The sequence below is a fragment of the Amycolatopsis regifaucium genome (genome assembly GCF_001613935.1).
In the GTDB taxonomy this organism is placed as follows: Bacteria; Actinomycetota; Actinomycetes; order Mycobacteriales; family Pseudonocardiaceae; genus Amycolatopsis; species Amycolatopsis regifaucium.
Genome location: NZ_LQCI01000027.1, coordinates 1 through 40,518 on the forward strand (window position 1 = coordinate 1; position 40,518 = coordinate 40,518).

Below are 40,518 nucleotides of genomic sequence, written 5' to 3' on the forward strand. Positions count from 1 at the left end.
CCCCTTCCTTGCGCTAGGCGCAAGGAAGGGGGCCATCATGTACCGGCAACCCGCACCAGTGCGCAACCAAATACCAGTCCCCCAAAGGGGCCTTCACGGACCAGCCGCTACCACGCTCACCCGCTGTAGGCACCTGACACGACCTCGGCCAGCACCCGAATCGCCACTCACGACCAACCCAGCCCACGACCGCGCTCAGATGACGCCGGCCCGTACCGCGTAGGCGCGGCGTGTGGCCGGTTGCGCAGGTTCAGCCGTCCGCCATCAGGCGCAGCATGTCGATCTCCCGTGTGGTGGTGCAGTGCCACCCAAGCGGTGTAAAGCAGGGGAAGAAGCCGAACAGGACGTGGAACGGCGCGGTCATCAGAAATCCGGCGAGCCGTTCGCCCGGTCGCCTCAACCGGGCACCTCCTTCAGTCGTGAGTGCCGTGAAGGCCTCCTTGCCTACTCTGAAGGTAGGGAAGGAGCCCTTCACTACCGGGCCAGCTTTCGCGACACCCAGATTTGCCTCAGGGGCCTAACCGTCCTCACCACTCGCGAGGCTCGCGCGCCGGGTCCGCAGGAAGGTTCGCTCGGTGTCGTTGGTGACCAAGGCGATCGCCTCGTCGTAGGCGGCGACGGCGTCGGCGGTCCGGCCGAGGCGGGCGAGCAGGTCCGCACGAGTGGCGGGCAGCAGGTGGTAGCCCGGAAGGTCCAGTTCGTCGACGGTCGCCAGCGCCGCCGCCGGACCGTGTACCTCGGCGACGGCGACCGCTCGGTTGAGCGCGACGACCGGCGACGGGCTGAAGCGCAGGAGCTGGTCGTAGAGCGCGAGCACCTGCGCCCAGTCGGTCGCCTGCCCGTCAGTGTGGACCGCGTTGATCGCGGCCTGCACCTGGTACGGCCCCGGCCGATCACGGCGCAGACATCGGCGCACCAGGTCGTGCCCCTCGGCGATCAGTTCCCGGTTCCACAATGACCGGTCCTGCTCCGCGAGCACGACCAGCTCTCCGGAAGGTCCCACCCGCGCGGGGCGGCGGGCTTCGGTGAGCAGGAGCAACGCCAGCAGGCCGGTCACCTCCGGCTCGTCGGGCATCAGCTCGGCGAGCGCTCTGGCGAGCCGGACCGCTTCCAGGCACAGGTCCGTCCGCAGCAGCTCCCCCGACGTCGACGTGTAGCCCTCGTTGAAGACGAGGTAGAGCACGGTGAGGACGGAGGCCAGCCGGTCGGGGAGTTCGGCGTCTCCGGGCACCCGGTACGGAATGCCCGCGTCGCGGATCTTCTTCTTGGCGCGGACGATCCGCTGGGCGATGGTCGTCTCCGGGACGAGGTACGCCCGCGCGATCTCCGCCACCTCCAGTCCGCCGATCAGGCGAAGGGTGAGCGCGGTCCGCGCGAGCGGCGAAAGCGCCGGGTGGCAGCAGGTGAACATCATGCGGAGCTGGTCGTCGCGCACCGGTCCCACCTCCTCCGGCTCGTCGGATCGGTGCAGCAGCAACGCTTGCGCGTGGCGGGCTTCCCTCGTGGACTCCCGCCGGAGGCGGTCGATCGCCCGGTTGCGGGCGGTGGTCACGATCCACGCGCCGGGATTCGGCGGCGCCTCGTCCCATTTCTCGACGGCCACCGCGAACGCGTCCTGCACCGCCTCCTCGGCGAGCCCGATGTCGCCGAGGACACGCGTCAGCGTGGCCACGCAACGGCCGTACTCCGCCCGGTAAACGCTGTCCAGCTCCATCAGCGCCGACGCGACCCGTCGTCGAACGGGCGTACCTCGATCGGCTGCCCGCAGGCCGATGCGCACTTCTCGGCCCACGCCAGCGCCTGGTCGAGGTCTTCGACCTGGATCACCCAGAACCCGCCGAGCTGTTCCTTCGTCTCGGCGAACGGGCCATCGGTGATCGCGGTCTGTCCGTTGGCGGGGCGGACGACCGTGGAGGCGTCCGAGTGCTGCAGGCCGCCGACGAACACCCAGGAACCGGCGGCCTTCATCTCGTCGGTGACCTTGCCCGTCCTGGCCATCATCGCCCGCACCTCCTCCTCGGGCTCCGGCGGCGCGCTTTCGTCGAACTGGACGGCGAGCAGGTACTGCCTCATGGCTGGCTCCCTCGAGGGATCGGGGTGATCAGGCGGACAGACGGCGGGCGACGACCGGGATGACGATCGCGGCCGCGACCACGTGAGTCAACATCAGCAGGAGCCGGGTGGCCGTGGACGCGTCCGCGAGCACGTCCGGCACCAGGGACAACGCGGTCAGCACGACCGTGGTCCGCACGAAGACCTGGCGGGGACGGCGGACCGAGCGAGCCAGCACCAAGGCCAGCACCAAGCCGACCATGGAGAAGACGACGGTCAGCACGGCGAACCCGGCCACCGGGATCGGCGCGCCGCCGACGGCGAGGCTGATCCCGGCGGCCTCACCGGCGGCGGCGACGGCCGCGGTCGCCACGGCGGCGGCGACCGCGGCGGTCGAACCGCCGATGAGCAGGGATTTCGCGGGAACGGCGGTGGCGATGGACATCGTGGGCCTCCGGTGAGCGGTGACCGGCCCGGTGCCGGTCTCTCACCTTGGCTACGAACGGACTGGACGCCCTTCGACATCATCGCGAAAAGAACCTGGAGAGATCTTCGCTTGCCGAGTCGGGCTCACTCCACGGTGACGGATTTAGCGAGATTCCGCGGCTTGTCGATGTCGTGGCCGAGGATCAGCGCGGCGTGGTAGGCCAGCAGCTGCAGCGGGATCGTGAGCAGGATCGGGTCGAGTTCCGGCTCCGAACGCGGCACCACGAACCGCGGCACGTCGAGCTCGCCGAAGTCCACGTCGTCGTGCGTGATCGCCAGTACCGGACCCTTGCGGGCCTTGATCTGCTGCACCGCGGCGAGGTTCCGGTCGGCGAGGTCGTCGAACGGCACGATCGCGACCGTCGGCACCGAGTCGTCGATCAGCGCGAGCGGGCCGTGCTTGAGTTCCGAGGTCTGATAGGCCTCGGCGTGCCGGTACGAGATCTCCTTGAACTTCTGCGCGCCTTCCCGCGCCACCGGGAAGCCACGGACCCGGCCGACGAAGAACAGGCTCCGCGCGTCCGCGCACGTCTTGGCGTGCTCGGCGATCTCGGCCTCCGCCGCCACGATCTCCGCGACCTGCCCGGGCAGGGCCCGGATCGCCGCGACGATCCGCTGACCGTCCGCGTTGGACAGATCGCGCACCCGGCCCAGCGCCAGCGCGATCATCGCGAACCCGACGGCCATGTTGGTGAGCGCCTTGGTCGAGGCGACCGCGATCTCGGGACCGGCGTGCAGGTACAGACCACCCTCGCAGGCCCGCGCGATCGTCGAACCGACGACGTTGACCAGACCGACCACCCGGCCGCCCTTGCGCTTGACCTCTTCGACGGCGAAGGCGGTGTCCGCGGTCTCGCCGGACTGGCTGACCGCGATGTAGAGGGTGTCCGCTTCGATGATGGGGTTGCGGTAACGGAATTCCGACGCGGCTTCGGCGTCGGCGGGGACCCGCGCCAGCTCCTCGATCATGGTCGCGCCGATCTGGCCCGCGTAATACGCCGAGCCGCAGCCGAGGATCTTCACCCTGGCGAACCCGCGCAGGTCGCGAGGGGTCAGGTTCAGACCGTCCAAACGGGACACCCCGAACCGGTCGTCGAGACGGCCGCGGATCATCCGCTCCAAGGATTCCGCCTGCTCCTGGATCTCCTTGTACATGTAATGCCGGTGCCCGGCCAGCTCGAGGTCGTCGGCCTTGATGTCGATCGCGGTCGCGGCCTTGCCGGTGTCGCTTTCGTCGACGGTGAAGGTGCGGTAACCCGTGGCCGAGACGCTGGCGAACTCGCCGTCGTCGAGATGCACGACCTGCGAGGTGTGGCGGACCAGCGCGGACAGGTCGCTGGCCACGAACATCTCCCGGTCACCGACGCCGATGATCAACGGCGAACCGTTCCGCGCGACCACGACGCGGTCGGGGTGCTCGGTGTCGGTCACCGCGATCGCGTAGGTACCGGTGATCCGGGAAACGGCTTCGACGACCGCGTCTTCGAGGGTCTTCGCGTCCGACCGCGCGATGAGATGGGCGAGCACCTCGGTGTCGGTCTCGGAGGTCAGCTTCACCCCGGCCTGGCCGAGTTGCTCGCGCAGGCCGACGGCGTTGTCGATGATCCCGTTGTGCACCACGGAGATCCGGCCGTCCTCGGAGACGTGCGGATGCGCGTTCGCCTCGGTCGCCGGACCGTGCGTCGCCCACCTCGTGTGCCCGATGCCGACCTTGCCCGCGAGCCGCTTGGGCAGGGCGGCGGTCAGATTCCGCACGCGCCCCACGATCCGGTGCACCTGGGCGCCTTTGCCGCCCAGTACCGAAATCCCGGCCGAGTCGTAGCCGCGATACTCCAGCCGCGTCAGCCCCTCGATCAGGATCGGGGCGGCGTTCTGGCCGCCGATGTAGCCGACGATTCCGCACATGACGAGTCAACCTCACAAAAGAAAAACGGACGGTTTCCGCTCAGGCTGTGGCCGCGCGGCGTGCTCCGTCAGCCGTAGACGATGCGGCGTAGCTGCCGCTCGGACAGATCGGGAGGCGCGACGAGCCGACGGCCCAGTTCCCGGGCGATCAGCGGGAAGATTTCGGGGTTCTTCCTGCCCTCGGCCTGCAACTGGGTGTGCCTCGTCCGGACGTACTGCTCCACCGGTTGCCGGTAGAACGCCAGGACGTCCTCGACGACGCGCGCGGCGATGGCCGTCGACAGACCCGTCGACAAGGCCACCTGCTCGACGAGTTCCGCGTCCTCCACGGTCCCATCATGCACAGCGGGATCTCTAAATGCCAGTTCTTGCCCGAAATCGGGCAAGAAATGCGGGATCAGCGGTCGGAATACGGACTGTAGCGGGTCGCGAGAGCAGTGGCACGGGCGCGCAGCGCGGTGCGCAACGACTGCGGCGCGAGTGCTTCCGCGCTCGTGGCGAGCTGCCACAGCGCCCATTCGGCGTGCCGCGCGTCCTGGAAGGTCACCTCCAGCCGTAGTCGGCCGTCCGCTTCGACCTCTTCGGAGCGGACGTCCAGCGCGGTGTCCAGCAGCTCCTCCCGCCGCGCCGGATCGATCCGGACCAGCACGGCGATCTGCTCGCCACCGGTCCGGAACCGCGTGCCGCGCTCCCGCCAGGCCCGGTCCAGATCGATCCGGTCCGGCCGCTCCGCGGGTTCGTCGAGTTCCTCGGCGGCCGAGACCCGGGACAGCCGGTAGGTGCGATCCGCGCCGGATCTCGTGGCCAGCAGGTAGCCCTGCTCGCGCACGGTGACCATGCCGACCGGGTCCACCGTGCGCCACTGCGGCGGCTGGCCCGTTGCCGCGTAACGGATCCGCAGCTTGTGCCCGGCGAACACCGCGCGCCGGATCTCACCCACCACGGCGTCGGGCACTTCCTCAGCGGCCACGCGGCGCGTGAGCAGGTCCGTCTCCGGGTCGATGAGCAAGCGTTCGGCCACGCCGGCCGCGGTGTCGCGATGACTTTCGGGGAGCGCGTCGACCACCTTCAGCATGGCCGAAGCGAGCGCCGAACCGAGACCGAACGCCTGCGCGCCACGCCTCGATCCGGCGATCAGCAGGGCGAGGGCCTCGTCGTGACTCAGCCCGGTGAGTTCGGTCTGGAAGCCGGGCAGCAACGCGAACCCGCCGTGCCTGCCGCGCTCGGCGTACACCGGCACGCCTGCCACGGACAGGGCCTCGATGTCGCGCAGCACGGTGCGGGTGGAGACCTCCAGCTCGCGGGCCAGTGTGGCCGCGGACAGCCGCCCGCGCTGGCGCAGCAGCAGGACCAGCGAAACCAACCGGTCGGCACGCATCCGGAAACCCTAGCGGAATACACGACACAGGATGTCGTGATTCGTTGGGAGGCTTCCGCTGCAGCTGAAATCGAATGGAGCGGAAGTGGCAATGGAACGAACGGCGGTCAACCCGTGGCCGTGGTCGGTGGCGATGGGGTACAACCAGGGCGAGCTCGTCACGGGGGCCACCCGGACCCTGTACTGCGCCGGGCAGACCGCGATGAGCGGCGAAGGTGAGCCCCGGCATGACGGCGATATGGCGGCGCAGTTGGCGCTGAGCCTCGACAACCTGGAGGCCGTTCTCGGCGAGGCGGGCATGGCTCTGAAGAACCTCGTGCGGCTCAGCGTTTACACCACCGACGTGGATCTGCTTTTCCAGCACTACGGCGTGCTGGCGGCGCGGCTGGGCGCCGCCGGGGTGGCACCGACGACCACGATGCTCGGGGTGACCCGGCTGGCGATCCCGTCCCTGATGGTGGAACTCGAGGGGACCGCCGTCGCGTGAGGTGACGGTCGCGGGGGTCGTGGGTGGCGATTCGGGTGCTGACCCTACTTGCCGCTCACGACCGCCCGCACCAGACCGGTCACCAGATTCGCCCGCTCCACCATCGAATCGACCAGCAGGTACTCGTGGTCCGCGTGGGCACCGCCCCCGACGGCGCCCAGGCCGTCGAGGGTCGGGATGCCGAGCGCGGCCGTGAAGTTGCCGTCACTGCCACCACCGACCGCGACGCCTTCGACTCCTGGCAACAGTTCTTCGGCCACGGCGAACAGGCTCGCGGCGGCCGATTCGGGCATCGGCGGCCGGTGGATGCCGCCCAGCACCGTGATCTCCGCACCGTCGAGACGCGGGGACAGCGCGGCGAACGCCGCCTCGACGCGGGCCTTTTCGGCAGCGGACTCGACGCGGACGTCCACGACGACGCGGGCCTCGGCGGGGACGACGTTGCTGCCGGTCCCCGCGGACGCCACCGTGGGGGTGACGGTCGTGCCGCTTTCGGGCCTGCCGATCGCCACGATGTCCAGCACCTGGTGCGCGGCTTCGATCAGCGCGTTCACCCCGGCTTCAGGTTCGAGGCCGGCATGCGACGCCCGTCCTTTGACGACCACCTCGAACGTGCCACAGCCTTTGCGGCCGATCTTGAGGCCTCCCCCGTCGGCCGCGCCTTCGAACACGAGCACCGCGCCGCACGCGCGCGCTCGTTCCTCGATGAGCGCCCGCAACTCGTGCGACCCCGTTTCTTCGTCCGCGGTGACCAGGATCTCGACGCCGGTCAAGTCGTCGAGCGCCGCCAAACCGTGGATCGCCTGCACCAGTCCACCGAGCATGTCGAACACGCCGGGTCCGGTCACCCGGCCGTCGGCCACCGCGAACGGGCGGCGTTCCAGCGTTCCGATCGGGAACACGGTGTCGTGGTGCCCGAGGATCAGCACCCGGGGCTCACCCCCGCCGGACCACCGGACATGGGGCCCCGCGGCACTTTCCACCAGGGTCGCCGTTCCGCCGAGGCGCTTCGCGATGACGGCGGCCACCGCTTCGGCAGACGCCGTCAAAGCCTCGATGTCCCGCGAGGGGGACTCGATTTCGACGAGCGTCCTCAGGTCTTCGATCATCGCGTCCACAGTCACCCCGACACCCTAGGATCAGGCCATGCTGGAGAACCTCCTCACCCCGGAGACCAGGGCCGACCCGTACCCGTTCTACCGCCAGGTGTTCGACCGCGGGCCGGTGCTGAAGCTGAACGACCGGTTCTTCGTGGTGAGCGGGTTCGAGGAAGCGGCCGCGCTGCTGCGGAACCCCGCGTTCGGCCACCCCGAGCCGGAGGTGCTGCCGAATCCGCACGACAACGAGCCGGTGGACGAGCAGGGCCGGGTGATCCGCTCCTTCCTCGGGCTCGACCCGCCCGACCACACGCGGCTGCGGCGGCTGGTCTCCAAGGCGTTCACCCCGAGGATGGTCGAGCGGCTCGCGCCGAGAATCGAAGAGCTGTCGAAAGAACTGGTCGGGAAGGCGCTCGAAATGGGCGAGTTCGACCTGATGGAAGAGATCGCGAGGCCGCTTCCGGTCATCGTCATCAGCGAGATGCTCGGCGTGCCACTGGCCGACCGTGACCGGTTCGCGGGGTGGTCGCACGCGATGGGTCGCGCGCTCGACCCGTCCTTCCTGATCGCGGCCGAAACGGTCGCCGCGGCGGTCGCCGCCCGGTCGTGATCACCGCGATGCTCCTGCTGGTCGCCGGGCACGAGACGACGACCAACCTCATCGGCAACGGGATCCTCGCGCTGCTGAAGAATCCCGCGCAGTCGCGGGCGCTGACCGAGGATCGGTCGAAGATCCCGAACGCGGTCGAAGAGATACTCCGCTACGACTCCCCCGTCCAGCTGACCACGCGCACCGCTTTGCGGGACGCGAGCGCGGGCGGCGAGGCCATCGGTGCCGGCGCGCAAACGGTGGTGCTGCTGGGAGCGGCCAACCGCGATCCCCGCACCCACGAGGACCCGGACCGCTTCGACATCGACCGCTCCTCGACGAGGCATCTCGCGCTGGGACAAGGCATCCACTTCTGCCTCGGCGCCCCGTTGGCGCGGTTGGAAGGCCGCTCCGTATTCGAGGCGCTGCTCGGCACGGGCCGCGCCTTGCAGCCGACCTCCGATCCGGTGTGGGTGAAGCAGGTGACGCTGCGCGGCCTCGAAAGCCTGCGGCTCGAATTCGCCTGAGGGGGAAGAAAGTCCGGTTTTCGACCTTCGACGGTTGCCGTCCGCCGCCGGACTGCGCATGCTGTGCGCCAACCCGGCGTGGTGGGGGTGCCATGTACCAGCAACGCAAGGAACCCGGCACAGTGAGCGCGGTCAGGTTCGGTCCGTTCTCCCGCGCGCTGTCCGAAGCGGTGGATCATCGCGGACTCTCCCTGTCCCGCATCCGGGCGCATCTGGCGGCGCGCGGGGTTTCCGTGGCCGAGTCGACGTTGAGCTATTGGCGGCGCGGGCTCCGGCATCCGTCGACGCCGCGTTCGCTCGACGTCGTTCGCGCGCTCGAAGCGGTGCTGGGCCTCGCCCCGGACAGCCTGGTCGTCCTGATCGGGCCGCAACGCCGTCCCGGGGAAAGCGACCGCAGGCCGTCGCTGACGGAACTGCGGCAGAGCTGGACCGAAACCTGCACCCTGCTGGACGAGCTGAGCGAATCGCCCGGTGCGGCGGTGAACGCGAAGCTGGATGTCGTAACCGTCGTCGATGTGCTGACCATGACCGCGCAAGGGCGGATCGCGGAGATCAGCTCGACCATGGTGGTGCGGGCGCGGGAATTCGGCGCGGACGGCTTCGTGGTGACCCACCAGGACGAACCCGGCACCGATATGGAGGCCACCACGGTCTTCGCCGCCGACGGCTGCCGGAAAGGCAGAGTGCGCCGAAGCACCTCGTCACCGGGAATGGTGTTCGAACTCCTTTTCGATCGTGGCTTGGCGGAAGGCGAAACGCATACCTTCGCGTTCACTCTGCGGCTGGCCGCGTCCGTTCGTTCGACGTGCTTTCACCGGACAGTGCGGTCTCGTATGTCGGCCTATCTGCTTCGGCTGCGTTTCGACCCCGACGCGATTCCGGCCAGATGCGTCAAAACCGTACGCGAACGCGAAGAACTGGCCCCCGTGGTCAGCGAGCCGCTGCATCCGGGCCCGGGTGCTTCGGTCAGCGCCTACTTCGAGGGTCTCGACGTCGGGATCGCGGGGATCGATCTCATCTGGGAGTGAGCCGTCGCTTCCGGCGTACCACGAACACCGCGGCGCCCACCACGATGGCACCGGCGGCGATCAGGCAGGCCACGGCCGCGACCGGCAGGCCGCTTTCCGCGGGCGCGGATCCCGTTTGCGCGAAGCCGATCCCGCGATTGCGCTGATAATCCGATCCCGGCAGCTTGTCCGCGTAGCGGCCGTGCACCGCCCGCTGGTATTCGGAAAGCGGGACGAACTCCCCCACCGGCGACTGCGGCAGACTCGCCTGCAGGAGAACCACGCCGTCCGGGCCCAGTTCGTACCAGCCGTTGATCTGGGGCTCGTTGAGCAGAACCGAACCGGGACGCAGCCGCGCGCTCAAGGTCTCTTCGTCGTTCCCGGAGAACACGCTCGCCGCGACCCACGTTCCCTGGCTCTCCAGCATCGCCTGCAGCGTGGCCTTCTGGCCGGAATCCGCGGTGGCCGTGACGGCGACGGATCTCAGGACGCCCGCCGGTGCCCCAGCGATGCCCCTGACGAAGTCGGGGTTGAGGGCGTAGACCGGGAAACCCTTGTCCGCCATCGTGATCTGTCGCGGTTCGAGGTGGTCGACCTGCCGGAAGTTCGATCTCGCGAGACCGATCGCGTTCGGCTGCCCCGCGACGCGCACGGCGGCCGCGAGGTCGTCGGCCGAGGGCGGGACGACTCCCTCGCTCGCCGCGGCGGGCAGTGTGGCGGGCAGCAGCGTCGCGACGGCCACCACGAGACAACCGGAGAACTTCCGGCAGATCCTGTTCATGACCGCGGCTCAGCCCTTCCGGATGTTGACGATGGTGTCGTTCCAGCGGAACTGAGCGTTGCTCCGGTACTGGTTGTAGTTCCAGGTCTGGTAGCGCTGGTACGACGGCCACGGGTCGCCGACCATGATCGACTGATTCGTCGAGTCGTAGCCGTAGATCACCTCAGCGTGGCCGCCACCCGAAGTCCAGTAGATCCCCGTCAGGTTCAGGATTCCGGAGTCGATCTGGCTGACGACCGAGGCGAAGCCGATGGGCCCGCCCGCGTCCTGTGCGGAGAATCCGGTGCCACGGAAACCGCGGACGATCTCCGGGATCTGAGCGGCCTGGTTCGGGCAGTACCCGGCCGACGTGCCCTTGCCCGCGGCGCAGAACTGGGCCTGGCTGGCGGTCCCGCCCTGCGACCGTTCGATGCTCGACCCGTCCGCGGCCCAGCACCACTGGTTGTACTGCTGCACCTGCTGGGTGTAGTTCAGCTGCTTGGAAGCGGCCGACGCGGCGACCGTGGTCGCGGTCCCCGCCACAGGCGTGACTTCGCGGACCTGGGTGTGCGTCTGGGTCTGGATCAGGCCACTGGGCCGGTCACCGGCACCGTCGGGCTGCGCGAGAGCGGCGGCGGGCACCATGGTCAGCGCGAAGACGGCGGCTCCGGTCGCCAGCGCGGCCCTCGATAGGCTCTTCACAGATGTCTCCTTTGACACGGGGATGGGGAGATCACCGTGCGCTGTCCCGATTCCGGGGACAACGGGCTCAGCGGGCACCAGGGAAACGCTGTGATGGTTCACAGCATCCGGCCGTGACGGGGGCCAGGAAGAGCAGGGTTCGCGGCTGACGAGACGCGATCTCCGCGCAAGATTCACGACTCGTTCACAAGGGCTGTGAATCCGGCACGACCGCCGAGGGTTCAGGCCCTCGGTGTCGCGAGTGTCGTGGGCCGGGTACGGCCCCGCAAGGTGACGTCCTCGGTCGCCTTCCAGTGCGCGGCCTCGGCTTCGGACGCCGACTCGATCGCGGTCCACGAAGCGAGCAACCGGGCTTCGACGTTCTTCGCCAGTTCGGTCAGCCGGGCGGCTTCGTTGACCGGGTCGCCGATCACCGTGTACTCGAACCGCCGCGGGTCCCCGACGTTCCCGGCCACCACCTCGCCGGTCGCCACCCCGATCCCGGCGGGGCATTCCGGCACCTCCGCCGCGAGCCTGCGCCCGATCGCCCGGCCGGTGGACAACGCGAGCGTCGCGTGGTCCGCCAAGCGCACCGGCGCGCCGAAGATCGCGAGCGCGGCGTCACCGACGAACTTGTTGACCAGCCCGTGGTTGCGGTCGACCTCGTCGACGACCACCGCGAAGAACCGGTTGAGCAGTCCGACGACCTCTTCGGGCGGGCGGCTGGCGGCCAGCGTGGTCGAGCCGATCAGATCGACGAACAGCACCGACACCGTCCGCACCGAGCCGCCGAGTTCCGCCGACGTGCGCATCGCCTCGATCGCGACTTCCTCGCCGACGTGCCTGCCGAACAGGTCGCGCAAACGTTCGCGTTCGGCGAGTCCGGCGGTCATCCCGTTGAAACCCGCTTGCAGCAGGCCGAGTTCGGTGCCGTCGTAGACCGGGATCTCCACGGCGAAGTCACCGGCCCGCACCCGGCCCAAGGCGTGCTGCACCGACCGGATCGGGTTCACCACGGCTCGGGCGGTGAACACGGTCACCAGCAGGCCGAAGCACAGCACCACCATGCCGAGCGCGATGACGGAGACGGCGAGCTTCGTGGTCGACACGTCACCGCGCGCCCAGGCCAGGATCGCCGTGACCACCAGCCCGGCCACCGGCACCCCGGTGCCGAGGCACCAGAACAGCAGCATCCGCAGGTTCACCCCGCCGCTGAGCGGCCGCGCGGGCGAAGTTCCCGCCAAGGCCAAGGCGGCGTACGGCCGCAGGATGAACTCGCCCGCCAGATACGCGATCGCGCAGACGACCACGCCGGCGAACGCGACGACGAGCAGCTCGGTCAGCACGACCTTCGGCTGCACCAGCGCGGCCAGCACGCCGAACACGGCGGTCGCGATACCCCACAGCACCGCTTGGACCAGCGTCAGGCGCAACGGGACCCGCAGGCTCGCGACGCGCTCCGCGTCGGTCGGCGTCCGGCCGTCGGCCGCCCAGCGCAACGTCCGCAGCGCGCCGCGGGTGCCCCACAGCGCGCCCACGACGACCGCGGAGACCACGTACACGGGCACCGCGATCGCGGTGACCCGGACCAGCTCGCCGGACATCCCGGGAGCGGGCATGAGCAGGGCGGCCAGCCCCACCACGACCAGCGCGCCGATGACGTTGGTCGCGATCAGCGTCCCGGTGAGCAGGCCCTGGACGCGACGGCGCAGCACGGCCGCGTCCTGGTACAGCGGGCCGAGCAGCCACGAGCCGAACGGCCCTTGCCCGTGCTCCTGAGCAGAAGAGTCCTTGACTGGTCGCACCTGTTCCCGCCGTTCACCTGGTTTGAGTGAACGAATGTACACCGAAATCCGCTACCGCCCGCGTTCAGTCCTCTGAACGCGGTAGTTGCAGGGCGCAAAGACCGCATTCAGAGGACTAAACGCGAGAAAGACAAGGTCAGCCGACGTGGATGCCGGGCCGCCGGGCCGGATCGCGTTCGCTGGTGCGGATGATTTCGCGGACCACCGGGGCGGTGTCACCCCGGCCGAGGATCAGGTAGCGGAACAGGTGCCCCAGCGGATTGCCCTCACTCCACTCGAAATGACACTGCGGCCGCACACCGGTGGTGTCCCGCAGCGCGAGCAGGATCGCGGCGATCGCGTTCGGCGCCGCGGGGCTTTCCGCGCGGAGCACCCGGAAACCTTCGACTTCGACGCCGCGGACCTTCAGCACGTCACTGAACCCCGACGGGTCGATGACGTCGATCTCGAGGAAGAGGACGTCGGCGGCGCCGGGCACCGGGTTCATGCCGCGCTGCTCGGCTTCCTTCGCGCGGTATTCATCGGCGTCCCCGGCCTGACGACGGTTCGCGATGATGGTCAGCGCGTTGTCGTGGTCGATCGACTCGGTGATGAACCGGCGGGCGGGTTCGTCGAACTCGATGTGCTCGACGCGCAGTTCGGTGGTCCGACTGACCCGGGAGACCAGCGACACCACGATGATCCCGAGAATGAAGAACGCGGAGATCGTGAGCCCGTCGGGCTTCTCGATGACGTTCTCCACCAAGGCGTAGACGAGAATCAGCGTCAGGACGGCGAAGGCGATCGCGGCCTTGCGCTGCCGCCTTCTCGCCGCGGAGATCGCCACGGCGACCGAAGCCGACACCATCATCGCGAGGATCCCGGTGGCGTACGCCCCGGCCTGTGCGTTGACGTCGGCGTTGAAGATGATCGTGACGAGGACGCAGATCGCGGTGTAGACCAGCACCACCGGGCGGACGGCCCTGGCCCAGTCCGGCGCCATCCCGTAGGCGGGCAGATACCGCGGCACGATGTTGATCAGCCCGGCCATCGCCGACGCCCCGGCGAACCAGAGGATCAGGATGCTGCTGATGTCGTAGACGGTGCCGACCCCTTCGCCCAGCAGCTCATGGGCGAGGTACGCCAACGCGCGGCCGTTCGCTTCGCCGCCCGGTTTGAACTTCTCCGCCGGGATCAGGATCGTGGTGACGAAACTGGTCGCGATCAGGTACACCGACATGATCAGCGCGGCGACCGTGAGCAGTTTGCGGGTGTTGCGGATGCGGTCCGCCAGCTTCTGCTCGGCGTTCTCGCCCTTGGCCGCGACGAGCGGCATCATGCTCACCCCGGTCTCGAAGCCGGACAAACCGAGCACCAGCAAGGGGAACGCCAGGATCGCCGGGCCGACCACACCGCCGATCCCGCCACCGCCGGAGGTCAGCGCGTCCAGCCAGCGGTCCAGCGCGGTGGGCTCGGCGAGCACCTCGCCGACCCCGGCGACCACGACGACCGCGTTCAGCAGCAGGAAAATGGCGACCAGCGGGATCGCGACGCCGACCGCCTCGCTGAACCCGAGCAAGAACACCCCGCCGAGGATCAGCAGCAGGATCACCGTGATCAGCACCTCGTGCCCGTGCAGGAACGCCGGGGCGATCGGGTTCTCCAGCGCGTGCACGGTGGCGTCAGCCGAGGACAGGGTGATGGTGATGATCCACGAGGTCGCGACGAACCCCAGCAATACCAACACGAAGAGCTTGCCGCGCCAGAACGGCAGCAGATGTTCCAGCATCGCGACCGAGCCTTGTCCGTGCGGGCTTTCCTTCGCCACCCGCCGGTACATCGGCAGCATGCCGAGTAAGGTGAGCGCGACGATCAGCAACGTCGCCAGCGGCGAAAGCGCGCCCGCCGCCAGCGCGGCGATACCGGGCAGGTACGACAGCGTGGAGAAGTAGTCCACGCCGGTGAGGCACATGACCTTCCACCACGACTGCGGGGTGGTGTGCTCGTCATGGCTTTCCGGGCCGACGGGCTGGACCCGGTGCTCCATCAGCCACCGGCCGACCTTGCCCGACGGCGCGGCCTGCCGGACCGGGCTGTCCACCCGTTCCGGCACAGCGTGTTCTGGGACCTCGGACATGCCATTTCCTCCCCGATCTTCACGTTCGGGAACAGCATGCCGGACTCCCCTCGGCGGTACTGATCCGGCACGCCGGGCACCGGCACGCCGTGATCGACCCGCGGAGGTGCTTTGTCGGGTTCAGTTTGCTTCAGGCGGTTTGTCAGCGGACGGTGCCGGAACCGACCAGCGTGGTGGCGTCGAGTTCGGTCACGCCGTCGGCACGCAGGGCATCGAGATAGCGCTCACGGACCTTCTCGACGACAGCGGGTCGGAGGTCGGTGAGAGCGCCTCGAAAGCCGGAGCCGATGATGACCAGCCAGGCCACTTCCGGGGTCATGGTCAGCCGCAGTTCGTTGACCTCGACGTCCACATCGGACAGACCGCGGCCGGAAAGCCAGTCCGCGTAACTGTCCGCCTGGTTGATCCGGTCGATCAAGCCGGGCTCGCGTTCCGGTTGCGGCGCGGACTCGGTTGGCGTCGAGAACATGCGCGCCTTCACGAAGTCCCGCGACCGACACGGTGGCCGCGCCGATCGGATCCCACAGATGCCGGCCCAGCGCGGTGAAGTCGGCCGCCGCGGCGTCGAAAGCGCACTGGGTGCTTTATCCTGCGAGGGGAAGACACGGCGCGACGATAACCGTTCCACCCCACTCGGGTCGCATATCGTGCGAACTTACCTACGACGGACGGAGGCCGCGTGGGCGCCCATCCGGCAGGCGAATCGCGAACCGGTCTCGCTCTAGCTTGGTAAGCATGAGGAAAACACTGCTCGCTTTGATCGGCGCGGCCACCGTCATGGGCACGCTCGCCACTCCGGCTTCCGCGAGTGCGCTGGAGACCAGGGAATTCGTCGGTCACGGGTCGAGCGACTTCGGCCTCGCGCTTTTCCACGCCCGCCAGGACGCCAAGGGCCAGGCGGAGCGAGCCGGTTTCTCGACCTGCGAGGAATACTTCAAGCTCGTCATCTCGCCGTATGAGGCGACGGTGTTCTGGCGCTGCACTCGCTGACCGCGGCCGAGTCAGGGGACAACACGGCGGAAAGCGCCGCGGTGCCGTCGAAAAGGGCTCGCGAGCGAACCGTTATGGCGTCGTCCCTGGCGGCCAGCGCGGCGGTGACGTCCTCCAGTCGCCGGGATCGCCGTAGCTCCGGCATCAGCGCCCGCAGAGGCTCGACGCGGTACCCGGCCAGCCGCAGCTGGTGCACGATCCGCGCGTCCCGCACCTGCGCCGGGGTGTACCGCCGCGTTCCCCGCCGGTCGCGGCTGGGGACGACGAGCCGTTCCGTGTCCCAGTGCCGCAACGTCGAGGGGCGCAGACCGAGTGCCGTCGCGAGTTCGGAGACGCTCATCGCGTCCGTGCCGCGTACGTCGCCGATCGGTTCGCCGGAGATCACCCGGACGGCTTCCCTCGCCTCCCGCAGCTCCGCGCGCTCGGTGTCGAGCGCGGCGTGGGCCGCGTCGAGGAGGGCCAGCACCCGCCCGACCGGTTCCCGATGCGCGGCGCGGACGATCTTCTTGGCCTCGACCGGCCCCACCCCGGCGGCGAGGGCGCGGTAGGCCAGCGCGGACCGGACATGGATCTCCCCGTAGCTCCGGTAGCCCGACGGCGTCCGCGCCGCCGGCGGGAGCACGCCGTCGCGTTCCAGGTTGCGCACCTGCTGGACGGAATACCCCGCCCGGCGTGCGATCGCCGCAGTACGCATTTCGGCCGAGTTGAGACTTGACACCTTCACTCCATGGACAACTGCCTCGAACCCTCCACAAGCACTTTAATGTGACGCTTGAGCACATGACCATCGACGAGATCATCAGCTTCGTTTCGGGCCTCGACGGCGTCCTGGCCCTCACTCCCGCGCCCGGCGACGACTGGCCGGAGCTCAGCTGGGGAGACGCGTTCTTCTACTACTCCCCCGACGGTGTCGTCCCGACGAACGTCCAGCCCTTCGCGACGGTGGTGACCAAGAACTATCCCGGCGACGAGGCCTCACGCCTCGACCGGCCGGACACCTTCCGGGTGAACATCCACGCCGGGAAGGAGGAGTTCACCCGGCGGCTCGGCCGCTCGCCCCGGGAAGCGGGCGAAACCGAGGCCGACGTCGTCGACACCGTGCTCGCCCACCCCGTCTACGGAACCGCCGGCTGGCTGGCCGTGGTGAACCCCGGTCCGAAGACCGAAGTGGCCACCCGGGAACTGCTCCAGACCGCCTACCGGCTGGCCCGTACCCGCTTCGAACGAAAGGCGGAATCCTCGCGTGAGTGAGCCTGCCGCCGCAGCGAAACGTCCAGCGTCCGCAGCAGCTCACCCGCCCGTCCACCACCGCCCGGGGCGTCCGGATACCGCGTCAGGACGTCCACCACGACCGGACCGGCGAGCTCCCTCGCCTGCTCAAGGTAGCGGGCGCCGACAGCCGGATCGCCGTCGGCGTCGAGTTCGAAGGCACGGGCGGCGTCAGCGGCGGCTCCCAGGATGTGCGGGACCTGAGTCGCTTTCGCCAGTGGGTGCAGGTACGCGGACGCTCCCGCGTGACCGGCGGCGCGGGCCGCCTCGAACGCGGCTTCACGACCCTCTTCACGGGCCGTCCGCGCCGCCCGGTGTGCGTCCAAGGCGGTCACCCGCAAGGCCTTCGTCCGCTTGCCCCCGGCGGCGAACAGCCGTGCCTCGCCGAGTACCGCACGCGGGCGTGGATCCTCCGGGAAGTCACGCTCGAAAAGCACCAAGGCGGGTTCCGCGCAAGCGACAGCGAAGGCCGTGATCTCGCGCAGCTCCGCGAGATCGAGTTCGATCGTCAGATTTCCGTCCGTCGTCATTTCCTCGACTGTATCGTTGAACCGTCGGTTGGCACCTTCCAGCGATAATGGCAGGACAGTGAGGCGAAACCTTCCAACCCGTGAGCGGCTGCGGCCGGTCGATCTGGCGCGCGAGCACGGGTTGTCGACGCAGGCGGTCCGCAACTACGAAGCGGACGGCATCCTCCCCGCCGCCGAACGCAGCCCCCACGGATACCGTGCCTACACGCCGTTGCACGCGCTGGCCCTCCGCGCGTTCCTCGCCCTCGTTCCCGGGCACGGCCACGCGACGGCGACATCGATCATGGCGGCGGTCAACCGGGACGCGATCGAAGACGCGCTCCGGCTCATCGACGAGAGTCATGCCCAGCTGCTCGACGACCGCCGCACCCTCCAGGCCGCCACCGTCGCGCTCCGGGATCTCGAACCCGTGCCGCAGGAACGCGGTGACCTGTTCGTCGGGCCGCTGGCCGGGAAACTCGGTGTCCGGCCCGCCACCCTGCGCAAATGGGAGCGCGCCGGTCTCCTGAAGCCGGAGCGCGACCCGCGGACGGGCTACCGCGTCTACAGCGCGGCCGACGTGCGCGACGCGAAGCTGACCCGCCAGCTCAGACGCGGCGGCTACCCGCTGGAGCGGATCGCGCCGCTGATCGAGCAGGTCCGCTCGGCAGGCGGGGTCGTGCCACTCGAATCGGCGCTGCGCGACTGGCACGACCGCCTCGCCGCCAGGGGCCGCGCCCTGCTCGCCGGTGCCGCCGCGCTGAACGCCTACCTCGGCGAAGTGACAGGGAACTCCGAATAGGCCTGTCCGGCGAGCCTCGAATCACGGGCTGGCACTTTTCGGACGATGACACTTTCTCGCAAAGCGAATGCGCGAAGTAATTCATGCTTTCCGCATACGAAAGTAGGACCTCGATCATGGACCCTACTTTCGGCGCTACGACGCGATAGCCGGGCGCTCGTAATCTGCGTCACGTCGAGATGAACCGCCCGGTCCCTGCCATTTCCGAATAGCCGGCGGTTCGTCGTTCCCTCTTTTACCGAAGGAAATTCGCATGCGAATTCGCGGACCCGTCATGCTCACTCTCTTGAGTGTCTGCGCCGGAATCGGTGCCATCGCCGTCCCGGCGGCCGCCGCTCCGACGCAGCCGTCCACCGCCTACGACCAGACGATGCTCGAGACCCTCGCCGCGACCTTGCGGATCAGCCCGCTCCAGGCCGCGCAGAAGCTCGACCACGAGAAGAACTTGATCTCGTCGCTGGAGAACATCAGAGCACGCGGCCTCCGCACCGACGGCGCGTTCTTCGACGACGCGGGCGCCCTCGTGGTCAACGCCGCCGACGCCGGATCCGCGCAGGCGCTCCGCTCCGCCGGTCTCACACCGCGCACCGCCGTCCGCGGGGAAAAGGCGCTGGACGCCCTGTCCGCCCGCGTAGGCGACGTCATCGGTGCCGCTGTCACCCAGGTGCAGTCCTGGGGCCCGGAACTCGCGGCGGACCAGGTCGTCGTCACCGTGGCGCCCGGCGCCGACCGTGCCCTCGTCCGGCGGCTTTCGGCACTGTCCGGGGTGACCGTCCGAACCGGGATCGCCAACGGCAACACCACCCAGGCCGACGTCATCCCCGGCCAGATCATGGACCTCGACCCCGGCACGAACTGCTCCCTCGGCTTCCCCGGCACCACCAGTGACGGTGACAACGTGCTGCTCACCGCCGGGCACTGCGTCGAGGGCAACCCGGACATCCTCAACCGCGACGGCGTCCACATCGGCCGTGGCGTCGCCACCGAGTTCCCGTCGGCCGACATGGGCCTGATGGACATCGACGACGAGGACACCGGCCGGGGCTACGTCGACACCCGCAAGGGCACCACGGTCCGGATCACCGGCAGCTCGAAGGCGCCGGTCGGCACCACGCTCTGCAAGGCGGGCAACACCACCGGCTGGACCTGCGGCAAGATCACCGCCTACAACCAGACCGTCCGCTACAGCGGCGAAAGCGTCGCCACCAAAGGGCTGGCCAAGTCGACCGTCTGCACCGAAGGCGGTGACAGCGGCGGCGCCTACATCGCGGGCAACACCGCGCAGGGGATGACTTCCGGCGGCCCCGACGACGGGCACGACTGCGGCTACAACCAGGGCTCCAACGCCACTGGTTCGTACTCGTACTACCAGCCTGTCGTGGACGCCGCGTACAACTACGGTGTCACGTTGACCCGGTCCTGACCCACACCGCGCGATGGCGGGGAGCAGCCGCTCCCCGCCATCGTCGTCTTCAGCGCCCGGTCCAGCCGCCTTCTTCTTCGGCGGCCTGGACATCGGCATCCGCGGCCGCCGTATGCGCCAGCGCGGCGACCGTCTCCTCCAGCCCCCGCTGAACCTCCTCGTCCTCGGCGTCGCGGACGCTGTGCAGGGTCACCGTCAAGCGAGACGACGCGGGTCCGGCGTCCTCGATCGCCAGCTCGCCCTGGTAGTCGTGCGGCCCCTGGGCACCCCAGCGCAGTGAGCGGCTCTTTTCGTCGACTTTCAGCCACGCCTCGCCCTCCACGTGCTGACCGTGGACGTCGGCTTCCACGTGGACGGCGTCGCCGCCTTCGGGTTCGGCCTGAGTCATTTGCGGAAAGTAGCGTGGCAAATTGCGCGGCTCACGCAGGAAGGCGAACAACTCGGCGGCCGGCATGTCGATTGTCGCGGTATGGCTGTAGTCGGTCATGTCCACGCATACCCTTTGCGTGGCGGGCGAAACTCACCCGGGTCGTCTCACCCCTTCAGGAAGGTGATCAATTCCGCGGTCACGAACTCCGGATTCTCTTCGGCGAGCCAATGCCCCGCCCGGGGCACCTCCACCGCGCGGACGAGGTCGGCGACACGGGATGTGAGCGTGGCCTTCTGTGGTTCGAGCAGGCCTTCGGCGGTCATCAGCAGGGTCGGGGTGGTGATCGGTTTCGCGCCGACGTTCGCGGTCACGTCCTGGCCGAGCGCGCGGTAGAGCTCGAATCCGCCGTGCAGCACCTCGGGTCTGCCGTAGCTGCGGGCGTACTCGCCGATTTCGGCTTCATCGAAGGGCGGCGGCGCTCCCGGGCCCCCGAAAGCCGTCCCGGAGTACGCGACCTGGGGATAGAACAGGGAAAGATATTCGCGGACGTCGTCACCGACGACGGCTTCGGGAACCGTTTTCTGCGAGTGGAAAGCGATATGCCAGCTCAGGTTCCGATAGGCCGTCGCGTCGAGCGCGGGCCCCGGCAACGGCAGATCGAGATAGGCGAGGTGGGTCAGGTCGCCGGGGAACTGCGCGGCGTATTGGAAGGCGACCGCGGCACCGAGGTCGTGCCCGGCGATCCGGGCGTCACGCAGGCCGAGCCGTCCGGCGACAAGACCGTGCACGTAGCGGGCAAGGGTGGCTTTGTCGTAGCTGGGCGGCGCGCCCGCGCTGTCGCCAAGGCCGGGCAGGTCGAGGGCGTACACCGTGAAATGCTCGGCCAGGGCGGGCATGACGCGGTGCCAGCCGTACCAGGTCTGCGGCCAGCCGTGCAGCAGGACGAGCGGTGCTCCCTTTCCGCCGGTGACGTAGTGCATTTTCACGCCGTCGACGTCGGCGAACTCGTGGCGGAACCGCTGCGCGAAAGTCGCGTCGCCGCGGGTGATGTTTTCGTAGGCGGGCGAAGAATCGGCAGCCGTTCCGCACGCCGCCGTCACCAGGATGAGGGCGGCGGCGAACGCCGCGGCGGTCCGCCGAAAGGTCCGGTGAAGCATGGGGTGGTCCTCCGTTTCGATGTTCAGCGTCCGGTCGAGTCGTCGATCGGCTCGCGCAGGATGTCGGCGTGTCCCGCGTGCCGCGCGGTTTCCTCGATCAGGTGGGTCAACGTCCATCGCCGCGACGCCGAACGCGGGCCGGCTTCGGCGAGGTCGTCCCAGGCCCCGATCTCGGCCTTCGTCTCGGCGGTGGTTTCCCGATAGGCGGCGAGAACCTCGTGCCGGACGGGCCGGTGTCGCGTTTCCGCCTGGCGCTCATCGCGGCGGCTCCGGAATCCGCCGGAGCACCAGGCCGTGGTCGACGACGATCAGCACCGTGTCTACCCCGCCGCCGCAACCGAGGTCGAGCGCGGTCCCCGGCGTCAGGGGGCCGGCGATCTCGGCCAGTCTCGGGTTCACCTTCGGCGACGCCGTGGCCCGCCGGTCGTAAAGCTCGTCCCGGAATTCCGTGGCACGTTCTGGAGCGTTCATCCTCACCTCGCATGGTCGGTTCGGGACCACCTTCGCCTCGGCCGCCGGGAAAACGCACGAAAACTTGCCGACCTGGCAAGATCGGCGGCATGGCGGACGAGACGGACGAAGTACTGGACGCGGTGGGCCCGAGGTTGCGTGCCCTGCGCAAGCACCGGGGCCTGACCCTGGCCGACCTGTCGACGGCGACCGGGATTTCGGAAAGCACGTTGTCCCGGCTGGAAAGCGGCGGGCGGCGGCCGACACTGGAACTGTTGCTGCCGTTGGCCCGCGTGCACGGTGTTCCCCTCGACGACCTCGTCGGTGCCCCGCGCACCGGCGATCCGCGCGTCCATCTGCGACCGATCCACCGCCACGGCATGACCTTCCTGCCGCTCACCCGTCGCGCCGGTGGCGTACAGGCCTTCAAGATGCTCATTCCCAGCCGCGACGAACCCGCGGAACCCACGCCGAAGACCCATGGCGGCTACGAATGGGTGTATGTCCTCAATGGACGGCTTCGCTTGGTGGTCGGCGACCGCGACCTGGTCCTGCCGCCCGGCGAGGCAGCTGAGTTCGACACCTCGCTGCCGCACTGGCTCGGTTCGGCCGACGGCGGCGCCGTCGAAACCCTCGTCCTGTTCGGACCTCAGGGCGAACGCGCGCACGTCCGGGCGCGGACCCAGCGCTAACGTCCCTTGATGGAGATGAACGGGGTTTGCCGGGTTACCCTGGGCCTGGCGGGCGATAATCCGCAGCTGGTTCCGTTGCTGGATGACATCAGCGCCGCCCGCATCGGACCGGGGCGTCCGCGGTGCCGACCGGAGACGGTGATCGCGGACAAGGCGTATTCGCATCCCTCGACCCCGCCAGGCGATGCGGGAACGGCAGATCACGTTTGTCAGCCAGGACGCGATGACCAGATCGCCCGCCGCAAAGCCAAAGGCAGCGCCGGTGGCAGGCCACCGGCCTTCACCCCGACCTTTACAAGCTTCGCAACGTGGTCGAGCGGCGCTTCAACTGGCTCAAGATATTCCGGGGCCTGGCAACCCGTTACGCCAAACGAGCCGCCTATCACCGCGCCGAGATCATCCTCGGCTGCATCGTCCTTCACCTCCGATGAAGATCCGCAGGACACGCCCTGGTGCTGACATGCGGGCATGCCGAGGGGCCCGTCGCCGGTGTGGCTGGCGGGCTCCTCGGGTCATGCGGGGTTAAGCGGCGCGGTGGAGGGTGTTGCGCCGGGGTCTTCGTAGCGGATCCAGGTACTGGGGCGGTGTGAACTCCGGTAACCCGTCGGCCGCCATGCGGACTTGCCAGTTGCCGTGGTGGATGAGGCGGTGGTGGAAGCCGCAGAGTAGGACGAGGTTGCGGAGGTCGGTGGGTCCGCCGTCTGCCCAGTGATCGATATGGTGGGCGTGACAGTGCTTCGGTTGCCGATGGCAGCCGGGGAAGGCGCATCCCCGGTCGCGGATGTTCAACGCGCGTCGTTGGCCGGGGGTGACGAACCGTCTCAGCCGTCCCATGTCGAGGGGTTCCCCGGAGGCGTTCAGCACTACGGGGAGCATGAGGCAGTCGCAGGCGGCGAGCCGGGCTTCACGGGCGGTCATGGTCCCGACGAAGTCCAGGCACGCGGTCCCGATCCCGGACTTGAGTTCTTCGAGTCCGATGGTGACATGGAGCAGGGTCCGGTAGCCGCTGGTGCCGGGTTGGTCCGGGCACGCGATCGCCAGATCCAGCACCTCCGCGAACGCNNTCGGCCTTGCTGCGCGGATCCGCCTGACCGACCTCATCGACCGGGCGTGGCTTGGCGTAGGCGTCGAGCACCGCGGCGGTCCGGGCACCCAGCTCATCATCGAGGAGACCGGTCAGCTTCCAGAACCCGTCCTTGCGACGCTCCAGCGTGACTTCCCGCGACGGTGGGGCCGGTTCAGGATCCTTCGGCTCCTTGCCATCCGGGTCCAGCCAGCCCAGCACTTGCGCTTCGGCTTTCGTCAACTCTCTCGGCCCCGCGTGCCGGGCCAGATCAGCGAGAGTCTTCTCCGCATGGTCCCGATCCTCCGGCGACACCTCCGCCGGGATCTTCCCCAAAAACTCCAGAATCTGATCGATCCGATGATCCCCGATCGCCCCCTCAGCCGCGGCGGTCGCGGGAGCGGCTGAGGGGAATCTCCGTGCCATCCAACGCGCGAGTCGGGCTCAGCGCGATCGCCCGCCGCACGATCGGACCCGCCTCACGAGACGACAGTGGGTTCAACTGGTGAGTGCATCACCTCTAGTCTGGCAACACTTTGCTGAACGCTTCGATGGACTTAAGCCATCCCAGCGTCTATCGGGAGCGGTCGTTGAGTCCGCCCGCGATGGCATCGAGTTCGACCTGTGAATACCCGGACAGGTCAGTTTCTTTGGCTTTGATCTAGTAACACTTCACTGGATGCTTCGACAAGTTCAGCCATCCCGGCGCCTGCTGCGACACATCTTCGGAGATAGCGTCGATTTCGTCTTGCCGAGGGCTAGAAACCTTCCTGCGGGAAAGTACCGGCGAATGACCCCAGCATCTGCCGTGACCTCGGCCGCGATCCCGAAAACCAGCACGAAGACCAACGCCCCGGACCGGAACACCACGGCGTTCCAGTCCGGGGCTACCCCCAGCTCAGCGGTCACGTTCCTTCGCGAAGAGCGACTTCGACCACACGTAACCCACCAGCGCGAGCCCGGCGCACCACCCCACGGCGAGCCAGCCGCTGCCGCCGATCGGAGTACCGAGCAGCAGTCCTCGGATCGTCTCGATGACCGGGGTGAACGGCTGGTAGTCGGCGAACCAGCGCAGCCACGCCGGCATCGAGTCGGTGGGGACGAACCCGCTGCCGAGGAAGGGAAGCAACATGAAGATCATGGGCGTGTTGCTGGCCGTCTCCACACTCTTGGCCGCCAGTCCCAGCGCCACCGACAACCAGGTGAGCGCGATCGTCAGCAGCAACAGCAGCCCGGCGGTCGCGAACCATTCACCGACCCCGGCCGTCGGCGAGAAACCGATCAGCAGCGTCACCCCGAACACGACGGCGAGGGCGAACGCCGTCTGGATGAGCGCGCCGACGACGTGCCCGGTCAGTACCGAGGCCTTGCTGATCGCCATGGTGCGGAACCGCGCGATGATGCCCTCGGTCATGTCGGTCGCGACGGAGATGGCGGTACCGAGCGCGGCGCTGCATACGGTGATGAGCAGGATCGCCGGTGTCACGTAGCCGACGTACTCGGCGCGGCCGCCCCCGCCGCCGAGCCCGTTTCCGAGTGTGCCGCCGAAAACGTAGACGAACAGCAGCAGGAACACGATCGGCTGGCCGACGAGCATGATGGTGAGCGACGGATAGCGTCGCATATGCCGGATGTTGCGGCGCAGCATGGTCGCCGAGTCGCGCATCGACAGGGACAGGCTGGTCATCGGGCCAACTCCTTGGTCGCTTCGGTCCGGTGACCGGTGAGGCTGAGGAACACGTCGTCCAGATCCGGGGTGTGCACGGTGAGGCTGTCGACGGCGACTACTTCGGCGTCAAGCCGGTCCAGCACGGCGCGTACGGCGGCGACGGTGCCGTCGGTCGGTACGCGGAGTGCCAGCGAGCTTTCGTCCGAAGTGGACACTTGAAGCGCACGGCTCGCGTCGTGCAACGCGACGGCGTCGCGGAACTTCAGCTGCATGTGCCCGCCGGGGACGCGCCGCTTCAGTTCGTCGGGTGTGCCCAGTGCGACGACCCGGCCGCCGTCGAGTACGGCTACCCGGTCGGCGAGCTGGTCGGCCTCCTCCAGATATTGCGTGGTGAGGAAGATCGTCACGCCGCTGTCGACCAGATCCCGGATGATCTGCCACATCGTGCGGCGGCTGCGCGGGTCGAGCCCGGTGGTCGGTTCGTCGAGGAAGATGACCTGGGGGTCGCCGATCAGCGTCATCGCCAGGTCGAGTTTGCGGCGCATGCCGCCCGAGAACGTGGACGGTGTCTTTTTCGCCACATCGGTCAGTTCGAAGCGTTCCAGGAGTTCGGCGGCGCGCTCGCGCCCCGCACGGCGCGGCAGATGGTGCAGATCCGCCATGAGGAACAGGTTCTCCTCACCGGTGAGGAGATTGTCGACCGCGGAGAACTGGCCGGTGAGGCCGATGGCGGCGCGGACGCCGTCGGGATCGGTGGCCAGATCGGCCCCGGCGACGGTCGCCGTGCCGGCGTCCGGACGGACCAAAGTGGACAGAATGTTGACGGTGGTGGTCTTGCCGGCGCCGTTGGGGCCGAGCAACGAGAAGACGGTGCCGGGCGGGACGTTCAGGTCGATGCCGTCCAGTACGACCTTGTCGCCGTAGGACTTGCGCAGGCCGGTCGCGGAAATGGCCGGGTGGCTCATGTGGATTCCCCTGATGTGGATGGACCCGTGGGTCAGGAACGGCGGACGACGATGTCGCCGACGGCGGTGCTCGCGTGGACTTCGACCTTGTCGGTCGCGGCGTCGGGGCTGGTGGCGGCGTCCATCTCGTTGATGACGCGGCCGAAGCGGGTCTTCACGTCGAGCCAGGCCACGCTGCCGCCGCGGATGCCGATCTCGACATCGCCCATCGACGTCTCGAGGGTGAGCGTTCCCCGGGCGGCGTCGAGCACGCGGACCGAACCGTTGGCGGTCTTGGCTTCGACGCCCGATTCGGCCTTGTCGACGGTGATGTCGCCGTTGGCCGAGCGGACGCGGATCGAGTCACCGGCCGCCTCGATCGTCGTGGTGCCGTTGGAGTTCTTGATCACCCCGGTGCCGTCGATCTTCCCGATGTGCACGCGACCGGAACTCGTGCTGACGTCGGCGTTGCCCGCCACGTGGCCGACGACGATGCTTCCGGACGCGGAGTGCAGTTCCAGTTCGCCGGCGAGGTCGAATCGGAGGTGCCCGGTGCCGGTTTTGTAGCGGCAGGTGCCGAGCCGCCCGGTCGCGGTGAGGTCGCCGAGGCCGGTGCTCCCCTGCAGCCGGGAACCGGCGGGCAGTTCGATGGTGACTTCGATCGACCTTGTCCGGTTGGAGAAGTCGAGCAGGCGCATTTTCGGTGCCCGGACGGTCAACGTGCCGCCGGAGAGCTCGACGACGGTCCGCTTCGCCGCGTCCACGTCGGACTCGTTGTTCTCGTCGAGCGGAGCGACTTCGACGACCGTGTCCGCGCGGTCGCTCGCGACGATGCGGACGTTGCCGATGACCGGTTCGAGGTCGGCCAGAATGGGTTCCGGGGTGGCGAAAGTAGGCATGGTTGTCCCCTCAAAGGTGGCGTGCTCAATGTTCGTGCTGGTCGGGCGGATGCGGCCGAGTGCTAGCTGACCCAGCCGGTGTAGCGCTGCGCGGCGCGACGACCGCCGCTCGGCGGAGTGGACGCGGCGGGCCGATCCGCGGGCTGCAACGCGGCGGACGCGGCACGGACCAGCCACGCGTTGACCGAACGGCCTTGCGCGGCCGCGGCCTCCTCGACTCGTGCCTTCAGGTGCTCCGGCAGCCGGAAGTTGATCCGGGCCGTGGCCCCTTCTTCATCCGACGGTGAAGCGACCGGCGGTTCCGGCGTCGATGCGGCGACGGGACCGGCGGGCTCGACCGTGGGCGGTGTGACCGCGAAGCCGACTTCCCCGGCGCGCAGCCGGACTTCGACCGAGCCGGGCGCGAGATCTCGCGTGATCTCGTCCGACGCGGCGGACAGCGCGTCCATCAGCGCGAGGCGGATGGCCGACGCCAGTGGCGCGGTCAGACGTTCGGCGAGAGCACTCGCCTCGGCTCCGCCCGCCTCGGCGGCGATGGCGAGTTCCCGGCGAACGTTGTCCACAAAAGGCGTCAAATCCATGATGCCATCATGGCACCACTGTGGCGCCATAGCAAGTACATAGTGCTGCCATCTTGCGCCACAGTGGCGTTTCCGCAGCTGAAGAGGGTTGGGGAGCGACCTGCCGTCAGGTGTGGGGGTCACCGAGGCAGATCGCTACCCGGGTTCCGAAGGTCCCCAGGCGAATTCCACGCTACAAGAACATCGGCTGGTCGCACGGGCAAGGCTTTTTGCCCGGGCCGCTCTTGACAAACGACGTTCCACAGTGGACATGTCGCGAAGTTGCCGTCAGATCAGGCCTTCGCGAAGCGCGTATGCCACTACGTGCGTGCGGTTGCGCAAGCCGAAACGGCTGAGCATGCCGTGCAGGATGTTCTTCACCGTCCGGTCGGAGTACGCCACCCTCTTGGCGATCTCGCCGGTGTCGTAGCCGTCGGCGAGCAGCCGGAGCACCTCGGTCTCGCGCGGCGAGAGTCCACTGAGGGTGATGTCGCGCGGTTCGAGAACTTCCTTGTGCAGCCGCGAAATTCCCCGCAGCAAGCTGCCGAGCTGATCGGCGGGGAGATCGCCCCGGCCGGCGTGGGCGTCGGCGACCGCGCGCTGCAGCCGAGCGGGCGTCGCCTCGGCACGTGCGACGACGACGGCGAGGCCGCGTTCCACCGCGGCCCACAGGTCAGCCTGTTTCGGCTGATCCGCGACGAGCACCAGCCGGGCGGCCCCGGCCGGGATCCGGTGCGGCTCGGTTCCCGCGACCGCGACGAGGACGTCGGCCGTCTCCGGATCCTCCCGCAAGGTGATGCCCGGCCCGGAGCCGAGCGCGCTGCGCAGTCCCGCCCGGACGAGCGGGTCGGCGGCGTGCACCGCGACCCGGATCTCCCGGCGTTCCTCGGCACGGACGCTCGCCCGTGCCGTCGTCGTCATGATCGTCGACATGGTTCCAGGTAACCGGTTCCGGAGAAGGCGGGACAAGCGCAGGGAGGGGGCAGCTTTTCCCCACCGGAAGCCTGCCGGTTGAATGGAGCGCGGTGAAACCGGTGGAGACGGACGACAAGCGGTCGGTGTTCGGAAAGCTCCTGCTCGAACACCGGCGGGCCGCTGGGTGGACGCAGGAACGGCTGGCCGAGGCCTCCGGGCTCAGCGTCCGCGCCCTGCGCGAACTGGAACACGGCCGCGCGCGAGCGGCCCAGCAGCGCTCCGCCGAGGTACTCGCGGACGCGCTCGGCCTGACCGAAGGTGACCGGGAGTTCTTCCTGACCGTCGCCAAACAGGGACGCCGCCGCAATCCGGCGCTGGCCGCCCAGGCCGCGGCGATCTGCGCGCTGCCTGCTCCCCTCGCGGATCTGTGCGGCCGGGAAAGCGAATTGGCGCAGCTGTCCGCGAAGGTCGCCGAGGGCGGCGGCGTGGTCGCGATCGTCGGGCAGGCCGGGGTCGGGAAGACCGCGCTCGCGGTGACGGCGGCGGACCGGGTGCGCGGGGATTTCCCCGACGGCTGTTTCGCGGTGAATCTGCGCGGGATGGATGAAGAACCGTTGAGCGCCCGTGCCGCGCTCGACCGGCTGTTGCGGGCGCTGGACGTCGCGCCGGGACAGGTGCCCGTCTCCGAAAGCGAACGGTCGGCCTTGCTGCGGATGCTGCTCGACGGGCGGAAGGTCCTGCTGCTGCTCGACAACGCCGCCGACGAGGCGCAGGTCCGGCCGCTGCTGGTCACCGGCCCCGGCAGCCTCACCCTGATCACCTGCCGCCGCACGCTCGCGGGGCTTGAGGGCGCCCGCTGGCTGGGGCTCGAACCGCTTTCGGACGAGGGCGCGACCGGCCTGCTCGCCCTGATCGCCGGAGCGGACCGCGTGCGCGCGGAGCCCGCCGCGGCGCGGGAACTCGTCGAGCTGTGCGGATATCTGCCGCTCGCGGTCCGGATCGCGGGCAACCGGCTCGCCACCCGCCCGCAGTGGTCGCTGGCCCAGCTGGCCGACCGGCTGCGCGACGAAGGCACCCGGCTGCGCGCGCTGGCGGCGGGCGACCTGCAGCTGCGCTCGGCGTTCGACCTGTCCTATCGCGCGGTTTCGGCCGGGGCGAGGCGGTTGTTCCGGCGGCTGGCGACCGTGCCGGGCGCCGACTTCGGTCTCGAACTCGCGTGCGTGGTGTCCGGCGCGGCTCCCGCCGACGTCCGTGAGCACCTCGACGAACTCGTCGACGCCAGTCTCCTGCAGACCACGGCCGCACCGGAACGCCACCAGTTCCACGACCTCATCCGCCTGTTCGCCGAGGAACGGTTCGAGGCGGAGGAGGATCCGTCCGCCCGGGACGTCGTGCTCGCTCACCTGCTCGGCAAAGCGGCCGAGGCGGCCAGGTTGTTCTACCCCAAGGCCCCGGAGACCGGCCGGTTCGGCTCGCGGGACGACGTCGCCCGCTGGCTCGACGTCGAGGGCGACAACTGGGTCGCCGCGCAACGGGTGGCGGCGCGGAAGGGGTGGCACCGGGAGGTCAGCGAACTCGCCGTCGCACTGCACTGGTACTCCGACGGGCGGAGCGGGCAGCGGCCGTGGTGGGAGATCTTCTCCCTCGGCGCGGCGGCGGCGAACGCGCTCGGCAACGCCGCGGACGAGGCGAAACTGCTCAACTTCGTCGGCTGGGCCTGCAATGTCTGCCTCGATGACGCCCAAGGCGCCGTCGAAGCGCACCGTCGGGCACTCGACATCGCCACCCGGATCGGCGACCGCACCGAGCGGACCTGGGCGACGATCTACCTTGGCCAGGTGCTGCGGTATGCCGGGAAAGACGCCGAAGCGTTCGAATACGCGAAACGCGGGTACGAATCGGCGGGCGAACTACCGTTCTGGGATGGGCAAAGCTCGGCCCGGAACGTCTACGGCCAGTCGCTGCTCGCCGCCGGGCGGCACGCCGAAGCGCTCGCTGTCCACCGTGCCCTACTCGCCGACGCCGAACGGTTCGCGGGCGACACGTACCCCGGCCTCCACCGGATGCTGAAGGCACTGACCCTGCGCGCGATCGGGGACGTACTCGGCGGACTCGCCGAATGGCGGGAAGCGGCCGGCTACTACCGCACCAGCCGGTGGCTCTCGTGGGAAGGCGGATTCGGCTCGATGGAGGCGATCTGCGCGCTCCGCGAGGGACGCGCCTGGCGGGAAGCGGGCGCCTTCGAGGAGGCCAGGGAATGCCTCACCTTGGCCGTCGAACTCTTCCCCGGCCCCGGTCTCCGCGCCCGTCGGGAACAGGCACTGGCCGAACTCGCGCTCCTCCCCGGGTGATCATGTCGCCGTGGGTAAGCTTCGAGCCGATGGAGCGGGAGGACCGATGAGGGACGCGGCCGGGCAGAGCCCGCGGGAACGCTATCGCGACCAGGTGCGCGCGGAGATCAAGCAGCACGCCTGGGAGCAGATCGCCACCGCCGGGGTCTCCGCGCTGTCGCTCAACGCGATCGCCAAACAGGTCGGCATGAGCGGCCCGGCCCTGTACCGGTACTTCGCCAGCCGCGACGAGCTCATCACCGCGCTGATCCGCGACGCCTACCGAAGCCTCGCCGACACCGTCCGCGCGGCGTTCGATTCCGGCGCCGATCTGACCGGGCTCGCCGTCACCATCCGCGACTGGGCCCGGAGCGACCCGCAGCGCTACTTCCTCATCTACGGCACCCCCGTCCCCGGCTACCACGCGCCGGAGGACACCACCGCCATCTCGAACGAGGTGATGACGGTCCTGCTCGAAGCGTGTGGCGCGCTCACCGCGGACAAGCAGGCGACCCCGTTCGACGCGCATCTGGACAGCCATCGCGAGTGGGCGGGCGACCACCCGGCCCCGTCCGCGACCCTGCATCGGGCACTCGCCTTCTGGACCCGCCTGCACGGTGTCCTCTCCCTCGAACTCGCCGGCCACTTCACCGGGATGAAATTCGACCCCGCCCTGCTGATCGCGGACGAACTGGACGACCTCACCACACGGTGACCGGCGTTTCGCCGAACCGATCCCGTCCGCGATGAACCCTTTCCGCCAGCCGGTCGTCATGCTGGGTGCCAGTTGACATACAACGTTGGAACGTTATAACTTCTAAACAAAGCTAGAACTAATCATGAAATGGATCGGCCGCCACTCGCCACCCGACGGCGGGCGGCCGATCCGCCTGCCCGGTTCCGGGTTCCGAGTGCTTCGGATGGGGACTTCGATCATGAATCGCGGAGGGAAGAGCGCGGGGGAAACCGGCCGCGTCAGAGTCGCCGTCCATGCGCCCGATCTCTTGGCCGGACTGGGCGCGACAGCCATCATCGGCGCCGACGCGCGGCTGGAAGTGCTCTCCGACACCGACCTCGGGTCGGCAGAAGTGATCGTGACGATCGGGAATTCGATCGGCGACGCGGTTTTCACGTTCCTGCGCCAGGTTCGGTCCGCGTCGACCCTCCAGTCGCCTCCCCGCTGCGTGATCGTCACCGACCATTTCCCGGTCCAGGTCCTGATGACGGCGATCGAATGCGGGATGGCCGCGTTGCTGCCGCGGCGTGACCTCGACGGCGAGCATCTGGTGCGGACCATTCTCGCGGTCAGCCAGGGCGCCGGAGCCTTGCCGCCTCGGCTGCAGGGCAGCCTCCTCTCCCGGCTCGAACGGCTGCAGGAGGAGCTGCTGGCACCCAACGGTCTCGCGTTGTCCGGGTTGTCCGATCGGGAACGCGAGGTCCTCCGGTTGCTGGCCGACGGGCATGGCACGGAGGAGATCGCGGCCGAGCTCGCCTATTCGGAGAGCACGGTGAAGAACGTCCTGCACCGGGTGATGACGCGCTATGGCCTGCACAACCGCACGCACGCGGTGGCCTTCGCCCTGCGCACCGGCTCCATCTGAAATCCGCCCGAACAGGAAAAGCCGGGAGATTTCGCGGCTTCCGGGAGCGGCTGCCGGTCCAGAGTGGACATGGCGAAATGGAAGTCTTTTCCCCGCCCCCTTCAATTTATAGCGGACATGGGGGCTTGCGGCAAGGCCGGGGTCATCCCCCAGAATTGCCGCCCTGAAGCCGGAATCTGCGGAAATGGGAGTCGCGTAGTGCGTGTTTTGATGACGTCGTGGGGGTCACGCGGGGATGTCGAGCCCTTGGTCGGGCTCGCGATGGCCTTGCGGGAATTGGGCGCGGAAGCGCGGATCAGCGCGCCGCCGGACGAGGAGCTCGCGGCGTCGCTGGAGCGGGCCGGCGTGCCGCTGGTGCCGCTCGGGCCGACGGTGCACTCGGTGGTCGCCGGTCCGAAGCCGCCGACAGGGGAAGACGCGCTGAAACTCGCCCCGGCACTGGTCGCCGCGAGGTTCGAAACGCTGACCCCGGCGGCGGAAGGGTGTGACGTGCTCCTGGCGACCGGCCTGCTGCCCGCCGGCGCGCGGGACGTGGCCGAGAAGCTGGGCATCCCGTATGTGTACGCGGCTTTTCACATCTTCGGGCATCCGTCGCGGCACTTCCCGCCGGGGGCGCGTCCTGGCACGCCGTCCCCGGCGGGCGAGACCGACATCCGGACGCTGTGGCGCCAGGACGCGGAACGGGTGAACGCCCTGTACGGCGGGGCGCTCAACACTCACCGGGCGGCGATCGGGTTGCCACCGGTCGACGACGTCCGCGGCCACGTCTTCACCGACCGGCCGTGGCTGGCGGCGGACGCGACGTTGTGCCCGTCGGAAGGGATGACGGACGCCGAACTGGTCCAAACTGGAGCGTGGATACGGCCCGACGACCGCCCCCTCCCGGACGAGTTGGAGAAGTTCTTGAAGGCCGGTCCGCCGCCGGTCTACGTGGGCTTCGGCAGCATGGCCGCCCACGCGCCGAAGGACATCGCGCGGGTGGCCGTCGAGGCGGTCCGGGCGCGGGGCAGGCGGATCCTGCTCGGCCGCGGCTGGGCAGGCTTGACCTCGATCGACGACGCCGGTGATTGCTTCGTCGTCGGCGAGGTCAACCAGCAAGCCCTGTTCCGGCGGGTGGCCGCAGTCGTGCACCACGGGGGTGCGGGTACCACGACGACGGCCTCCCTGGCGGGCGCGCCCCAGGTGGTCGTCCCCCGGATCGCGGACCAGCCGTACTGGGCCGCCCGGGTGGCCGAACTGGGAATCGGGGTGGCACACCAGGATCCGACGCCGACCGTCGAATCCCTGTCCGCCGCGCTCACGACGGTCCTGACCGTCGAAACGCGCGAACGGGCGAAGGTCGTGTCCGGCAAGATCCGGACCGACGGGGCGACCGTGGCCGCGAAGATGCTCTTCGACCTGGTCAAGCCGGCGTGACGGCCTGATCTTTGCCGGCGTGAAGTACATGATGGCCCCCTTCCCTGCGCCTAGCGCAAAGAAGGGGGCCTTCATGTACTGGGTGGTGGCTCTCGGTCAGCGGACCTGAACACGGCTCAGCACCCGGTCCACGACCTCGGGCAGCGGCTGATCGTCCGGGCCTTCCAGCCACAGCACGTTCCCGGTCCGCAAAGCGGCGAGGAACGTCGCCGCCGTGAGACGGGCCAGTTCCTGATCGAGACCGTGTCCCCTGGCGAGCAGCACGGCCGTCAGGTCCCGCTCCAGCGCGAAGTGATCGCTGGCCTGCTGGGCGAGCAACGACGGGTGCCGCCGCAGCAGCCGTAGCTGCGCCACCCATTCACGGTCGGGGACGGGACGCGCCCGGTACAGCTCCCGGCACGCCGCGCGCAGCGCCTGCCGCGGCTTCTCACCGGACGGCCTGCCTTCGACCAGCGACACGAGCAGGCCGGTCCGCTCGCGGTCGGCGTGCAGGATCGCCTCCTCCTTGTTCGCGAAGTAGTTCGAGAACGTCCGCCGGGACACCCCGACCGCGTCGGCGATGTCCTCCACGGTCACGCCGTCGAGACCGTGCTCCATCGCCAGGCGCAGCGCGGCCTCGTGCAGTGATTGCCGCGTCGCCGCCTTCTTGCGGGTGCGGAGCGTGTCGAGGGTGTCCACCAGTACAGCGTAGCGAGGGGAATAAAGTTCCCACTGTGCAAGTTTGCACAATGAGCAATAATCGTCCGAACGCCCGAAGGGACGCCATGAAGACCGAAGGAACGACGGCGACGGCATCGTCCGGCGCGATGGGGCACCGCCAGGTGCTCGAATCGCTGTCCGGCCTGCTGCTGGCGCTGCTCGTGGCGATGATCAGCTCGACGGTCGTCTCGACCGCGCTGCCGTTGATCATCGGCTCGCTGAACGGCACGCAGACCCAGTACACCTGGGTGGTCACGGCCACCCTCCTGGCGGCGACGGCCACCACCCCGATCTGGGGCAAGCTCGCCGACCTGTTCAACAAGAAGACGCTGGTCCAGGTCGCGATCGTGATCTTCGTGATCGGGTCGATGATCAGCGGGTTCAGCCAGAACACCGGACAGCTGATCGCCGCCCGCGCCTTCCAGGGCATCGGCGTCGGCGGCCTGCAGGCGTTGGTCCAGGTCGTGATCGCGGCGATCATCCCGCCGCGGGAACGCGGGCGCTACAACGGCTACCTCGGCGCCGTCATGGCCGTCGCCACCGTCGGCGGTCCGCTGCTCGGCGGGCTGATCGTGGACGTGCCGTGGCTGGGCTGGCGGTGGTGCTTCTTCGTCGGCGTGCCGATCGCGGTGGCGGCGTTCATCGTGCTGCAGCGGACCCTGAAGCTGGAGACCGTGCGCCGGGAGAACGTGCAGGTCGACTACCTCGGCGCCGGGCTCATCGCCGCGGGCGTGAGTGTCCTGCTGATCTGGGTCTCTTTCGTCGGCAACACCTTCGACTGGCTTTCGTGGCAGACGGCCGTCATGGTGGCGGGCGGCGTCGTGCTCCTCGTCCTCGCCGTGCTGGTGGAGCGCAAGGTCCGCGAACCCGTCGTCCCGTTGCACATCGTCACCCAGCGCACCCCCGCACTGGCGATCATCGCGAGTCTCGCGGTCGGCATGGCGATGTTCGGCGGCGCCGTGTTCCTCGGCCAGTACTTCCAGATCGGCCGCGGCTACTCCCCCACCGAAGCGGGTCTGCTGACCATCCCGCTGATGGCGGGCGTACTCGTGTCCTCGACCGTGTCCGGACGCCTGATCAGCCGCACCGGCCGGATCAAGCCGTACATCGTGGCGGGCACGATCATCCTGGTCGCCGGTTTCCTCGGGCTGGGCATGGTCGACCACGCCTCGCCGCTGTGGCTGGTCGGCATCGCGATGGCCGTCGTCGGCATCGGTGTCGGCATGACGATGCAGAACCTCGTCCTCGCCGTGCAGAACACCGTGCCGTTGCGGGACCTCGGCGCGGCGAGCGCGTCGGTCACCTTCTTCCGGTCGCTCGGCGGCACCATCGGGGTTTCGGTGCTGGGCGCGGTGCTCGCGAACCGGGTCACCGCCGATCTGTCCACCGCGTTGCACGTACCGGAAGGCCAGGCGTCGACGGGAAGTGTCAGCGCGCTGAACCTCAAGGCGCTGCCGCCGGAGGTACAGACGATCGTGCACACCGTGTACGGCGACGCGACGGCGCACATCTTCCTGATCTCCGCGGCGGTGGGCGTCGTCGGCGTGCTCGCGGCACTCCTGCTGAAGCCGCTCACCCTGCGCACCACCCTCGACGTGGAGCCGAAGACGGAAGCACCGGCGTCCGACGCGGTCGCCGGGTAGGCGCGCGATGAACGGCGACGCGACCAGGGCCTTCGAGTCCACTGTGGAGCGTTTCGGCCCGCCCCGGCACCACTCGGGGCGGGCCATCCTGGCCGGGGTCGACGGTTCCGACACGGCGATGCGGGCGGCCGCCTTCGCGTTCGGCATGGCACGGCGCGAGGGCGGCAGGCTGATCGTCGCCTTCGTCGTCTCCCGCACGGCGTTGACGAATCTCGGCCCGGCGGTGGCGGCGACCGTGGAACACGACACGACCCTGCAGCTGTACGCCGAACTCCGCGAACAGATCCGCGCGGCGGCCGAAGAACTGGAAGTGCCGGTCAGTTTCCTGAAGACCTATGGCGATCCGTACACCTCGCTCCGCGACACCGCCGACCGCGGTCAGGTCGACACCGTAGTGGTCGGCGCCTCGCAAAAGGCGGGTCACCGGTTCGCGGGCTCGGTCGCGACGAAGCTCATCAAGGCCGGGCACTGGCCGGTGCTGGTGGTTCCCTGATCGCCGCCGAGTTCCGTGAAGGCCTCCTTCCCTACGCTCAAGGTAGGGAAGGAGGCCTTCACGGAAAGATCAGCCGCGGCCGCAGAGGGCGTGGTCGATCACGGACGCGAACGGGCCTCCCTCCGGCGGCTCGGCGCCGGGATTGTAGGGAGTGCTGCTGTTCAGCGACACCATCACGCTGCGCCGGCCGTCCTCGGTCACGCCGTTGCCCGTCAGAAAGCCGGGCAACGCGCCATGGTGGCTCCAGTAATCGCCACAGGACCCCGCCGTCCGGACGAGACCCAGGCCGTACGCGCCGAGTCCCGGCGCCGGCACGGTCTTCTTCATCTCGGCCAGCAACGCGGGTTCGAGTACCTTGCCGCTCATCAACGCCCGGAGGAACTTGTTGCCGTCCTCGGTGGTGCTGTTGAGCGAACCGTCGGCACCGCCTCCCATCGCCGGATTCATCAGCGTGACGTCCACCTGCCGTCCGAGCCGCGGTGGATTCGAGCCCTCCACCACGAACCGGGCGTAGCCCCGCATGGACGGCGCCGGCAGGAACGGTGAGGTGTAAGGGAACGAGGTCTCCCGCAAGCCCAGCGGACGGATGATCCGCTCGGTGACCTCCTTCTGCCAGCTTCGGCCGGTCACCTTCTCGGTCACCAGCCCGGCGAGCACGTAGTTGGTGTTGGAGTACCCCCAGCTCGTCCCCGGCGCGAAATCGGGTGCCTTGCCGACCGCCAGCTTCACCGCGTCGGCGGCGCTGAGCCGGTCGAATCGGTGCCGCAGAAAGCCTTTCTCGGTGAAGATGTCGAGTTCCGCCATGTAGTCGTGCAGGCCACTGGTGTGCTGCAGCAACTGCCGGACGGTGATGGCGCGGCCGTCGTTGCCGTTGCCGCTCACCACCCCGGGCAGCCACCGATCCACCTTGTCCGCCAGGGAAAGCCGCCCCTCGCCGACGAGCTGGAGCATCGTCGCGGCCAGGAAGGTCTTGCTGAAACTGGCGATCCGGAAGTGCCCGTTCCACGGCATCGGGGTCCTGGTCCGCAGATCGCCGTGGCCGCTGCGCACCTTGACGCCGCCGTCGGCGGTGGCCAGTTCGACCAGCACCCCCGGCGAACCGCCGACCACCAACGCGTCGGCGTCGCGCTGCAACGTCGTCCTCAGCGGACTCGCGGTGTCCGGGGCCGCGGTCGCGAGACCCGGGGAAGCCACCGTGGCCACGCAAAGAGCGGCGGCGATCACTGAAGTTCTTTTCATACCGGCAAAACTACGAAGCATCTCCTCATCCGGCATCAGCCTCAAGGACTATGCCCCTACCACCGAAGGAGTAGCGACGGGCCGGGGTCGCCTCAGGGTTCCAGCTCGCGGCCACTCAGCGGGTCAGTCCCGGCGCCACCAAAGCCAGCCGTGCCACCGGCGGCAGGGGCGCGTGGTCCGGCGTGCCCTGGAAAGCCTGGATCACGAGCGCGGCGAACCGGCGGGACGCCGCGACCTGCGCGGCAGGCGACGCTGCCTGGATGCCGTTGTTGGCCATGAGCATGAGGATCAGGTCGTCGAGGACGAAATCCGGGCGCAGTTTACCGGTGTCCTTGGCGCGGGCCGACAGCTCGGCGATGGCCTTGAGCGCGTAGTCACGGTCCGCGGTGAAATTCACCGCCTTCGGGAACGTCGAAACGAAGGCCGCGGTGAAGCCCCTGTCGCGAGCATGCAACTCGCAAAGCCTCTCGATCACCGAACAGAGACCGCGCCACGGATCGGGGTCGGCGAGTCCCTCGTCGACGGCGAGATGGCACCTCCGCATCTGGTCGGTGAAGGCCTCGGTCGCCAGGATCTCCTTGGTCGGGAAGTGGCGATAAAGCGTGGCGGGGCCGACTTCGGCGCGGCGTGCGACTTCCCGCAGCGGCACGTTCAGGCCTTCGGTGGCGAACAACGCGCGAGCCGCTTCGAGGATGCGTTCGCGGTTGTCCACGGCGTCGGAGCGCGGATTCCGAGACAAACGACTGGTCACCACTCTCACTTTAGCCAAAACGGACGGGGGCGTCCGTTAGCGTCCGTCAGGTCAGCGAGCAAAGACCAGGAGACACCATGCGAGCAGTGGAGATCCGGGCATTCGGCGGTCCCGAAGGCCTGGCGGTCGTCGATCTTCCCTCCCCCGTTCCCGCCGGCGGCGAGGTGCTGATCACCGTCGAAGCGATCGGTGTCGGCGGCGTCGACGCCGTGATCCGGCGTGGGGCTCTCGCCGGGTTCGGCTTCCAGGAAGGGCACGTCCCGGGCAACGAGGTGGCGGGCATGGTCACCTCGGTCGGCGATGGCGTCGACCCGGCGTGGATCGGCCGCCGCGTATGGGCGTTCACCGGCGAAGGCGGCGGGTACGTCGAGCGGAAGACGGTCCCCGTCGAAAGCATCCTGCCGCTCCCCGACAACCTGCCCGCCGTCGAAGCGGTGACACTCGGTACTTCCGGGATGGTCGCCCAGTTCGCCCTCGCCCACGCGCATTTCGCCGCCGGGGAGTCGGTACTGGTGCGCGGCGCGGCGGGCAGCATCGGGATCATGACGGTGCAGCTCGCGGCCGCCGGTGCCGCGAGCGCCGTGGCGGTCACGACGTCCTCGGCCGAACGCGGCGACCGTTTGCGCGATCTGGGGGCGACGCACGTACTGAACCGCTCCGGCGACGGAGACGGCCCTGAGGGCTACGACGTCGTCATCGACATCGTCGGCGGACCTGACCTTCCGTCCTTTTTGGACAAGCTCAATCCGAACGGCCGGCTGGTGCTCGTCGGCGTGGTGGCGGGGATGCCACCGGCGGACTTCGGCGCGAACATACTGACGACGTTCCGGAAGTCCCTGTCGTTCGGGGCTTTCAGCGCCGACTCGGTGCCCGAAACCGAGCGGCGCGCCGCCAGCGCCGCGCAGTTCGCCGCCGCGGCACGGGGCGAACTGCGGGCGGTGGTGCACGAGCTCCTGCCGCTGGAAGAAGCCGTGCTGGCGCACCGGAAGATGGACGACGGCGAGGTGTTCGGCCGGATTGTGCTGGCGCCGGGCCGCTGAAGGTGATGGCCCCCTTCCTTGCGCCTGACGCAAGGAAGGGGGCCATCACGCGCCGCCGTCGCGACTGGTGGTGCCACTGAGGCTCGTGGTGGCCTTCACGCCCGGCCGCTACCGCGGCACGCGGCTTCGCCTACTACTTGCTCTTCTTGGTGGCCTTCGCCTTCGCCTCCTTGGCCTTCCCCTTGACGGTGCCGACGGCGTCCTGGAGCGGCGCGTAGGTGCCGTAAAGAGCGGGATCGGGCTTGGGCGCCGTGCCCGGCCCGCCGAGCGGCTCCGCATCGTGCAGGTATTCGATCCCTTCCTCGCCGAAGCTCCAGCCACCCTTGTCCCCGTCCGGCCCGTCGGAAAGATGCCAGATGGTGTTGTTGTGGTCCTGNNACGCCGGGATCGTCGGTCATGTTGTACAACCGCGCCGTCTGCAACCGGCCCTGCGCCTCGGCCGCCGCGTTCGCGCGGAAGTCGGCCAGCAGATTGCCGCTGGCCACCACGTACCGGCCGTTCCACGGGTACCCCTGGCTGTCGCTGGGGGTCGCCCCGCCACCGGAGATGATCGCCTGCTGCGGGTCCATCCCGCCGAGGATCGCCGCCGTAGCGGGATCCTTCACCGCCTCGGCCATCGTCGTCGCCGGAGCACCTTCCAGCAACCGGGCGACCATGGTCGCGAGCATCTCCACATGCCCGATCTCCTCGGTCGCCGTGTCCAT

General features: G+C 69.0%; 43 protein-coding genes and 3 pseudogenes. 17 read left to right on the top strand and 29 right to left on the bottom strand.

The features are described from left to right. Positions 1-250: 250 nt before the first annotated feature. The 7 genes from AVL48_RS39125 to AVL48_RS23175 form a co-directional block, all read right to left on the bottom strand. A complete protein-coding gene (locus AVL48_RS39125; protein ID WP_244162271.1) occupies positions 251-400 on the bottom strand; it encodes a hypothetical protein in 150 nt (49 codons plus the stop codon). Between the two features lie 117 nt (positions 401-517). Further along, positions 518-1,714: an RNA polymerase sigma factor gene (locus AVL48_RS23150; RefSeq protein WP_061983763.1), complete on the bottom strand. Its 1,197-nt coding sequence runs from the start codon at positions 1,712-1,714 to the stop codon at positions 518-520. Next, positions 1,714-2,073, bottom strand: a complete 360-nt coding sequence (locus tag AVL48_RS23155; protein WP_061983762.1) for a YciI family protein — start codon at positions 2,071-2,073, stop codon at positions 1,714-1,716. Before AVL48_RS23155 ends, AVL48_RS23150 begins: the two co-directional genes overlap by 1 nt. Positions 2,074-2,101: 28 nt before the next feature. Further along, a complete protein-coding gene (locus tag AVL48_RS23160; RefSeq protein ID WP_061983761.1) occupies positions 2,102-2,497 on the bottom strand; it encodes a DUF6069 family protein in 396 nt (131 codons plus the stop codon). A 125-nt stretch (positions 2,498-2,622) separates the two neighbouring features. After that, positions 2,623-4,443 (bottom strand): glutamine--fructose-6-phosphate transaminase (isomerizing), encoded by a 1,821-nt coding sequence (glmS, locus tag AVL48_RS23165; protein WP_061983760.1) that lies wholly within the window; start codon positions 4,441-4,443, stop codon positions 2,623-2,625. A 68-nt stretch (positions 4,444-4,511) separates the two neighbouring features. Beyond that, a complete protein-coding gene (locus AVL48_RS23170; RefSeq protein WP_061983759.1) occupies positions 4,512-4,772 on the bottom strand; it encodes a hypothetical protein in 261 nt (86 codons plus the stop codon). 68 nt (positions 4,773-4,840) lie between these two features. Then, positions 4,841-5,821 (bottom strand): helix-turn-helix transcriptional regulator, encoded by a 981-nt coding sequence (locus AVL48_RS23175; RefSeq protein WP_061983758.1) that lies wholly within the window; start codon positions 5,819-5,821, stop codon positions 4,841-4,843. 91 nt (positions 5,822-5,912) lie between these two features. On the opposite strand from AVL48_RS23175, the gene AVL48_RS23180 reads away from it, so the two are divergent. Further along, positions 5,913-6,308 (top strand): RidA family protein, encoded by a 396-nt coding sequence (locus AVL48_RS23180; RefSeq protein ID WP_061983757.1) that lies wholly within the window; start codon positions 5,913-5,915, stop codon positions 6,306-6,308. Between the two features lie 44 nt (positions 6,309-6,352). Here AVL48_RS23180 and AVL48_RS23185 read toward each other — a convergent pair whose 3' ends face one another. Further along, positions 6,353-7,432, bottom strand: coding sequence for a M20 family metallopeptidase (locus AVL48_RS23185; RefSeq protein ID WP_208616199.1), 1,080 nt, complete (start codon positions 7,430-7,432; stop codon positions 6,353-6,355). 22 nt (positions 7,433-7,454) lie between these two features. Between AVL48_RS23185 and AVL48_RS40210 the strand changes: the two genes are divergently transcribed. The 3 genes from AVL48_RS40210 to AVL48_RS23195 all read left to right on the top strand — a co-directional run bounded on the left by AVL48_RS40210 (position 7,455) and on the right by AVL48_RS23195 (position 9,549). Then, positions 7,455-8,015: a cytochrome P450 gene (locus AVL48_RS40210; protein ID WP_244162272.1), complete on the top strand. Its 561-nt coding sequence runs from the start codon at positions 7,455-7,457 to the stop codon at positions 8,013-8,015. Next, positions 8,012-8,521, top strand: a complete 510-nt coding sequence (locus tag AVL48_RS40215; RefSeq protein ID WP_244162273.1) for a cytochrome P450 — start codon at positions 8,012-8,014, stop codon at positions 8,519-8,521. Before AVL48_RS40210 ends, AVL48_RS40215 begins: the two co-directional genes overlap by 4 nt. Before the next feature lie 92 nt (positions 8,522-8,613). Continuing rightward, positions 8,614-9,549: a hypothetical protein gene (locus AVL48_RS23195; protein WP_061983756.1), complete on the top strand. Its 936-nt coding sequence runs from the start codon at positions 8,614-8,616 to the stop codon at positions 9,547-9,549. Here the strand turns inward: AVL48_RS23195 and AVL48_RS23200 are convergent. The 5 genes from AVL48_RS23200 to AVL48_RS23220 all read right to left on the bottom strand — a co-directional run bounded on the left by AVL48_RS23200 (position 9,536) and on the right by AVL48_RS23220 (position 15,359). Next, on the bottom strand, positions 9,536-10,309 hold the full coding sequence (locus tag AVL48_RS23200) for a hypothetical protein (protein ID WP_061983755.1): 774 nt from the start codon (positions 10,307-10,309) through the stop codon (positions 9,536-9,538). The two genes, AVL48_RS23195 and AVL48_RS23200, sit on opposite strands and share 14 nt — an antisense overlap. Positions 10,310-10,318: 9 nt before the next feature. Beyond that, positions 10,319-10,990, bottom strand: coding sequence for a papain-like cysteine protease family protein (locus AVL48_RS23205; RefSeq protein ID WP_061983754.1), 672 nt, complete (start codon positions 10,988-10,990; stop codon positions 10,319-10,321). 221 nt (positions 10,991-11,211) lie between these two features. Then, positions 11,212-12,774: an adenylate/guanylate cyclase domain-containing protein gene (locus AVL48_RS23210; protein WP_061983753.1), complete on the bottom strand. Its 1,563-nt coding sequence runs from the start codon at positions 12,772-12,774 to the stop codon at positions 11,212-11,214. Positions 12,775-12,910: 136 nt separating this feature from the next. After that, positions 12,911-14,890 (bottom strand): hypothetical protein, encoded by a 1,980-nt coding sequence (locus tag AVL48_RS23215; RefSeq protein ID WP_061983752.1) that lies wholly within the window; start codon positions 14,888-14,890, stop codon positions 12,911-12,913. Between the two features lie 142 nt (positions 14,891-15,032). Beyond that, positions 15,033-15,359, bottom strand: a complete 327-nt coding sequence (locus AVL48_RS23220) for a hypothetical protein (protein ID WP_061983751.1) — start codon at positions 15,357-15,359, stop codon at positions 15,033-15,035. A gap of 266 nt (positions 15,360-15,625) precedes the next feature. Between AVL48_RS23220 and AVL48_RS23225 the strand changes: the two genes are divergently transcribed. Continuing rightward, positions 15,626-15,880: a hypothetical protein gene (locus tag AVL48_RS23225; RefSeq protein ID WP_061983750.1), complete on the top strand. Its 255-nt coding sequence runs from the start codon at positions 15,626-15,628 to the stop codon at positions 15,878-15,880. On the opposite strand, the gene AVL48_RS23230 is transcribed toward AVL48_RS23225, so the two are convergent. Then, entirely contained in the window at positions 15,834-16,598 is a 765-nt protein-coding gene (locus tag AVL48_RS23230; RefSeq protein ID WP_167386325.1) for a MerR family transcriptional regulator, read from the bottom strand. The two genes, AVL48_RS23225 and AVL48_RS23230, sit on opposite strands and share 47 nt — an antisense overlap. Positions 16,599-16,660: 62 nt before the next feature. On the opposite strand from AVL48_RS23230, the gene AVL48_RS23235 reads away from it, so the two are divergent. Next, the gene (locus tag AVL48_RS23235) at positions 16,661-17,131 is read left to right on the top strand and encodes a DUF6194 family protein (protein ID WP_061983749.1); all 471 of its coding nucleotides are present in this window, start codon (positions 16,661-16,663) and stop codon (positions 17,129-17,131) included. Here AVL48_RS23235 and AVL48_RS23240 read toward each other — a convergent pair. Continuing rightward, a complete protein-coding gene (locus AVL48_RS23240) occupies positions 17,077-17,679 on the bottom strand; it encodes a putative immunity protein (RefSeq protein WP_061983748.1) in 603 nt (200 codons plus the stop codon). The two genes, AVL48_RS23235 and AVL48_RS23240, sit on opposite strands and share 55 nt — an antisense overlap. A 58-nt stretch (positions 17,680-17,737) precedes the next feature. Here AVL48_RS23240 and AVL48_RS23245 point away from each other — a divergent pair, with 58 nt between their 5' ends. Together AVL48_RS23245 and AVL48_RS23250 are read left to right on the top strand one after the other, a co-directional pair. Next, on the top strand, positions 17,738-18,460 hold the full coding sequence (locus tag AVL48_RS23245; protein ID WP_061983747.1) for a MerR family transcriptional regulator: 723 nt from the start codon (positions 17,738-17,740) through the stop codon (positions 18,458-18,460). A 274-nt stretch (positions 18,461-18,734) separates the two neighbouring features. Then, positions 18,735-19,883, top strand: coding sequence for a S1 family peptidase (locus AVL48_RS23250; protein ID WP_244162274.1), 1,149 nt, complete (start codon positions 18,735-18,737; stop codon positions 19,881-19,883). A gap of 49 nt (positions 19,884-19,932) precedes the next feature. Here AVL48_RS23250 and AVL48_RS23255 read toward each other — a convergent pair whose 3' ends face one another. The 4 genes and pseudogenes from AVL48_RS23255 to AVL48_RS23270 form a co-directional block, all read right to left on the bottom strand. Continuing rightward, positions 19,933-20,370 carry an SRPBCC family protein gene (locus AVL48_RS23255; RefSeq protein ID WP_061983745.1) on the bottom strand — a complete coding sequence of 146 codons (438 nt, stop codon included), beginning with the start codon at positions 20,368-20,370 and terminating at the stop codon, positions 19,933-19,935. Positions 20,371-20,417: 47 nt separating this feature from the next. After that, complete coding sequence (locus AVL48_RS23260) at positions 20,418-21,410, bottom strand: alpha/beta fold hydrolase (protein ID WP_061983744.1); 993 nt, start codon at positions 21,408-21,410, stop codon at positions 20,418-20,420. Between the two features lie 23 nt (positions 21,411-21,433). Beyond that, positions 21,434-21,613 (bottom strand): annotated as a pseudogene (locus AVL48_RS38495) (mycothiol transferase); the annotation flags it as partial. 52 nt (positions 21,614-21,665) lie between these two features. Further along, positions 21,666-21,881 carry a hypothetical protein gene (locus tag AVL48_RS23270; RefSeq protein WP_061983743.1) on the bottom strand — a complete coding sequence of 72 codons (216 nt, stop codon included), beginning with the start codon at positions 21,879-21,881 and terminating at the stop codon, positions 21,666-21,668. An 89-nt stretch (positions 21,882-21,970) separates the two neighbouring features. On the opposite strand from AVL48_RS23270, the gene AVL48_RS23275 reads away from it, so the two are divergent. Together AVL48_RS23275 and AVL48_RS40865 are read left to right on the top strand one after the other, a co-directional pair. Then, entirely contained in the window at positions 21,971-22,552 is a 582-nt protein-coding gene (locus tag AVL48_RS23275; RefSeq protein WP_061983742.1) for a helix-turn-helix domain-containing protein, read from the top strand. Between the two features lie 308 nt (positions 22,553-22,860). Beyond that, positions 22,861-22,983: a transposase gene (locus AVL48_RS40865; protein WP_082857745.1), complete on the top strand. Its 123-nt coding sequence runs from the start codon at positions 22,861-22,863 to the stop codon at positions 22,981-22,983. Positions 22,984-23,074: 91 nt separating this feature from the next. On the opposite strand, the pseudogene AVL48_RS23280 reads toward AVL48_RS40865, so the two are convergent. The 6 genes and pseudogenes from AVL48_RS23280 to AVL48_RS23310 all read right to left on the bottom strand — a co-directional run. Then, a pseudogene (locus AVL48_RS23280) lies at positions 23,075-24,108 on the bottom strand (HNH endonuclease signature motif containing protein); the annotation flags it as partial. Between the two features lie 405 nt (positions 24,109-24,513). Next, positions 24,514-25,302 (bottom strand): ABC transporter permease, encoded by a 789-nt coding sequence (locus AVL48_RS23290; protein WP_061983740.1) that lies wholly within the window; start codon positions 25,300-25,302, stop codon positions 24,514-24,516. Beyond that, on the bottom strand, positions 25,299-26,249 hold the full coding sequence (locus AVL48_RS23295) for an ATP-binding cassette domain-containing protein (RefSeq protein ID WP_061983739.1): 951 nt from the start codon (positions 26,247-26,249) through the stop codon (positions 25,299-25,301). The genes AVL48_RS23290 and AVL48_RS23295 overlap by 4 nt, the downstream gene beginning before the upstream one ends. A gap of 32 nt (positions 26,250-26,281) precedes the next feature. Further along, a complete protein-coding gene (locus AVL48_RS23300) occupies positions 26,282-27,127 on the bottom strand; it encodes a DUF4097 family beta strand repeat-containing protein (RefSeq protein ID WP_061983738.1) in 846 nt (281 codons plus the stop codon). Positions 27,128-27,189: 62 nt separating this feature from the next. Next, a complete protein-coding gene (locus tag AVL48_RS23305) occupies positions 27,190-27,708 on the bottom strand; it encodes a toxin-antitoxin system HicB family antitoxin (RefSeq protein ID WP_061983737.1) in 519 nt (172 codons plus the stop codon). 267 nt (positions 27,709-27,975) lie between these two features. Next, on the bottom strand, positions 27,976-28,620 hold the full coding sequence (locus tag AVL48_RS23310) for a helix-turn-helix transcriptional regulator (protein WP_061983736.1): 645 nt from the start codon (positions 28,618-28,620) through the stop codon (positions 27,976-27,978). Positions 28,621-28,712: 92 nt separating this feature from the next. On the opposite strand from AVL48_RS23310, the gene AVL48_RS23315 reads away from it, so the two are divergent. The 4 genes from AVL48_RS23315 to AVL48_RS23330 all read left to right on the top strand — a co-directional run bounded on the left by AVL48_RS23315 (position 28,713) and on the right by AVL48_RS23330 (position 33,949). Then, positions 28,713-30,953, top strand: a complete 2,241-nt coding sequence (locus tag AVL48_RS23315) for an ATP-binding protein (RefSeq protein WP_061983735.1) — start codon at positions 28,713-28,715, stop codon at positions 30,951-30,953. Positions 30,954-30,999: 46 nt separating this feature from the next. Then, positions 31,000-31,647, top strand: a complete 648-nt coding sequence (locus AVL48_RS23320; protein ID WP_061983734.1) for a TetR/AcrR family transcriptional regulator — start codon at positions 31,000-31,002, stop codon at positions 31,645-31,647. A 220-nt stretch (positions 31,648-31,867) separates the two neighbouring features. After that, positions 31,868-32,533 (top strand): helix-turn-helix transcriptional regulator, encoded by a 666-nt coding sequence (locus tag AVL48_RS23325; RefSeq protein ID WP_061983826.1) that lies wholly within the window; start codon positions 31,868-31,870, stop codon positions 32,531-32,533. A gap of 198 nt (positions 32,534-32,731) precedes the next feature. Further along, on the top strand, positions 32,732-33,949 hold the full coding sequence (locus AVL48_RS23330; RefSeq protein ID WP_061983733.1) for a glycosyltransferase: 1,218 nt from the start codon (positions 32,732-32,734) through the stop codon (positions 33,947-33,949). 96 nt (positions 33,950-34,045) lie between these two features. Here the strand turns inward: AVL48_RS23330 and AVL48_RS23335 are convergent, their stop codons facing one another. Next, positions 34,046-34,627 carry a TetR/AcrR family transcriptional regulator gene (locus AVL48_RS23335; protein ID WP_061983732.1) on the bottom strand — a complete coding sequence of 194 codons (582 nt, stop codon included), beginning with the start codon at positions 34,625-34,627 and terminating at the stop codon, positions 34,046-34,048. A gap of 86 nt (positions 34,628-34,713) precedes the next feature. Between AVL48_RS23335 and AVL48_RS23340 the strand changes: the two genes are divergently transcribed. Next, positions 34,714-36,291, top strand: a complete 1,578-nt coding sequence (locus AVL48_RS23340; RefSeq protein WP_061983731.1) for an MDR family MFS transporter — start codon at positions 34,714-34,716, stop codon at positions 36,289-36,291. Between the two features lie 7 nt (positions 36,292-36,298). Then, positions 36,299-36,784, top strand: coding sequence for a universal stress protein (locus AVL48_RS23345; protein ID WP_061983730.1), 486 nt, complete (start codon positions 36,299-36,301; stop codon positions 36,782-36,784). A gap of 69 nt (positions 36,785-36,853) precedes the next feature. On the opposite strand, the gene AVL48_RS23350 is transcribed toward AVL48_RS23345, so the two are convergent. Next, positions 36,854-38,023 carry a serine hydrolase domain-containing protein gene (locus tag AVL48_RS23350; RefSeq protein ID WP_063816551.1) on the bottom strand — a complete coding sequence of 390 codons (1,170 nt, stop codon included), beginning with the start codon at positions 38,021-38,023 and terminating at the stop codon, positions 36,854-36,856. A 115-nt stretch (positions 38,024-38,138) separates the two neighbouring features. After that, on the bottom strand, positions 38,139-38,774 hold the full coding sequence (locus tag AVL48_RS23355; protein WP_061983728.1) for a TetR/AcrR family transcriptional regulator: 636 nt from the start codon (positions 38,772-38,774) through the stop codon (positions 38,139-38,141). A 77-nt stretch (positions 38,775-38,851) separates the two neighbouring features. Here AVL48_RS23355 and AVL48_RS23360 point away from each other — a divergent pair, with 77 nt between their 5' ends. Then, positions 38,852-39,814 (top strand): zinc-binding dehydrogenase, encoded by a 963-nt coding sequence (locus AVL48_RS23360; RefSeq protein ID WP_061983727.1) that lies wholly within the window; start codon positions 38,852-38,854, stop codon positions 39,812-39,814. Positions 39,815-39,947: 133 nt separating this feature from the next. Here AVL48_RS23360 and AVL48_RS38505 read toward each other — a convergent pair. Further along, positions 39,948-40,518, bottom strand: a pseudogene (locus AVL48_RS38505) (manganese catalase family protein); the annotation flags it as partial.

What these genes read in the sequence shown, in the direction of transcription:
- AVL48_RS23180 (WP_061983757.1), top strand. Translation starts at nt 5,913, where the DNA reads ATGGAACGAACGGCGGTCAACCCGTGGCCGTGGTCGGTGGCGATGGGG.
- AVL48_RS23200 (WP_061983755.1), bottom strand. Translation starts at nt 10,309, where the DNA reads ATGAACAGGATCTGCCGGAAGTTCTCCGGTTGTCTCGTGGTGGCCGTC.
- AVL48_RS23255 (WP_061983745.1), bottom strand. Translation starts at nt 20,370, where the DNA reads ATGACCGACTACAGCCATACCGCGACAATCGACATGCCGGCCGCCGAG.
- AVL48_RS23305 (WP_061983737.1), bottom strand. Translation starts at nt 27,708, where the DNA reads ATGGATTTGACGCCTTTTGTGGACAACGTTCGCCGGGAACTCGCCATC.
- AVL48_RS23345 (WP_061983730.1), top strand. Translation starts at nt 36,299, where the DNA reads ATGAACGGCGACGCGACCAGGGCCTTCGAGTCCACTGTGGAGCGTTTC.
- AVL48_RS23275 (WP_061983742.1), top strand. Translation starts at nt 21,971, where the DNA reads ATGGCGGACGAGACGGACGAAGTACTGGACGCGGTGGGCCCGAGGTTG.
- AVL48_RS23300 (WP_061983738.1), bottom strand. Translation starts at nt 27,127, where the DNA reads ATGCCTACTTTCGCCACCCCGGAACCCATTCTGGCCGACCTCGAACCG.
- AVL48_RS23240 (WP_061983748.1), bottom strand. Translation starts at nt 17,679, where the DNA reads ATGACGACGGACGGAAATCTGACGATCGAACTCGATCTCGCGGAGCTG.
- AVL48_RS23215 (WP_061983752.1), bottom strand. Translation starts at nt 14,890, where the DNA reads ATGTCCGAGGTCCCAGAACACGCTGTGCCGGAACGGGTGGACAGCCCG.
- AVL48_RS40210 (WP_244162272.1), top strand. Translation starts at nt 7,455, where the DNA reads ATGCTGGAGAACCTCCTCACCCCGGAGACCAGGGCCGACCCGTACCCG.
- AVL48_RS23310 (WP_061983736.1), bottom strand. Translation starts at nt 28,620, where the DNA reads ATGTCGACGATCATGACGACGACGGCACGGGCGAGCGTCCGTGCCGAG.
- AVL48_RS23325 (WP_061983826.1), top strand. Translation starts at nt 31,868, where the DNA reads ATGAATCGCGGAGGGAAGAGCGCGGGGGAAACCGGCCGCGTCAGAGTC.
- AVL48_RS23290 (WP_061983740.1), bottom strand. Translation starts at nt 25,302, where the DNA reads ATGACCAGCCTGTCCCTGTCGATGCGCGACTCGGCGACCATGCTGCGC.
- AVL48_RS23235 (WP_061983749.1), top strand. Translation starts at nt 16,661, where the DNA reads ATGACCATCGACGAGATCATCAGCTTCGTTTCGGGCCTCGACGGCGTC.
- AVL48_RS23160 (WP_061983761.1), bottom strand. Translation starts at nt 2,497, where the DNA reads ATGTCCATCGCCACCGCCGTTCCCGCGAAATCCCTGCTCATCGGCGGT.
- AVL48_RS23150 (WP_061983763.1), bottom strand. Translation starts at nt 1,714, where the DNA reads ATGGAGCTGGACAGCGTTTACCGGGCGGAGTACGGCCGTTGCGTGGCC.
- AVL48_RS23155 (WP_061983762.1), bottom strand. Translation starts at nt 2,073, where the DNA reads ATGAGGCAGTACCTGCTCGCCGTCCAGTTCGACGAAAGCGCGCCGCCG.
- AVL48_RS23225 (WP_061983750.1), top strand. Translation starts at nt 15,626, where the DNA reads ATGAGGAAAACACTGCTCGCTTTGATCGGCGCGGCCACCGTCATGGGC.
- glmS (WP_061983760.1), bottom strand. Translation starts at nt 4,443, where the DNA reads ATGTGCGGAATCGTCGGCTACATCGGCGGCCAGAACGCCGCCCCGATC.
- AVL48_RS23360 (WP_061983727.1), top strand. Translation starts at nt 38,852, where the DNA reads ATGCGAGCAGTGGAGATCCGGGCATTCGGCGGTCCCGAAGGCCTGGCG.
- AVL48_RS23320 (WP_061983734.1), top strand. Translation starts at nt 31,000, where the DNA reads ATGAGGGACGCGGCCGGGCAGAGCCCGCGGGAACGCTATCGCGACCAG.
- AVL48_RS23295 (WP_061983739.1), bottom strand. Translation starts at nt 26,249, where the DNA reads ATGAGCCACCCGGCCATTTCCGCGACCGGCCTGCGCAAGTCCTACGGC.
- AVL48_RS23250 (WP_244162274.1), top strand. Translation starts at nt 18,735, where the DNA reads ATGCTCACTCTCTTGAGTGTCTGCGCCGGAATCGGTGCCATCGCCGTC.
- AVL48_RS23270 (WP_061983743.1), bottom strand. Translation starts at nt 21,881, where the DNA reads ATGAACGCTCCAGAACGTGCCACGGAATTCCGGGACGAGCTTTACGAC.
- AVL48_RS23175 (WP_061983758.1), bottom strand. Translation starts at nt 5,821, where the DNA reads ATGCGTGCCGACCGGTTGGTTTCGCTGGTCCTGCTGCTGCGCCAGCGC.
- AVL48_RS23260 (WP_061983744.1), bottom strand. Translation starts at nt 21,410, where the DNA reads ATGCTTCACCGGACCTTTCGGCGGACCGCCGCGGCGTTCGCCGCCGCC.
- AVL48_RS23220 (WP_061983751.1), bottom strand. Translation starts at nt 15,359, where the DNA reads ATGTTCTCGACGCCAACCGAGTCCGCGCCGCAACCGGAACGCGAGCCC.
- AVL48_RS23340 (WP_061983731.1), top strand. Translation starts at nt 34,714, where the DNA reads ATGAAGACCGAAGGAACGACGGCGACGGCATCGTCCGGCGCGATGGGG.
- AVL48_RS23350 (WP_063816551.1), bottom strand. Translation starts at nt 38,023, where the DNA reads ATGAAAAGAACTTCAGTGATCGCCGCCGCTCTTTGCGTGGCCACGGTG.
- AVL48_RS23195 (WP_061983756.1), top strand. Translation starts at nt 8,614, where the DNA reads ATGTACCAGCAACGCAAGGAACCCGGCACAGTGAGCGCGGTCAGGTTC.